Below are 55,213 nucleotides of genomic sequence, written 5' to 3' on the forward strand. Positions count from 1 at the left end.
CGCGCAGCGCAGGTTAAAGACCAGCAACTTATCATTGAGATTTAAATCCAGAAATTCCAAGTCAGGAAGGCAAGGCTTTCATCCATGAGTGATGACCGCAAGCAGATCAAGCGTGCACTAATTAGCGTTTATGACAAGACCGGGCTCGAGGAGCTCGCGAAGACGCTTGATAACGCAGGCGTAGAGATTGTGTCCACCGGCTCCACCGCGGCAAAGATTGCTGCTTTGGGCATTGATGTCACCCCGGTTGAAAATCTCACCGGATTCCCAGAGTGCCTGGAAGGCCGCGTCAAGACCTTGCATCCACGCGTGCACGCTGGCATCTTGGCGGATACCCGCAAGCAGGATCACCTCAACCAGATCGAAGAGCTCGAGATTGCGCCTTTCCAGCTGGTTGTCGTTAATCTTTACCCATTCCGTGAGACCGTGGCGTCTGGTGCGGACTTTGATGGTTGCGTCGAGCAGATTGATATCGGCGGTCCTTCCATGGTCCGCGCGGCTGCGAAGAACCACCCATCGGTGGCGGTGGTTGTTGATCCAGCTCGTTACGGCGATATCGCAGAGGCAGTTGCCCAGGGCGGCTTCGATCTTGCGCAGCGCCGTCAGCTCGCTGCCACCGCATTCAAGCACACCGCCGATTATGACGTTGCAGTTTCCGGTTGGTTTGCGCAGCAGCTTGCCGATGCCCCTGCTGGTTCTCCTAATGCCGTATCGCAAGGTGAAACCTTGCGATACGGTGAGAACCCTCACCAGAAGGCTTCTGTTGTTCGTGAAGGCACCTCTGGTGTGGCGAATGCGAAGCAGCTGCATGGTAAGGAAATGAGCTACAACAACTACCAGGATGCGGATGCGGCATGGCGTGCGGCGTGGGATCATGAGCGTCCTTGTGTTGCCATCATTAAGCATGCAAACCCTTGTGGCATTGCTGTTTCTGATGAGTCCATTGCGGCGGCTCATGCAGCTGCGCATGCGTGTGACCCAATGTCTGCTTTCGGTGGCGTTATCGCGGTTAACCGTGAGGTCACCAAGGAGATGGCAACCCAGGTTGCGGAGATTTTCACTGAGGTCATCATTGCGCCTTCCTATGAGGACGGTGCGGTAGAGATTCTGCAGGGCAAGAAGAATATCCGCATCCTCGTTGCTGAGCACGAAGCGCCAGCAGTTGAGGTCAAGGAGATCTCTGGTGGCCGTCTGCTGCAGGAGCCAGATGTTTACCAGGCTGAAGGGGATCAGGCTTCTACCTGGACGCTCGCTGCAGGTGAAGCTGTTTCCGAGGAGAAGCTCGCTGAGCTCGAGTTTGCATGGCGTGCAGTGCGTTCGGTCAAGTCCAATGCCATCTTGCTCGCGCATGAGGGAGCAACCGTTGGCGTGGGCATGGGCCAGGTCAACCGTGTTGACTCCGCAAAGCTTGCGGTTGAGCGTGCTAACACGCTTGCCGATGGCACCGAGCGTGCCCGCGGCTCCGTCGCCGCCTCCGATGCCTTCTTCCCATTCGCAGATGGTCTGCAGGTGCTCATCGACGCTGGTGTTTCCGCCGTTGTCCAGCCTGGCGGTTCTATCCGCGATGAAGAAGTCATCGAAGCAGCGAATGCCGCTGGAATCACGATGTACTTCACCGGCACGCGTCACTTCGCGCACTAATTATCTCTGAGAATTAGTGCGGAGAGACCTTAAGTCGTAAAAGGCCCCGGACCACGAGTATAAATAAAGCTTGTGGTCCGGGGCCTTTTGAGCGCAGCATAATTGAGCTGGCAGCCTTGGGTAAGATTACTTGGAAAACTTATGCCCAGAGTTTTCATTGAGGACACTAAAAAGTTGTTCTCGGGCGGTGTTTGCTTGTTGCTCAAATTCCACGTCGGTAGATAGATCTCGGCGCAAGCTTTCGCTCACTAAGATCCGGGGCAGTGTCGCTAAGAGTGCAATCACAGCTCCGCGCCAACGATTCTTTCGCTCAATGAGAAGGCCGCCCATTAAAGCTGGAATGCCTACTCCAGTAACTACTGCAGGTAAGCAATCAAGCAACCTTCGCTTGAGAGTACGCTCTAATACCCACTCCACAGCGCCGAGCACTGCGCCGGTGCTGACTGCCACGCCAACCGACTTAATCCACGTGAAATAGAGCCTCTTTAATCTATTGTGCGTAGACGTTTCCCGCCTCTTCGGAATAACGAAATTCAGCAAGACGTAGAAGGGCACTAGGACATAGCCAATGATGCTCTCTACGCTGATTGCCCACGCCAACGTACGAGTTGGACGGGATGTTTGTTCTTGTGGAGCGGTGGAATCCATAGATTCTATTTTCAGCTAGCCCAATAGGCCAGAACAAGCCTAAACCAAGGCCAACAATGCGGAGATTGTGTGTGCAGTCGAAACACGGACAAGTTCGCCAGACATAGCCGAATTCAGGTGTGTACGAAAGTTCCTTCTCAGACTGCTCAGTTAACTAGCCTTGGGCAAAGAGCGAGGTGGTGGGACTAAGATTTCTTGGCTTCTTTAGAAGCAATCATGTCGAGCGTTGCTTGCTCGCGGTTTTCCGGGAATTCGGCTTGCAGGGTACGCAATGCGGCATCGGCAAGCATGACGGCGGTGGAGGGGAGCTCTTCATCAGAGAGCTTAAACGGCGGGGTGCCGTTATTCTCACGCATCTCCATCGCGGACATCGCGATGTGGAATGGCAACTCAGTACGCGGGTCATCCTCGCCAACGATTTCTGCAGCGGTGTCCTTGAAGGTCTGTAGCAGAGCTGCACGCTGATGATGGAAGTCATCAAACTCAGGGGAGTTCGCCACTGGCAGCTGGTACAGGCGTCCAACATTCCAACCACTGGTCAACAGCAGACGAGCCTCAGCGGAAACTAGCGCCCACAGACGTAGCTCAGGGGAAGCATCCAATCCCGCCAACTCATCCGCCAGCTCGATGGACGGTTCAATGGTGGACTTCAGCAGAGTTAAGAAGATTTCCGTTTTGGATGGAAAGTGGTAGTACAGGGATGCTTGGCGGATACCTACCGCTTCAGCGATCTGGTGCGTGGAGGTGGTTGCGAAACCTTGAACTGTGAATAGCTCTGAGGAAGCATCAAGAATTTCCTCGCGCGCGGTGCTTCCGCGACGGCGAGGGCTATTTTTGCGTGGACGTCCAACCGCACCAGCCATAATTCTAATTCCTCCTCAAGTTAAACCACATTTAAATATACGACACCCTGAACTAATTCGGGTCTATTCAGCCTGTTGCGATTCACGCGCCGAAATCGCGGCGAAAGCTTCAGCAACCATTCGGGCAGCTGCACCATATGCAGTTTTATCCAGCGCCGGCAGATTAGCAAAGGTCGTGCTGTGGCTTTCTACGTTTTCCAGCCAGCGACGCATCTCAATGCTGACGGCTGCCTCCCACGCTACAGCTAAAGCCTCCGACTCGGATGGATTCAGCAGCTGACGCTCAATAGCAATCTCTAGACGATCCAACGTTGGGCGAGGAGATGGCGCTGCCCAACGGGCGATCCCGGCGATTGGGGCCAAGAGATAGGCCTCAACATCAACTTCCATCTCAGGATCTGGCAAGCCATTGACATAGGTCATGCCCGGCGGGCGTATAGCAAGCGCTTCTTCAAGCAGTTGTTGCTCGCCGCCGATGCCCACGGGGTAGCCGGCATCGACCCGCCAAGCCAGCAGTTCCTCTTCGGCCTGACGGCCCTTCAGCCCGACTGATTCCAAGAGCTCTAGAAGTTCGTTGTCTTCGCCCAGCCAAGTAATCGGCATCGATGGGATGGCATCGCCGCGGCTTACCGCACCCGTTAAGCGCACCTGGCTAGAGATGGCAGGGGAGCGGACCACGTCACTGACGATGCGGGAGAACCATGCTGCGAGCTCAGTTTCGCTCTCGCGGTGCAGCAATGCATTGCGGAGTAACTCTTGTGCCTCAGCAAGGATGCCGCGGGCAGCAGCTGTGGAATCGCACCTATTGGCTTGCTTGGCAAGTTCCCGCAAAGATGAGTGCAGCATGGTGTCCTTCCTAGACCGCGGCGTGTGGATTTTCTTTCAACCAAGTTAAACAGTACTCGTTGGCGCATAAATGCGTAAAATTCCGGGCACTGTTGAAGATGGGGGTGCAGGAAAGCATGAAAAAGACCCTTGGTTCTATCCACCTAGTAGTGGAAGACCAAGGGTCTAATACTCTTACCGTTCACACTTAAGCCAACGGCAAAAGTGCGCTGTTGAAACCCGGCTACAAATTTAGCGGGTGGTGAACGGCAGGAGAGCCATTTCGCGAGCGTTCTTTACCGCAGTAGCAACCTGACGCTGCTGCTGTGGGGTCAGACCGGTGACGCGGCGGGAACGGATCTTGCCGCGGTCAGAGATGAAGAGACGAAGGGTCTTGGTGTCCTTGTAGTCCACCTTTTCGATGCCTTCAGCCTTCAATGGGTTCTTCTTCGGACGGCGGGTCTGCTCCATCCGGAACTTCTTCTGGTTATTGCGCTTCATTTTTGCAACACCCCTTACCAGCTGGACTTACGAACGCCTGGCAGCTCACCACGGTGAGCCATGCCACGCATACGGACACGGGACAGGCCGAACTTACGGAGGTAGCCGCGTGGACGACCATCATGGGCGTCGCGGTTACGTACACGTGCAGCAGATGCGTCACGTGGCTGACGGTTCAGCTCGAACTGTGCGTCCAGGCGATCCTCGTCAGAGGTGTTCGGGTTCTTGATGATTGCCTTGAGCTCAGCGCGACGCTCCGCGTAGCGGGCGACGATTTCCTTGCGCTGCTCGTTCTTGGCGATCTTTGACTTCTTAGCCATAGATTATCGCTCCTCGCGGAATTCGACGTGCTTACGGACAACCGGATCAAACTTCATCAGAGAGATACGGTCAGGATTGTTGCGCTTGTTCTTACGGGTGACGTAGGTGTAACCGGTACCCGCAGTGGACTTGAGCTTGATGATTGGACGGATGTCATTACGTGCCATGCTTAAATCTTCTCCCCACGTGCTCGGATCTTCGCGACAACGGATTCAATTCCGTCGCGGTCGATGATCTTGATGCCCTTGGTGGAAACATTCAAGGTGATGGTACGGCCCTCAGAGGGCAAGTAGTACCGACGACGCTGTACGTTGGGGTTCCAACGACGCGAGGTGCGGCGGTGCGAGTGCGAGACCTGCTTGCCGAAGCTCGGCTCGCGGCCCGTTACCTGGCAAATAGCCGACATGGGTTCTCTTTCTCCTAGCCGCCCACATCATGGCTATCCGGCGCTGGCCTTTCACGAGAATGACTTAAGCGTTCATCGTGGTGCTCTTTGAAGGTGAGGTGAGGTGAGGTAAAGAGCTTCTCAGGCTAGCTGCCAATTACCAGTAGACGGGGCGTTAAACGTACAAAGTGACAACAGCAAGGGACAACTTTACATGGCGAATAGTCATTTACCTAATTGCCTGCGCGTCTGCGATATTCCAAGCTTGCAAAGCTGAACCAACAGCCGGTGGTATTGGAAATCGTATGGGGATTCTGATTGCGCTTCGCGCTCGGTAATCTAGTCTATTCCTCTATATCTACATTGTCACCTATGACGCTTGGGTCGCTCAAGTATCAGTAGTCCCATTGTGTATCGCGAATGGTGCCCACGTTATACTGTGGCGAGTTTCTACTGCATTGGCGCCCGGAGTGATTTAGTTTTTCAGCTGTTCATCTGTATGATTGTGCGAGTTGATCACCGCGCGCGCCTTTGAACGTAGAAGTTGCGTGTGTGAGTGACCTTCTTGTCAATATGTCAGATGCCCAACTCAGGCACGATCTTGACTTTTACCGCCGTCCATCCGATAGATGGGTGCGAGGAAGTGTGAAGAACCGACCTGAAGTTTCAACCCTGAGGGAATCGAATTATGAAGAAAGATATCCACCCGGATTACCACCCGGTGGTCTTCCAGGATGCTGGTACTGGTAGCCAGTTCCTGACCAAGTCCACCGCTACCTCCTCCCGCACCGTTCAGTGGGAAGATGGCAACGAGTACCCACTCATCGTCGTAGACGTGACCGCTGAGTCCCACCCATTCTGGACTGGTGCACAGCGCGTTATGGACACCGCTGGCCGTGTTGAGCGCTTCAACCAGCGCTTCGGCGCAATGGCTCGCCGTAAGAAGAAGGCATAAGGAGGATAGGAAAAAAATGGCAACTCCTAAGTTTAAGAAGTCCCGTTCGAACACCCACCACCGTCGCTCCCAGTGGAAGGCTGACAATGTCGCCCTGCAGGAAGTAACCATCGATGGTCAGACCGTTCGCATCCCACGTCGTTTGGTCAAGGCTGCACAGCTTGGCCTGGTCGATGTAGAGCAGTCCTAACCAGACCTCATTAAGTTATTGGCTTGTTTGCAAGTCATTTACTCTTAAAGCACCGCGCAACTGGAATAGTTGCACGGTGCTTTTTGTTTTTGACTAATGCGTACTGCTTGTCTTTTAGGGATAATGGCGTGAAGTAAGCCTTGTTTGCTTAAGGCGTGCCACATGATTAAATCCAGCGTGATCTTCGCACCTGAGGGTACACAGGAAACGTTCAGTAACCCGGTTCCCGACTAGCAGACTTATTCCAGTCCTACTTAAGTTTTATGAGCGAGAATACCTAGTATGAATTCCAAAGATGACCACTCCGATTCCCCACAAAGCTACTCTCGTGGATGGAACCAGCCGCGTTCTGAGCATCCGGCAGACCCTTATGGTTCTACTTCACCCGAGTCTGGAAACTCTCCGGTAGAGCACACCCAAGAAATTCCGATCCAGGGCTCGGCGGGACAAGACGGAGGATCATCTGACTCCAGCCAATCGGGGTATGGCGGTGGCTCCTCCTATGGCGCTGCTCATAGCTCCAGTACGCCAAGTGGAAACTCGGGATTCGATGCTTCCGCTTATGGAAACTCTGCGCATGGCAGTTCGGCCTATGGCAATTCTGCTTATGGCCACTCGAGCTACGGAAGCACAGATTCTGGAGCAGGTGCTGCTGGCGCGAGTGCTGCGGGAGCTGGTTTCGCTGCAGCGGGAGCAGGCAATGGTGGTGGTCCGCAGGACCCCTTCAATACGCAGACTGTCGTTGATGGGGATGGGCCGAAGCCAAAGAAGAAACGAACCGTAGGTTTGGGCACAGCACTGGCGTTGATGTTGGTTGCTGGTATTGGTGCAGGCGGCGTAACTGGTTATGTTGTGGGCAATAATGCGGGAAACAGCAGTGGTACCTCTGTTAGCGACAACCTCAATAGCCAGCCGATAAATAACACCAATACCACCGGCGAGCAGGCTGAAGAAGGCACGACTGAGGCAGTGGCAGCAAAGGTGCTGCCAGCGGTCGTGGCAATCCAGGTGGTATCGGCAACCTCGGCATCGGAAGGTTCTGGCTCCATCATTTCTCCGGATGGTTATGTGCTCACTAACCACCACGTGATTGCTGGTGCTGAAGATGGCAATGGCATGGTTCAGGTCACCATGAACAATGGTGAAAAGCATGAAGCTGACGTCGTCGCTTCTGACGTCAACACCGATGTGGCTGTCATTAAGATTCGTGACGTCCAAGATTTGCCTTACCTAGAATTCGGCAATTCGGATGACCTACAAGTCGGCCAGGAAGTAGTTGCTGTGGGTTCACCGCTGGGACTTAACGCGACGGTGACCTCGGGTATCGTCTCAGCAGTTGACCGTCCAGTGCGTGCATCGCAGGGTGGTGGTGAGTCCTCGTTGATTGACGCCATTCAGACCGATGCCGCAGTCAATCCGGGTAACTCCGGTGGCCCGCTGGTGGATATGAACGGCAACTTGGTGGGTATGAACTCCATGATTGCTTCTCTGTCATCGGGAACGGGCTCTGAAGCAGGCTCGATTGGTCTGGGCTTTGCTATCCCATCGAACTTTGCGCAGCGCATGGCGCAGCAGCTCATTGAAAATGGGGAAGTGGTTCACCCAATGCTGGGCGTGCAGGTTGATGGTCGCAATCTCACCGATGGTGCGCCAATCGTCTCTGTAGAACCGGGCAGCGCAGCCGATGAGGCAGGGCTGGAAGAAGGAGACATTGTTACCCGCGTCAATGACCGTCAGATTGAAGACGCTGACTCTTTGATTGCATCCATCCGAGGCCACCAATTCGGTGAGACGGTCACCCTCGAAGTCACTCGCGAAGATGAAGATTCTTCCAGAGAGGTAGAGGTTACGTTGCCAGAAGAGTAGTTTAATAACCAGCGCCATATCGTCTAAAAGAACTACAACCACGAAGCGGGACCAAAATGACTTCTGATTCCAGCCCGGCGGCCGGGCTTGTCCACCGAAACACACTTCTGGAAATGGATGAACCAGACGACGCCTACTTGCTGGCATCGGAGAAGCAGAATACGCCTAAGGCTTATCGCAGAGCGCTTATCGTATTAGCCACCGATCACCCAGATGAATTGGCTGAAGACAATAGCAAATTGTGCACGGAGCTCCTCGCGGAAGCAGGATTTACCGTTGACGGCGCGATTACTGTGCGACTGAAGAAGTCGAAGATCCGTCAGGCAATCGAGACCGCCGTTGTCGGCGGCGTGGACTTGGTGCTTACCGTTGGCGGTGTTGGGGTTGGCCCACGCGACCGCGTGCCTGAGGCAACCCGTGCGGTATTAGACCAGATGGTGCCAGGTATCGCTCAAGCAGTACGTGCTTCCGGTCAGGCTTGCGGTGCGGTAGATGCCTGCACCTCCCGTGGTATCTCTGGTGTTTCTGGTTCCACCGTTGTGGTTAACTTGGCATCCTCGCGCGCAGCAGTTCGCGATGGCATGGCGACAGTTACCCCACTGGTCCACCACCTAGTGGAGCAGCTGCAGGAATACTCAGTTTAGAAAATAGAATTTAAGGCCAGCTTCCCGTCTGGGCAGATAAGTAGCCCGACGCGTAAAGCTGGCCTTTGTGATTGTGAAATTTTAGCTCCAAGGAGGATTGCGTGCCTCGGAAACGCCGACGGGTCTTTAGACAGTCTGATTCGCCAGATTATGACCGCACAGCCGATAAGCCGGATTTCATCTCAGCGTTCCCTGATGATGAAGACGCTGCGGATGCTACCCGCAGTGTAGAACTCGATGATGGCCTGCCAGACACGGGAACCGAAGATCGTTCATCAGAAGAGTTCTGGAAGCAGCAGCGCCCGCCTCATCACGGCTAAGTTAATCAGCGATATGGAATAAAGAAGTGGAGGGCACTACCAAAAGGTAGTGCCCTCCACTTATGTCTAGCTATGAGGCGAAGCGAATTTACATGCTTACTTCACGTCGTCGACAGGACCAGCAGTACCGGTATTGCCGGTGGTACCGGTGGTGCCATTCTGAGCAGCCATGAGGTCGCGGATCTCAGCGAGCAGCTCCTCGGAGGTAGGTGCTGGGGACTCCTCTTCAACACCGAGGCGACGCTTGTTCATCTCGTTGAGCTTGTTGATTGGAGCAACAATCAGGAAGTAAACGACAGCTGCGATGATCAGGAAGTTGATAGCAGCGGTGATGACTGCACCGAAGTCAACGAAGGTGGACTCACTATCGGTGATCTGGAAGCCCAGGCCGGTCATGTCGGAAGAACCGAAAGAGTTGATCAGTGGCTGGATGAGGGAGTCGGTCAACGCGGTGACAATAGCGGTGAAAGCGCCGCCGATGATGACACCAACAGCCAAGTCGATGACATTGCCGCGCATGATGAAGTCTTTAAAACCCTGAAGCATGTGAATTCCTTTTCATATATCTGACTGAGCTATTACTGTGACTTGATAAATCCGATAGGACTGTAACCACATTTAGTCGCATTGGCTAGCCAGCGGGTAAAAATGTGACAAGTAGCACTAATTGGTTTTGATTACCAAAATAAAGGCCTATAACGTGCAGATTTGGCTCACTGCGAATAAGTTTGCTGGTGAACGCTACTCAGGGCTTGCCTGTTGGACACTTGCCCGCCCGCCGGTAATGACAACAGTCAATGGTTGGGATAAAGAGGCGCTTGCCACCACTTGAGCCTGGTCTGCAGGCAACGCAATCAGGATGGTGGCGGGGCTGGCGGACGTGTCTGGATTATCCATGCTCGTGGCAATCACACGGGCATCTTCCGCAATTACCACCGGTGCAAAATGGCCTGGGGCGAAGTCATCTTCTTGGGAGGTGACGATATTGACGGTATCGCCATGGTGGAGCAAAGCAATTAAATCGGGCTCCGCCAGCTTCAGGGGGACCATATGGCCGTCTGGAACCAATGCGGACGTGAGTTCATCTCCAAGCACACGGAGTTCTGTCACAAATTCGCCTGCGGCAGCTGGCGCGGTAATAACCCGGCCGTGGAGAGACTCTGTGGAAGTAAAGGTGGCCGAACTAGGAATGGCGCTTTCTGCAATGCGGATTGTAGTGAGGTCTTCTGCACGAAGTTCAGCTCCGGCCTCGACATCACGAGCGAAGACCACTACCTCAGGGTTCTCGCGCATGCCACTGAGCGCAACCAAAGCAGCGGTGATGACCAGCGCTATGGCCAGAAAATTCCGTATTAATTGCGAACGCGCGTGACCTGGGGTGTGAAGAGTCCTCACCAGTCCCGGGGATCGCGGGCGTTTGTGGCCGCCGGTGGTATTGCGTTGAGTATGCGCCATACCTATATAAGACTACGCGGCCCTAAAGAAAGGTTCCGGGCGGAACCAGGATCTAATCAGTGATTACGGCATCAACCGGTTGATCATGATTGTGGTGGGGGACTTTCTCAATGACTTCTTCCGCGTATAAAACAGCGATCACGTGCGGGCGAGGATTCGCGGCAGCCAGCGCGCGGTCATAATAGCCAGCACCTTTGCCCAGACGCATACCAGATTGATCGACGGCAAGAGCAGGGGCGAAGATGATGTCTAACTCGGCAAGCTTCGTGCTGTCATATTTCTCACCCAGTGGTTCCAAAATCCCTAGTGCACCCGGAACCATGGAGTCGGAACCTTGATAAAGACACCACGTCAACTCACCTTCGGCACCAGAAAGCGGAAGCCAGACTTCATCAGCAGCTGCATGAAGCTTTTCCACAAATCCTTCGCCGCCTGGTTCAGATGGAAGCGGGTGATAGGCAGCAATCTTTTTGCCATCGAGGAGGGGAAGAATGGCATCGGCAAGCGCTGCATCCTTCGCCGCTTTGTGCTCAGCGGAAAGCTTCTTACGGGCGGCGGTATGCGCCTGGCGGATGTCCTTCTTTGTCAAAGCAACCATAAACACATGGTAGTGCCAACACGAGATGGGCGGGGGTGGAATGTAAGCTATTCGTTATGGTTAATGATCGCGAGGATGCTTCTGCGTGGGTTAGGACCGTTGTTGTTCCTGCTGCTGGAATGGGAACGAGGTTTTTGCCTGCGACGAAGACTGTGCCGAAAGAGCTTTTGCCGGTGGTGGATACCCCTGGTATTGAGTTGATTGCTGAAGAGGCTGCTGCTGTCGGTGCTGATAGGTTGGCTATTATTACTGCGCCTAATAAGCAGGAGGTTATGCGGCATTTTGAGGCGTTTCCTGATTTGGTTGAAACCCTTGAGGCGCGTGGTAAGCAGACGCAATCGCAGAAGGTGCAGCGTGCGCATTCTTTGTTGAACCCGATTGCGGTGGAGCAGGAAAAGCCGCTGGGTCTTGGTCATGCGGTTGGCCTAGCGGAATCTGTGTTGGCTGCTGATGAAGAGTTTTTCGGTGTGATGTTGCCGGATGACATTGTGTTGCCGATGACGGCGATGGAGCAGATGGTTGCGGTGCGTAATCGTCTGGGCGGTTCGGTGCTTTTGGCTGTGGAGGTTCCGCGTGAGCAGACCTTTAATTATGGTGTGTTTGATATTCAGGACACTGATGATGATGGCGTGAAAAAGGTCGTGGGCATGGTTGAGAAGCCGGACCCGAAAGATGCGCCGTCTAATTTGGTGGCGACGGGCCGTTATGTACTGGATCGTAAGATTTTTGATGCGTTGCGTCGCATCACCCCGGGTAAGGGTGGTGAGTTGCAGCTGACTGATGCGATTGAGTTGTTGATTCAGGAGGGCGAGCCGGTGCATATTGTGGTGCATGAGGGTGCTCGTCATGATTTGGGTAATCCTGGTGGCTATATCCCAGCAAATGTTGATTTTGGTTTGCGCTCTGAGGTGTATGGTCCTGCGTTGTATACGCAGTTGAAGAAGATTTTGGCTGATTACGAGGCAGAGAAGGGCCTATAAACTATGCGCTCCGTTGAGCAACAGCTGGCATTGGTAATGGATGCGGCGGTCAAGCCGGAACCGGTCCGTACGGCGATTGCTCATGCCTTAGGCCTCATGTGCGCCGAGGAAGTGCAAGCTAATCAGCCACTGCCCGGTTTCCCGCAGGCCGTGATTGATGGTTACGCCGTCCGCGCGGTGGACGTTGGTGGTGAAAAGGCCATCGGTGGCCAGAAACCGGAAGAGGGCGTTGAAGTTGAGCGTTCCCTGCCGGTTGTGGGCGAAGTGCCAGCCGGTTCCCGTCAGCCTTTGCGTCTACAGCCACGCCAGGCGGTGCGGGTTTATACCGGTGCGCCTTTGCCAACGCTTGCCGATGCCGTCTTGCCACTGGAATGGACTGACCGCGGACGCAAGCGTGTGACCGCGCACCGTCCGGTTCGCTCTGGCGACTTTGTGCGCCGTGTTGGTGATGACATCCAACCTGGCGATGTCGCTGTCTCCTCCGGAACTGTGCTCGGACCAGCGCAAATTGGTCTACTTGCTGCGGTGGGTCGTTCTAAAGTTTTGGTCTACCCACGCCCACGCGTGACCATTGTGTCTTTCGGTCGCGAGTTGGTAGACGTGGACCGAGAGCCTGGTCTGGGCCAAGTCTTTGACGTGAACTCTTATGCTTTGGCTGCTGCCGCGAAAGAAGCCGGCGCTGATGTGCAGCGTGTCGGCATCGCACAAGGCGAGCCGCGCCGAATCAAAGAAACCCTGGAAACTTATCTCTCCCGTTCGGAAGTCTTGGTTATTTCCGGTGCCGTTGGTGGTGCGGGCTCTGAGGTGATTCGCCAGGTACTGGATGAGCTCGGCGATGTTGATACCTCTCGTGTGGCGATGCACCCGGGCTCTGTTCAGGGCTTTGGCCTGCTCGGTGAAGACCGCACCCCGACCTTCTTGTTGCCATCAAATCCAGTCTCTGCCCTGGTGGTCTTTGAGACTTTCGTGCGCCCACTCATTCGTTTAAGCCTGGGCAAGCGCGTGGCTAATCGCCGTGTGGTTCGCGCCCGCGCGCTTAACCACATCGAGTCCCGTCCCGGACGCCGTGGTTTCATCCGCGCACGCTTGATGCGTGATGCGGAAACTTCGGACTACCTGGTGGAAGGACTCGCTGGCGCCACCGGTGCACCAGCCCACCTGCTGGCGGGTCTGGCTGAATCCAATGCGATGGTGCGCGTGCCAGAAGATGTCACTGCTATCCGTCCCGGTGATGTGGTGGACGTTATTTTCTTATCGCAGCGAAGCTAGCCAGGGTCGCGAGTACATTGTTCGATCCTTTTGGCTGGCGCTTAGCGCGCCTGAATGAGCCTGCGAATTCACAACGGCACCCTTATCACCCCGGGTGGCCGGAAGTCACGCCCACCATCGTGCTTCCGGAGACCAAACGTTTTCCACGCGGGGTCCGTCTGCGCCTGCGCCCTCTAACCCGTGGTGACAAGAAAGCGTGGCGTTCCCAGCGCATCAAGGATGAGCAGTTCCTGCGTCCAGTTGAACCGACCGCGGCGGGTACTTGGAAAGAAGCACACTCGGAGGCAGCCTGGCGCAGCCACCTTCACTATCTGGGTACCAGCGCCCGTGCGGGCCAAATTGTCCCGATGGTTATTGAGGTCAACGGCCGCTTTGCGGGTCAACTGACCTTGGGCAATATTCAGCACGGCGGAATCGGAGACTGCTGGATTGGCTATTGGGTCTTTTCCGACTACACCGGCTCAGGCGTTGCCACGGCAGCTTGCGGCTTGGGCGTGGATCACGCTTTCCGCCGCGTGGGCCTTCACCGGATCACAGCCACCTACATGCCAGAAAATCCCGCATCCGGCAAGGTCCTGGCAGCCAATGGCTTCCGTGAGGAAGGATTCCTGCGCCGCAACCTGCATATCAATGGCGCGTGGCGCGACCACCACTTTGTGGCTATCACCCGTGAGGATCATTCCACCACCGCGCTCGACCGCCTGTGTGCCTCAGGCCGGGTGCTGGGCCGCTTGGCACAGGGTTAGAATCTCCTGCCAATTGCCCGGATTTCGCCTTGATACTCCACAAATGCGGCGTGGCAGGGGAGCGGAATAATTCTGCGGACGTAATCTAGTGAGAGATTACAAAAAGCCCTTTACATCGAAATTTCGAAAGGTGGCCGAGACTCGTGTCTCCAGGTTTAGCGATTGTTCTGATCATCGTGCTGTGGCTACTGATTTTGGCCCCTGTTTTGTTGCGCGGTCAAAAGCCGATGAGCCGTACCGGTGAGGCCTTTGATGACACCCGTGTCCTTTTTGAAGGTGACTCCGGCGAGCTCGAATCCAAGCGTGGTCCGAAGCTCAGCGCTAAGGCTGCCCGCATCAAGGCCCGCAAAGAAGCTGCGGAAGCTGACTCTTCCGATTCATCTTCCAGTGATGCCGATGACGAAAACACGTCCGATGAAGCACCAGTAACTGCTGGTACCACTGGCACCTCTGAAGATAACCAGGCATCCGAGCCGCAGACTATCGCTTCTGCTGCTGCGCGCCTGAAGGCTCAGTATGATTCCGAGCTCGCTGATAACTCCCAATTTGACAACTCCGCCTCCACTTCAGCTGCGGCGGATAATTCCTCTGCGGATAATGCCTCCGCTGCAGAGGAAGCTGAGACCATCGAAGGTGAAGTGGTTGAGGATGATTCTCTCAGAGCTTCCTCCCAGACCAAGTCAGAACGCGATGCGGCAAACGCTGAAGACATCATCGATGCCGAAATCGTTGATGAGGAATCAGTAGCACCAGTCGAGGCTGATGCCGTCCCAGCCACTGCCGTCTTGGTGGATGAAGAAGATGAGCTGCTGGATGAGGAAGACGACATCCTGCTTGATGATGCTCCACGCGAAAAGTCATCCTCCAACAAGGATGAGGCAGAAACTTCTGCCGATGGTGTGGCTGCTTCTGAAGGCCAGGTCTTTACCGCACCAGCCAAGTCCGCTGTTGCTGACGATGCCTATGACATCGATGACACCTACCTGTCCCCGGTGGACATGATGTACCCCGGCGCTGTCGATGCCGAGCTCGAAGAAGACTTCGAGAATGACACTGAAAAAGTCACTGACTCCGCTGAAGGTGAAGACAACGCTGTTTCCATCGAAGATGGAGAAGCCACCGACGCTGAGCAAACAGAAAAGCCACAGGAACTTGCCGCTGAGATTGATGAGTACGGCGATGAGTTCGAGGCTGACGGCAACTTTGACTCTTCCTCCGACAGTGAGCTATCAGAAGAAGAGCTGGAGTTTGCACAATCCCGTGTGGGCCGCGGTGGCTGGGATCCGGAAGCCGATGCCGTGCAGAAAGCTACCCGTTACCAGCGCCGTCAGCGCACTCTGCTGGGACTAGCAGGCGTGGTTGTTCTGACCGTAGCTTTGGGTATCATCTTCGGCGGATGGCTGTGGTGGACCGCTGCTATTGCCGGTGGCCTTACCATTGCTTACCTGGTGGCTCTGCGTACTCAGGTTCGTCAGGAACAGCAGCTGCGTCAACGCCGTATCGCGCAGCTTCGCCGCGCACGTCTAGGTGTTCGTTCCGCCCATGATGAAGAACTAGCTATCCCACGTTCTCTGCGCCGCCCAGGTGCTGTCATCGTGGAAATTGATGATAATAGCCCTGATTGGGACCACTTGCCGGAAATCTACGAAGAGCACGAAGAGGTTCCTCATCCACCAGTGACTCGCCGCCAGCGCCGCGATGACCTCGCGGCCCGCCGAGTCGGCTAAGTAACATCTCAGCAAAGCACACGCGCATGCTAACCAAGAAGTACGAAAATTCTTCCGGACAGCATGCGCGTTTGATGTTTTCCGATAGTAGTTGGCCAGATAATACTTATTTAGCTGAGACGGGGAGGAACTTCGCCTCTAAGCGACGGCACTGGTTCAATCATTCCAATAGCTTGCAGCAGCGCCGCAACGAGCCGGGGGCCAATTTGGGTAAAGCCCTCGCGTTTGAGTTCTTTGGCTAGGTCTTTAATCCACGGGTTTGCCTCAATCAACTCAGGGACGCTTTCGCGCGGTTCTGCGGACTCCGACTGGTATTTCCAGATGGTTTCCACCAACCCGCCGGCGGTGCGCAACATGACTGTTGCCTGCGCATTGGTGATCGCTGCAGTAATCTTGCGGCGGTTCCGGATCATCGTCTCATCCTGCAATAAGGACTGAATGGTGTCCTCGCCAAAGTTGGCGACGATATCTGGGTTAAAGTCATGAAAGTGATGCCGCAATGAGGCACGCTTATTCAAAATCATGGTCCAACTCAATCCCGCTTGAAAACCTAAAAGGGCAATGAGTTCATAAAGGCCTTGTTCATCTTTGAGGGGCTTTCCCCATTCCTCTGCGTAATATTGTTGTGCTGCTGTCGAATATCGTGCCCAATCCGGGTAAGTATGTTCTGTGCTTGCAGTGGGAATATCTTCATTGGAATGGTCGTAAGGGTCTGTGTTTTGTGCATTATTTTCTCTTGTGGTCATGAAGATTTAGACTTCTGCATTCGCTGAGATGTTCCATTGCGTCAGTCCCAGGGGAAATCGATAAGGATTTCGCTCACCGGCTTTCGCTCATACCGGGGCAACCGGGTAATCTGATAGCCATGAACTCACCAATCGTCCGGGATGCTGCGCTTTTGATTTTCCGCGTAGTCCTTGGCTTGGTGTTTATTGCCCACGGCGTGGACAAGCTATTTTTCCCAGGCATGGATGACACCATCGGGCAGTTTTCTGCCTGGGATGTGCCGCAGCCACAGATTTTCGGCTGGGTCGTTGCTATCGGTGAATTGATAGCTGGGGCAATGCTGGTGATTGGCCTGTTGACCACATTCGCCGCAGGCATGTTGGCATTAATGTGCGCGCTAGCCGTCTACTTTGTTCACTTTGGCAATGGGGTTTTCGTCGCGGATGGGGGTTTCGAGTACGCCGTTGTTCTTTGCGTGGCATTATTGATGATTGTGGTATTTGGTTCTGGTCGTGCGAGTTTGGATGGGGTGTTAAACCGTGTTGAATCATGACCAGGTCCAAGAAGCAGTATCCGCCCGCATGGACGGTGAAGACTATGACCTTGCCGATGACGTGATTGATGCCCATATCTCACATTGCGATCAGTGCAAGGCTTTCCAGGAGCGCGCGGCAAAGCTGTCATTTTCGCTTACTCCAGCAACGCCCCTAGAACCGTCGACAGAACTCGCACAGACTATCTTGGCTGAGGTTGAGCCCGAGTGGCGCCGCGTCTCAGGTGGACGTTTGGCAAGCCTCGCCGGCGCGCGAGTAGCGCTGGTGATTCTAGCCATCGTCTTTTTTATCTGGGCCATTACGCTCATTATTGCCTCCGGCCCATTTACCGGTGTGGCTGAAGGCGGCACGCTGCTTAACCCAGATGCCGACCAAGTTGAAGCAGATCACCTCATTGAAGATGCTGCTCTGCGCCTCGGCCTGGCTGCTGGCATGATCTTTAGCGCTTGGCGTCCAAACCTGGTGGGCGGGCTATTGCCCGTGCTCACCACCGCATTCTTCTTCCTCTTTGGCTTTGCCATGCGTGACATCGCATTAGATAGCCTCAGCACCAGCCAGGTATATACGCTGGTGGGAATGGGCGCAGCGGCGTTAGTGATGTTCTGGACATGGCTTGCTGACCGTGGATACTTTATCCGCCAGATGTGGAAGAATCTCTCGGCCGACCCTTACTAGAGAAACCTATATCCAAAGCAAGGCTAGCTAGACGAGATAGCCGCGTTTGATTTGTAGTGCGCGGAGCACCGCTGAACTAAAGGCGAGTAATGCAATGACCACTAGAGGGGCGGAGTATCCGACCCGTGGAGTGATGAGGTCAAAGAGTACTGGGAAAGCGAACCCGAAGTAGGTAAAAACGTAGTAGATACCAATGCCTGTGCCGTGCTCTTCAACTGGCGTGTAGGTGTTGATTCCAAGGAGTCCTTCGCGCAAGCACAGGCCATAGGCGGTGCCTAGCAGAATTGCTGCGATGACGAAAGTGGGAATGGAGATGGTCTCTCCACCGAAGGCGGCTAGACCATAGCCCGCGGTGGCGAACAAAGCTCCAACAGTGCCAGACTTTCTGCCCCAAGCACGCTTGCGCCCGAGATACTGCGCAACCAAACCAGCGCTGAACGCGAGTGCGGCGGAAATGGCAGGCAAAAGAATCGGGCTATTGAAATTATCCGCGGCGCGGGCCGCCAGAACAACAATGGAAGTTGTAATACAGCTAAACACCCACAGCGCCATTGGTAGGGAGACCGCGAGCGCTTTACGCAGGCTGCGGTCTTGCGCCTTGATTGTCTCTGTACCACTATGTTCTGGTGCCCGAGGGGCATCACCCAGTAAGAGCCCTAGAGCTACAGCCAGCGCGGAAAGCAAAACGCTTAGCGCAAAGAGCAATTCGATGCTGTGCGTAAGGGCTCCAAGAAGACTGGCTACGATGGGGCCAACAGCAAATCCAAGGGTCAGAATGATTCCGGCAAGCGTTACACCATTGCCACCGCGTAACCTCCCGGACCATGCAGTACCGGCGCTGACAACCAACCCCACACCAACGCCGACGATGAATCTGCACAATAAAATAAGCGGCCCTTCATGCAAGAACACCAACATGAGATTGCCCAAAGCAGACAGGACTCCACCGGCCAGAACCACGAACCGTGGCCCCCAGCGGTCAGCTAGCATCCCTCCGATAAGCAGACATGGAAGCATGCCTAGTGCGTAAATCCCGAAGGCTGCGTTGACCAGAACGCTGGATACGCCCTCTTGGTCGCGAATGAGAACTAGTACGGAGGAGAAATGATTAGCCGCCCATCCAGCGGTAAAGAGCAGGAGAGCGACACCCACGAAGACGCGAGCAGTTTGACGGGAGCTCATGGCAAGAAACTCTAACCGCCTTTTCTATGGATTACAGCGGTTTGGGAATTCCACTGGATCCGAAGGCTGCGAAGTGTAGTTCTTCGCCTCGTGGGCCGATTAGTTGTGGATGCGTTGCCAAGTCAGGTTAAAGGCAAGTTACGGAGCAATTCAGAAGGCGTTCTGAAGCTAATTCATCTGCACTATTGATATCAAGGATGCAAGGCTGAGCTTTTAACGCCAGTTCGGCAACCACATTAGCGCTTCATACCAGGAATCGGGGATGGTGTAGCCATAGAGGATAGGGGAGAAATAGATGAACATGGCAACTACGGCGCCGAGATAGGTGTAGACCGCGAGCGTGCCCCACGGAAGGCGTGAGGGGATTAGCCAGGGGACTTCTTTGCCTTTGCCTACGAGCTGACCGAGCGTGAGCGCGAGGAGCACGATGATGAATGGAATTAGCGGGGCGGCGTAGAAGAAGTACATCTGACGGTCATAAGCCACCAGCCAAGGTAGGAAGCCGGCAGCGAAACCAATTAGTGGAGGGATGAAACGGCGATCGGCGCGCATTAGCACGCACCAGATCGCCCATAACAGAACTGGGATGACCAGCCACCAGATAATCGGGGTGCCGAAGAGGTAGATCATCTGTCGGCAGGAAGAACCGTTGAAGCACTCCAAGTCAGTATTGGAGTAATACAGAATCGGGCGGCCAGCGACCAGCCACTCCAGTGGCTTGGAATCCCAGGGGTGGTCATGTCCGCCAGAGGTAGTCAAAGACGAATGAAATTCCAGTACCGAGGAGTGGTAGTAGAAAAAGTTTGCCAGAGGATCGGGCAGCATGCGAAGCGATGAATCCTCTGGGATGGTTCCGTCTAGTGTGGCGTGACGGTACACGGCGGTTTCAGAGCCGAACCAATTACGCCAGCACCAGAAATAGATGGCCACAGGTAGGGCAACGATGGATGCTAGTGCAGCTGGGACATCGCGGATGAGTGTTCCCACAATATAACGCTTGATACTATAGCGGCGGCGCAGCCACAGGTCAGCAAAGACGGTGGTTAGACCGAAGAAAGCCATGTAGTACAGGCCAGACCACTTCACTCCTAGTGCAAGGCCGAGAGCAACACCCGCACCAAAGCGCCACCAGCGAAAGCCGATACGCGGGCCGAAAGGGCTGTCGCCTAATCCTTTTTGTTGCCATGCTGCATGCAGGCGGTTATGCACCTGTTGATGGTCACGCACCAGCGCCCATGCGGCGAGGACCACGAAGAAGGTGAGGAAGATATCCAGCATGCCGAACTTGGATGTCACTAGCAGTACGCCATCAAAGACCGCGATGATGCCCGCGAAAGTAGCTACCTTCCATGATGTGGAGAGGCGTCGGGCGAGCGACATGATCAAAAGGACGGTGCCAACGCCGAAGAGCGCTGCCATCACGCGCCAGCCCATCGGCGTATAGCCGAAGGCTGATTCACCCAGGGCGATGATTTCTTTCGCCAGCGGAGGGTGAACAACTAGGCCATAGCCGGGGTTGAGCTCACTTCCTTGCTTGGCAATATCCCAGGCCTGCGGCACGTAATGCTTCTCATCGAAGATAGGCGTGCCCTGAGATGTGGGCGCAGTTAACCCGATGAAACGCGTGATGAAAGCCGCGATCGCGATAATAACAGTGGAGATGAGATCGGCTCTGCTCCACAGGTACCTGCGGGGTGGCGCAGGCGGAGCTTGGACATGACGTCCTGCTTTATCTCCGGCGTGGGATAGAAGTGTAGGCACTTGTGCCATCATAATGGATATTATGAACCCCCAAGACCTTCCGCGCGGAGTAGTGCTCGCCGCGACCCCACTGGGAAACATGCACGATGCCACTGATCGTTTAAAGCAGGGCCTGGCCTACGCGGATGTGATTGCTGCCGAAGACACCCGGCGGGTGCGAGCTTTGGCGCAAGCACTGGGGATTGAGATTCGCGGTCAGGTGGTCTCCAACTTCGATCACAATGAGGAACAGCGCTCCAAGCAACTTATTGATTCCGCGCGCACCGGCACCGTTTTAGTAGTTACTGATGCCGGTATGCCATTAGTTTCTGACCCCGGACATTCCATTGTGGTTGCAGCAGCTGAAGCGGGCGTTCCAGTGACCTGTTTCCCCGGCGCATCGGCAGTTCCTACGGCGTTGGCGCTGTCAGGGCTTTCAGTCGGGCGCTTTATTTTCGATGGATTCGCGCCACGTAAATCAGGGCAGCGCAAGAAGTGGCTTGAAAGCTTGCAGAACGAACAACGCGCGGTGGTGTTCTTTGAATCCCCACATAGGTTGGCAGAAACCTTGGCCCAAGCCGTCGAAGTCTTAGGCGCAGAACGCGCGGCTGTGGTGTGCCGTGAGCTGACGAAGAAATTTGAAGAAATCAAACGCGGCACTTTGGGTGGCCTGGCCGAGTGGGCGGTAAACAATGCGCGAGGAGAGATCACCGTTGTCTTAGATGGCGGAAGCGAGCAGATTGTTTCAGTTGAATCGCTACTCCCGGAAGTGGAGAAGCTTGTTTCTTCGGGCATGCGATTGAAAGATGCCTGTAAACATGCGACTGAGGGAACGGGAGTTTCCAACCGCGATTTATACCAAGCAGCCCTTGAGAATTCTTAAAATTTCCTGTTAGTCAGCGCACAAACCTGGCATTGTTATGAAACCGTTATTTCCTATTGGTAAAATTTAATTCGCCGGACGGATACCGGCGGTGCGCATGAAGTTAGCAGAAATTTCACCATTTCTGCAGGTGAATAATAGCGGTAATCGGCGCGAGTATCGGGATTTTTCGGGTTGCCACATATCCGATTGATTCCGCATTCTATTATCTATGACAACTGGAGAGCACGATAAATCACAAGAAAGTCAGCCTGGCAACAGCCAGGCTGAAAATGTCGATGGAGTAACTCCTGCAGATCCAACGGCTACCGATCCTTACGCAACCGGTGAATCTGCAACCGGTCAGCTCCAACAAATGCTGGAGACCGACTTCGATCCCTCTCAACACAAAGAAGAAGAGGTCGAGCTTGCCGCAGATAAGAAAGATGCCAAGATTGACTGGACCATCACCGGCATCGCCGGTGTGTTAGTCGCAGCGGTTGTCATCTGGGGATTGGCATTCCGAGAAAATTTCGCAGAAGTATCGGGCAATGCCTTGAGCTTTGTTGTTGACAACTTTGGCTGGGCATTTGTCCTATTTACCGCAGTATTCGTGGTCTTCGTTATCTGCATTGCAGCTTCTAAGTTTGGCACGATCAAACTGGGTGCGATTAATGAAGAACCCGAGTTTTCAACGGTGTCATGGATTGCCATGATGTTCGCCGCTGGTATGGGCATTGGTCTCATGTTCTACGGTGCATCCGAGCCCCTTGCGTTCTACCGCGATGGCGTGCCAGGGCATGAGCCAAACGAGGTTGGAACAGCTATGGCAACCGCCATGTTCCACTGGACCCTGCATCCATGGGCTGTCTACGCGATTGTTGGCTTGGCCATTGCTTACTCCACTTTCCGTATCGGACGTAAGCAGCTTTTGTCTTCTGCCTTCGTTCCACTTATTGGTGAAAAAGGCGCGAATGGGCCAATCGGCAAGCTGATCGATATCCTGGCAATTTTTGCCACCGTATTTGGTACCGCTTGTTCCTTGGGCTTGGGCGCATTGCAGATCCAGGCAGGTCTGGAAGCATCAGGCATGATTGAGAACGCTTCTAATAGCATTGTTATTGGTATCGTTCTAGTCCTGACCTTGGCTTTTATCCTTTCCGCACTCTCTGGTGTGGGTAAAGGTATTCAGTACCTGTCCAATGCCAACATGGTCATGGCGGCATTTTTGGCCATCTTCGTTTTCGTTCTTGGCCCATCTGTGACCATCTTGAACATGGTCCCAAGCTCCATTGGTAACTACTTGTCCAGCTTCACTGAGATGATTGGCCGTACCGCAGAATCTGCTGATGGTACCGCTGGTGAGTGGCTGTCTGGCTGGACGATCTTCTACTGGGCATGGTGGATTTCCTGGTCCCCATTTGTCGGCATGTTCCTGGCCCGTATTTCTCGTGGCCGCAGCGTTCGCGAATTCTGCCTGGGCGTTCTGTTGGTTCCGGCTGGCGTATCAACTATTTGGTTTGCCATCTTCGGCGGCACCGCTATCCATATGGAGCAGCAAGGCCAGTCCATTTCCGGTGAGAGCACTGAGGAAGAACTCTTCAACCTTCTACAGTCATTGCCTATGGGTACTATTGCAGCGTTCGTCGCTATGATTTTGCTGGGTACATTCTTTATCACGTCGGCCGACTCGGCGTCGACCGTGATGGGGTCGATGTCCCAGAACGGACGTTCCAATGCAACTCCTTGGTTGTCTGCAGTCTGGGGTGCGCTGACAGCTGCTGTTGGCCTGGTGCTGCTGCTGACTGGTGAAGACGCACTGAATAACCTGCAGAATGTAACCATTGTGGCTGCTTCACCATTCTTGATTGTCCTTATCTTCTTGATGTTTGCGATTGTCAAGGACCTGCGTAATGACGTTATTTACGTTGAATACCGTGAGGCACAAGCATTCCAGCGCAAGCTGGCTCGTGAACGTCGTATTCACCGTGAAGTTCAAGAGAAGGAAGAACACAAGCGTCGTCGTTCAGAGATGATCGGCAAAGTAAAGAAGCGCTAACGCAAAAACCTTTTCAAAAAATACTGGGGCTAAATTCACAGGCGCGTGCTACTTGGATAAAGTAGAACCCATGACTGAGTCTGTAGTAGTTAACGTTGCCTGGCCCTATGCCAATGGACCCCGCCACATCGGACACGTGGCGGGGTTTGGTGTTCCCTCCGACGTGTTCGCCCGTTTCCAGCGAATGCGCGGCCGCAACGTTCTCATGGTCTCCGGTACTGATGAACACGGCACCCCACTTTTGGTGCAGGCCGATAAAGAAGGCGTGAGCGTTCGTGAATTAGCGGACCGCTATAACCGCCAGATCGTGGAGGACCTTGCCGGTCTGGGTCTGTCCTATGACATGTTCACCCGTACCTCCACCCGTAATCACTATGCCGTCACCCAGGAACTGTTTAAGGGCCTGTATGAGAACGGATACATGATTAAGGAAACCACCCAGGGTGCGATTTCCCCATCCACTGGCCGCACCTTGCCAGACCGCTACATTGAGGGCGAGTGCCCAATCTGTCACGCTGATGGCGCCCGCGGTGACCAGTGCGATAATTGCGGTAACCAGCTGGACCCAATTGATCTCATCAATCCGGTTTCCAAGATCAATGGTGAAACCCCGCAGTTTGTTGAGACCGAGCACTTCCTGTTGGACCTGCCTTCGATCGCTGATGTTCTGACTGAGTGGCTTAAGTCCCGTAAGGACTGGCGTCCTAACGTATTGAAGTTCTCCCTCAATCTCATCGAAGACATGCGTCCACGCGCCATGACCCGTGACATTGACTGGGGCATCCCAGTGCCAATCGAAGGCTGGGCTAAAAATTCCGCGAAGAAGCTCTACGTCTGGTTCGACGCAGTTATTGGTTACCTGTCTTCTTCTATCGAGTGGGCTTACCGCAGCGGTAACCCTGATGCGTGGAAGGACTTTTGGCAGGACCCTGAGGTACGCCATTACTACTTCATGGGCAAAGACAACATCACCTTCCACTCCCAGATTTGGCCAGCTGAGCTTCTTGGCTACGCCGGCAAAGGCAGCAAGGGTGGTGAGCTGCATAAGTATGGTGAGCTCAACCTGCCAACAGAGATTGTTTCCTCCGAGTTCCTCACCATGTCTGGTTCGAAGTTCTCATCTTCTAAGGGCGTTGTCATTTACGTTAAGGACTTCCTAAAAGAATTCGGTCCTGATGCGCTGCGCTACTTCATTGCTGTTGCTGGTCCTGAGAACACTGACACCGACTTCACGTGGGATGAGTTCGTTCGCCGCATCAATAATGAGCTTGCTAATGGCTGGGGCAACCTGGTCAACCGCACCGTCTCCATGGCGAATAAGAACTTCGGTGAAGTTCCAGTTCCAGCTACTCTGACTGAAGCGGATACAAAGATTCTCGCTTTGGCTGAAGAAACCCTTGCTACTGCTGCTGAGTATCTCGAAGCCTCCAAGTTCAAGGCAGCGATTACCGCCGCCATGCACGTGGTCGGTGAAGCTAATGCCTACATTGCGGACCAGGAGCCATGGAAGTTGGCGAAGGATGAGACCCAGCGTGAGCGTCTCGCCACCGTTTTGTGGACTGCACTGCAGGTAGTATCTGACTGCAATGTCATGCTGACTCCTTTCTTGCCGCACACCGCGCAGCAGGTGCATGAGACCCTTGGCCGTACTGGCGTATGGGCAGCAACCCCACAAATTCAGGACGTTCAGGATGACGCGCCAGTGGATTTGATGGGTGCAAATCTTCCTGAGGAAAACCGCACTTACCCAATCATTACAGGCGAGTACGACTCCCAGCAGGCAACCTGGGTACGCGTTGACGTGGTTCCCGGCACCAAGCTGGATAAGCCAAAGCCACTGATTGCCAAGCTCGATCCTGAACTTGGCGTAACTGGCCCTGAATGGGCACCGGTCGTGACAAAGGAAGAGGCGTAGTTCCCCAACCTGAAATGAATTAGCTTAAGAACTCACGGTATTAAATACCGTGGCGTAGATTGTGGAGGAGCACTTTTCAAAAGTGCTCCTCCACATACTTTTGTATTGATTGAGCCGCACCTGACTTTTAGGATGCGCTCTTTAAGTTTTGTATTTTTCAAGTTAGGGAAGAAGGCAGCTATGCCAAAAGCGGTCAAGATTGGTTTTGGGCTAGCGGTTGTTGCCGTGGCTTTTTCCGCGATGAACTTGCGTGCGGGTATTGCGTCATTGGCGCCGGTTATAGCCGAGGTAGCTGAGTCATTTAATATCACCAGCTCAACCGCAGGTATTTTGACCTCTCTGCCGGGTTTCTGTTTCGCCATCATGGGTTGGCTTGCTGTGCCGATTGCGCGCCGGGCAGGCCTGTCACCAACATTGGTTGCAGGAGGCATGGCTTTGCTTGTGGGATTGGCCATTCGACCCTTCGTCAATAGTTTCTTGCCTTTCTTGCTCTTGACTGTGCTGCTTATTGCAGGAATCGCCGTAGCAAATATTTTGTTGCCGGCGTGGGTTAAAGAGCACAGCAGCGGCCGCGAGCAAGTGCGCTTGATGATGGTCTACACCGCGGTGCTGGGCGGCTCGGGTGCAGTCGGTCCGCTATCCGCATTGCTCTTTAGCGGTGACAATGCTTGGCGTTGGTCTCTGGGTGTATGGGTTGTTCCCGTCATTGTCCAAGTAATTGTCTGGCTTCTGGTTCTGGCGCGGATTAAAAAGGATGTTCCTTCTGCTGGCGTTGTTCCGGATGAGCAAGCATTAGAAGAAGCTGCGGAGAAGTCATCAAGCACTAATGCAGGCGTCATTGCTGGTTCACTCATTAAATCACCCACGGCCATTGCGATGCTGCTCTTTTTCGGCATCCAATCATCCATGGCATATGCACAGATGGGCTGGTTGCCAGCAATTATGACTGAAGCTGGAGTCAGTGCGTCGACTGCATCAATCGCACTGGCAATCTTGGGCGGCTTCAATGTCTTGGGCGGAGTACTCATGCCCTGGTTGCTGTCCCGGATGAATAATGTGGTCCCGCTGCCCATAATTTTGGGTGTTATTACTGTTATCGGCTGGCTCGGAGTGCTGCTCATTCCTACCGCAGCGCCATTGCTGTGGGGTTCACTATTGGGCGTGGGCGGCATGTGCTTCCCATTTGTTCTCTCCCTCATTACCGCGCGCACTCGGTCCCCACTGGTGACAGCACGTCTGTCCGGATTTGTACAACCCGGTGGCTACATTATCGCCGGTTTCACACCGCTGGTGATGGGAATTTTGTACACCGCTACTGGCTCTTGGGATATTCCAGTCATCATGGTCGCAGTGATGAGCCTTGGTCTTATCATCTTTGGTATTCGTGCAGCCCGCAATATTTACATTGATGATGAATTAGCGCAGCAAATCTAGAACTCCTCCTGATCCGCGACTCCCGGCGCCTGCGCGCTCCGGGGGTGTTGTGCGCTTTGAGCTCTAGCGCGTTGCAGTGCACGCGCGCTCTAACGTGGCTTTTATACTGGGGGACATGTCTAAGAAGAAGCCACGTCCTACTCCAGTTCCAGCGGAAGGCCTTGCCAGTCTCATTGATGCGCATACCCATCTGACTTCCTGCAATGATGAGATTTCTGTATTGATGGAGCGCGCAGTCAGCGCTGGTGTGGAGCGTGTGTGCACTGTGGGTGATGGCTTAGCAGAGGCAGAAATGGCATTAGAGGCTGCCAAAGCAGATGACCGGATCTTTGCCGCCTGCGCAATTCACCCGACCAAGGCACATACCTTAGATGATTCGGCACGCGAGAAGCTCACGCTGATGGCACAGGACCCGCGCTGCGTAGCGGTCGGGGAGACCGGCTTGGATACCTACTGGATTGAGCATTCACCCGAAGACACCGCGGCGCTCGATGTCCAGGAAGAAGCACTGCGGTGGCATGCGGAGCTAGCGGCGAAGGTGTCCAAGACGTTGATGATCCATAACCGTGAGGCAGATGCAGACCTCATGCGCGTGCTCGGGGACTGTGCGCAAGCACCAGCTGTGATGTTGCACTGCTTCTCATCGCCGCTGGATGTGGCCAAAGAAGCGCTCGAGCGCGGATATGTCTTGTCCTTTGCCGGCAATGTCACATTCAAGCGCAATGAAGAACTGCGCCAAGCAGCAGCTCTTGCACCGGCCGATCAGATCCTCATTGAAACTGATGCTCCGTACATGACTCCGGAACCATTCCGCGGTGCGCGCAATGAACCCTCGCTCATCGGGCATACCTACCGCTGTGTAGCCGAAGCCCGCAACCAATCCGTGGAAGAACTCGCAGAACAAGTCCGCGCCAACTTTGAAAGTTTGTTGGGCCCGCAGTAATAGCGCCCTGTCTCCCTGCCGCCGTCACCTTGTCGCAGGGGCAGTCCACGGCCCCATTCGGGGGAGAGGGGACGTGGGTATATCATCTGGAAAAGTAGGCCAAGTTATAAAAGTCGCTGGAAGTTTCGTGCACTGTGAGAAACTCCACAAGGGTGTTTATGCTGGTAAAATGAGTCACCTGTGGCGAATGTGATTGATGTGTGGGCAGTTGTGCGGCTTGTCGTTAGCTGCTCGATTGTTACCTAGTGTTACCGTATTGTTATTGACTGTTCTCCTGAAGGTTGTATTTGAGCGCCGCGAGAGTGCAATCGGATTGCATAACGCGCCTTATCAGGAAGCAAAGCAGCTAGGCCCCGAATAATTTAGAAGGTTTCATGTCTACCACGCACCACATCAAGCGAATCAATAACACTCGTTCGCTTCCATTGCGTTTGGCTACTGGCGGGATGCTCGGCACGCTCGCCGTCGGTGGCGTTGTGGCGGTTAACTCACAAAAGAATGTCGTTGTTGACGTCAACGGTGAAGTCGTTGAATTGGCCACTTTCTCCACCGATGTTGAAGGTGCACTGCAGGCAGCGGGCATTGACTATGAAGGTGAAGACCTCGTCTACCCAGCGCCGAGTGAATCTTTGGGCAATGGTGACTCGATCACCGTACGTACCGCGAAGCCTGTGGCTGTTACTGTGGATGGTGAAGAAAAAACCATGAACTCCACCGCGTTAACGGTGGAGGATCTGCTTGGCTCCTTAGAAAACGTCACTCCTGGCGCGGCAATCATGGCCGGTGATAAGGAAGCCGATGTAGACGACAAGATTACGGATGGAATGGCGTTGGAGGTAGTTAGCCCAAAGATCATCTCCATTAAAGATGGCGGCAAGGTGACGTATACGTCCATTGCCGCAAAGACTGTCGGAGACGTTCTGGAAGCGCGTGGCGTTGAGGTTGATGCGGATGACCGTGTCTCACCGGGATTGGACGAGCAGATCACCCCTGGCACCCAAATCGTGGTCGATCGTGTTGACGTCAAGGAATTTGATATCACCGAAGACTTCGATGCAGAACCGAACTATGTCGATGATGACAACATGGAGCAAGGCGAAGAGCGTGTTGTCGAAGAAGGCATGCCAGGTGAGCGCAAGCGCACCATCAAACAGGTCAACGTCAATGGTCAGGAAGAGTCCAAGGACGTTATCCATGAAGAAGTCCTGACTGAGCCTAAGGCAGCGACTATCGCGCGCGGCACCAAGGAACCATCCACCGCACCTTCTGTTGCTGGTGGTTCCGTCTGGGATTCCCTGGCGCAGTGTGAAGCAACTGGCGATTGGCACATCAACACCGGCAATGGCTACTCCGGTGGTCTGCAGTTTAACCCCACCACCTGGTTGGCTTACGGCGGCGGCGATTATGCGCCAGAGGCATACATGGCTTCCCGCGAAGAGCAGATCGCTGTTGCAGAGAAGGTTCAGGCTGCCCAGGGCTGGGGCGCATGGCCTGCATGTACTGCTTCTATGGGTCTGCGCTAATAGCGGACGCATACTTGCGATAAATTAGAGGGCATGTCGAAGTTATTAGGGCCCGTAGAAATCAGAGACCTGGCCGAAAAACTAGGTGTCAGCCCCACTAAGAAGTGGGGCCAGAATTTCCTGCACGACCCCAATACCATTCGCCGTATTGTTGCGGCGGCAGAGCTTAACGCCGAAGACCACGTGGTCGAAGTCGGTCCCGGCCTGGGCTCATTGACACTTGGCCTGCTCGATGAGGTCGCATCCGTCACCGCTGTCGAAATTGACCCACGTCTGGCGGCCGAGCTTCCCACTACGGTGCAGTGGCGCGCGCCAGAGCACGCTGAGAAGCTGTCTTTGCTACATAAAGATGCCCTCAAGATTGATGGTGAAGAGCTAGGTCAACCCACGGCACTGGTGGCTAACTTGCCCTATAACGTGGCGGTTCCTGTGCTCCTACACATTCTGGAGCTTTATCCCAGCCTCAAGCGCGTGCTCGTAATGGTGCAGCTGGAGGTCGCTGACCGCCTGGCTGCCGATCCTGGGTCCAAGGTGTATGGCGTGCCCAGCGTGAAGGCCTCGTTCTATGGCAATGTGCGCAAGGCTGGGAACATCGGCAAGCATGTATTTTGGCCAGCGCCGAATATTGAATCTGGACTGGTGCGTATCGATCTTTATCCTCCGCGCGAAAGGCCCGAAAAGCTGTGGCCGCTTATCGATGCCGCCTTTGCCCAGCGCCGCAAAACCCTGCGCGCTGCCCTTTCCGGTTTCTATGGCTCCGGTGCGGAAGCAGAAAAAGCATTGCGTGCCGCCAATATCGAGCCCACGAAGCGCGGCGAGAAACTCAGCATTGATGATTTCCTGCGCCTCGCGACGGTGGATGGGGAAAACCATGTTTGATCCCTATTACCGCCTGCCGCAGAACATGCCGAACCTGCGCCGTGAATGGAAGGCACGCGCCTATGCCAAGGTGAATGTGCACCTGGGCGTGGGCCCGGTGCGTGACGATGGCTACCATGAGCTCTCCACGGTTTTTCAGTCCGTGGATATCTTTGATGAAGTCACACTCACCATCCGCGACCAGGTCATCGAGCGTGGCGAAACTCCCATTGTCGGCCCGCTAAAAATTACCGGCCCGACCGCTCAAGGCGTGCCGACGGATGAATCCAACCTGGTGTGGAAAGCCATCGACAGGTTCATGGCGAATGTGCCGTTGACTTACCCACGTCTGGATGTGGAGATACACAAACGTATTCCTGCAGCCGGCGGCATGGCCGGTGGTTCCGCGGACGCGGCTGCTGCACTGAAGCTCGCTCAGCAGCTGTATTCCACCTACTTTGAGCTAGACATTGCTTCTGAAGAAATCCTGCACGATATCGCGGCTGTGCTGGGCTCCGATGTGCCTTTTACCTTGATGGGCGGCACCGCCTTGGGCAAAGGCCGCGGCGAATTGCTGACACCGATGCTCACGCGCGGTACTTACCACTGGTGTTTCATTGCATCTCATCAGGGACTATCCACACCTGAGGTCTTCAATAAACTCGATGACATGCGCGCAGCAAATCCCGATGATCCGGCGCTGCAACCAACACTTGACGTCACTGAGGTGGCGCAGGCGTTGGTGTCCGGTAAGACGCATCGGTTAGCGCAAATGCTCCGAAACGACCTGCAACCTGCGGCACTGTCGCTGCGCCCGGACTTGCGTAAAACCATCGAAGTGGGCAAGCAGGCTGGTGCCGTAGCGGGCATTGTGTCCGGCTCCGGTCCCACCATCGCGCTGTTGTGCGAGGACGCCGAACAAGCCGAAGAAGTGCGCACTCATGTCACGCTTGAATTACCGAAGACGCGAGGGTATGTGGCCTCGACCCCAGCGCCAGGCGTTCAACTTCTGCAGTAGGCAAACAGCTAAGATGGGAGATTAATTATGGCTAATCTCATCAACTTAGAAACCGTCACCAAGTCCTTTGGTCTCAAGACCCTTTTGGACAATGTGTCCTTAGGCGTGCAAACCGGGGACCGGATCGGCATCGTCGGCGTCAATGGCGGCGGCAAAACCACCCTGCTCGAAGTACTCACCGGTATTGAACCACCGGATTCTGGACGCGTATCCCACAACTCGGATCTGCGTATGGCGGTGGTGACCCAGCGTTTTGACCTGGATGAATCGATCACTATTGCCGATGCCGTGGTCAAGCCCTTGGGCCTAGAGACCTATGAGTGGGCGTCTAATGCCAAGGTCCGCGATGTTTTGAGCGGTTTGGGCATCGTGGATTTGGGTTTGGATACCCAAGTTGGCCAGCTTTCTGGTGGTGAGCGCCGCCGTGTGAATCTGGCGGCAGCGCTGGTACAAGATGTGGATCTGGTGGTGCTCGATGAGCCCACCAATCACTTGGATGTAGAGGGCGTGCAGTGGCTGGCCAGCCACCTGCTTTCCCGCAAGGTTGCTGTCATCGTGGTCACCCACGACCGCTGGTTCCTGGATACCATTGCCACGCTGACGTGGGAAGTCCACGATGGCCGCGTCGATGCCTATGAGGGTGGCTACAATGATTGGACCTTCGCCCGTGCTGAGCGTGCCCGCCAGTCGGATGCCATGGAGCAGCGCCGTCAGAATCTGGCACGCAAGGAACTGGCCTGGCTGCGCCGCGGTGCGCCGGCACGTACCTCCAAGCCGCGCTACCGCATTGAAGCGGCGGAGGCCTTGATTTCTGATGTGCCTGCACCGCGTGACTCGGTTGAACTGATGGCCTTTTCCAAGCAGCGCCAAGGCCGCGTGGTCATTGAACTAGAAAACGCCACCATCACCACTCCGGATGGCCGCACGCTCGTTGATGATCTCACCTGGCGCCTAGCCCCTGGCCAGCGCATTGGCTTGGTTGGCGTGAATGGCTCCGGCAAGACGACTCTGCTGCGCACTTTGGCGGGGGAGAACCAGTTGTCCCAGGGACGGCGCATTGAAGGCCAAACGGTACGTCTGGGTTGGTTGCGCCAAGAGCTCGATGACTTGGACCCCAACCGCCGTTTGCTCGATGCCATCGAGGACGTCGCCACCTATGTGCACATGGGCAAGAAGGAACTATCCGCCTCCCAGCTTGCAGAGCGTCTGGGCTTTAGCCCCAAGCGTCAGCGCACTCCCATTGGTGATCTCTCCGGTGGTGAGCGCCGCCGTTTGCAGCTCACCCGTGTTCTGATGGCTGAGCCTAACGTGCTGCTGCTGGATGAGCCGACCAATGACCTGGATATTGATACCCTGCAGGAGCTGGAATCCTTGCTGGACTCGTGGCCGGGCACCCTGGTGGTAATCTCTCACGACCGCTATCTGATTGAGCGCATTGCCGATGACACCTATGCGCTATTTGGCGATGGCACTCTCACCAACCTGCCAGGTGGCATCGAGGAATATTTGGCTCGTCGCGCTAGGGAAGAAACCGACAACCCGACCGGCACACTCGACCTCGGTGATGCCTCTGCCGCAGCAACTTCTGCGGCCGCCCAGGCGTCAGCCGCGCAGCCCTCGGCAACGCCGGAGGGAGCACCTGCGGCCCAGCAGGGCGCACAGCAGGCTGCCCAGCAATCTCGTTTGTCCAACCAAGAGCAGCGCGAGCTGACGAAGAAGATGAATGCGCTGGAGCGCAAGATGTCCAAGCTGGACCCTAAGATTGCGCAAATCAACGCTGACATGGCGACCGCTGCTGAGATTGTGGACACTGAAGCGCTGACCCGTTTAGATGGCGAGCTCAAAGCCATCGAAGCAGAGCGGGAAGAATTAGAGATGGAATGGATGGAGCTTGGCGAACAGCTTGAGTCCTAACTTGGTTTCGCTGTGCTCAACCAAGTTAGGAGCAAGACTGGCACCGATTCATCTTGCTGGATGCTGCGCCTGAGGAATCTTCCTTGGGCGCAGTTATTTTATTCGTCTGTAGGATCGGGCAGCGAAGCAATACAGAACCAATGCAGTCAATAGCGGGGAGAGTGTGTGCCATGAACGCGAATACTCGCGATGAAGTTATCTTTGAACACATTCAGGCGCCGATCTTTGTTGAGGTCGCCCACGGTGATGCCGGCGCAGAATTGGTGATGCGGAGGGACTATCTTCATGCGCCAGATAAACTGTGGGATCTGATTACGCAGCCAGACCTTCTCGCGCACTGGTCACCAATCGTTCCCGACCGCGTGTTGAATACCGCAGGTTCTGCCGTGTGCCGCGAGAACCCCGAGGATGAGCCCAATAACGCAGAAGTACTAGAAGCAGTTGCGCCGCAAAAGCTCATCCACCATTGGGGCGATGATGTGGTGACGTGGACAATCAGTCCAACAGAATCGGGTGCATCTTTGGAGCTGCGCCAAAGCTTAGGCGATGAGCAATTTGCTTCAATGCTCGCCGCCGGATGGCAGGTCTGCTTGGGACGTTTGGCTCCGGAGGAAGATGGCGTGGATCGTGAGCGTGTGGTCGGGCAACGTGCCAAAGCCTATGGCTGGGAAGAGCTCAATGAGCACTACCAAAAGTCTCTTAACACCGGTTCCGAATAGGTTGGGCGGTTATGGCAACGTCACTACGAGGAATCTTTCTCACCAGCTCAGATCCGGCCGAGACGGCGAAGTTCTATCACGAGGTAGCTCAACTTCAGCTCACTTCCGTCACCGCGGGTGATTACACCTATTGGGAATACGATGATGCGGGCATGCAATTCGCGATTCATGACGCTGATAGCTTTGCTGATTACGCCTCACCGCCGCAAAACGGCTCCAACCCCATGCACCTGTACTTCCATATCGATGACCTCATGGAATTTCAGATGGGCCTGCGCGATAAGGGCATTGAGCCAATAGCGTCCGATGATGTGACGATCACCGTGGTGGATCCGGATGGTCGCAAGGTCTTATTCGGCACAGTTTAATGCGAAGATTCAAGGTGCTCATGTTCATTGTGTCGCGCGCAAACTGGATGCAGGCTGGCAAGTCGGTAACAAGGCTATAAAGTTGAAAAACTTTGCTTCACCCAGAGTGCGAAGTCTTAAGAGGTTATGGCAAGGTGGTGGGCATGAGCATTTCACGTCGTCTTACTGCAGTGGCGCTTGCGGGCGCATTGACCCTCGGTGGCACCACCGCCGCTAATGCACAGGAAAACCCCGTAGCGAACCTATCTTCCCAGGCACAGAGCCAGATTGATGCAGCTGCACAGCAGTTCATTTCCAGCCTGCCACAGGAAGTTAAGGACGCTGCCAATGATGCCGGCATTGAACTGCCAACCTTGGCGGGCACTGCTGAGTCCCTGCGTTACAAGACCGAGGGCCACCTGGAAGAGGCTGGCCACACCAAGCACGGCGGAGCACAAGCAACCGCACAGAAGTGGGCTGATGAAGCCGCTGCCGGCAAGGTCTCCTTCGAGGACGGCGTGGGCCACGGCACCGCTGATGCCAACACTGGCACCGGTTCTATCCTGAAGCTGGATGAGCGCGAAGCTAAGGCTCGCATCAACTGGTTGGATCGTTCCGGCAACCCACACAACAACCCAACGGGCTTTGGTGTTGCTACCGCAACTGACGGGGAGTACATCTACGTCGCTGAGTTCTTCCTCAACTAAATCTCCTGCACCGTGGGTTGACGCCTCAACCCCGTGGGGTGAATACACAACCCCACGTCGTAAGAGGAAAATACCGGTCTACCTCACGCCCTTCACTAAGGCAGTGGTGGACCGGTATTTTTGCAATTGTGCCCAGACCTAAAAATATTTCCTGGGCTGCAATGTGATTAGAGGCCGAACTGGCTCAGGATGGAGTTCACGTCCACACCTGGGATGAGACCAGCAACAGCAGCACCTGCTGCGCCGACAGCTGCCAAGATAGCAACGATAACTGCGATGATCCCAGCATTGTCGGATGCGCTGCTTGAATCTTCTGTGTCATCAGAAGAAACATTCTCGGAAGAGTCCGAAGAGTCGGAGGATTCGTCACCAGATGGAGCTGCTGGTGGCTCATTGTCGAAGGTCAGCTCGATATCAACGTCGCCGCCTTCAACTACCTCTCCTGGGGTATAGCCCAAGGTCGCTGCGCCGTCCAGGAAGGTGGTGGTCAGGTCAGACTGAGTCAGGGTCTCGCCATAAGCAGGAACCAAAGGCTCATCCAGCTCAAAGGAAGAGACCTGAACATCATCTTCCTCGGTTGAGATTGGTTCTTGGCCTGGGCGCTGACCATTGAGCTCAACATCAGCGGTGATGATGGCATCGGTGCCGGCGACGACAACCTTGAAATCATCCAAGGTCATATCCAGGCCACCATTATGTGCGTAGTAGTGGATATTGCCATCCAGCTCGATGGTGCCATTGCCTTCTGCATCCAAGTTGGAGTCATCAGCATCAACGGTGAAGTCAAAAGAGTTGCCGTCGCGGACAACACCGTCGGACACAGTCAACTCTCCAGCAGCGCCGATATAAGCGTTGAAGGATTCCTTGATTGGCCAGTTAACGGTGCCGGACTCGATAGCAGCAACGCCTTCTGCCGCGGTAGCGGTAGGGACAACAAGAGCGGAAGTAGCGAGTGCAATAGCAACTGCGCCAGCGCCTAGACGGGAAGTAGTGGTCATGATTCTCCTTGAAGAAAGACCCGGCTGAAAGCCAGGTTCAGTTAGTCTCTATTACCCACGTGAACATGGATTAATCGTGTACGTTCATGGGATAAAAGGTGGGGGATGAGCAGTGAATCTGAGAAATCAGTTGCTCGAAGATTTAAAGGATTGGTTGCCCTAGACATCACTGTCTAAGGTGGGCAGCCAGGTTATTTCGCGGTCTTAAAGGACATGAAAAGACCGTGAAAGTGGCGGAACCGATGAAGGGTTAGTTCTGCCAAGGGACGCTGGGTAGAGCCATTGCAGCGAAGTGCGCAATTAGCGATACCATCGCGCCCGCGATACCGCCGACGGCCAAGATGAGACTGAGTGAGTTAACAACCTTGGCCAGAGCAGATTCTTCATCTGTGGCAACCGAACTATTGCTCAAGGAGCTTTCTTCCGGCTGAGCATCCGCGTCATTACCGTTGTCATTGTCATTGCCGCCATTGTCGGAATCGTTATCGCCAGTTTCTGCGTCCTGTGCGAATGCGACTGGGGCAGAAGTGGAAGTGGCATAAACGGTGCCGGTGGCAAGCGAAATGCTCAGGCATGCCGCAGCAAGCTTATTCAAGCGGCGCGATGAGGAAAGCGAATGGTCAGACATGGAAGAAGAAGTCCTTGATGCGTTCTGAGTGAAGCGAATAGGTGATTAGAGGCCGAACTGGCTCAGGATGGAGTTGACATCAAATCCTGGGATGAGACCAGCAAATGCCGCGCCGCCGAGGCCCAGCGCACCCAAGAGAGCAACGATTGCCGCGATGATGCCAGCGTTATCAGAAGAACCCTGGGAAGAGTCGTCCTGGTTCTGGTCATCGTTGTCCTGGCCATCGTCATTGTTGCCGTCGTCATCGCCGGGTTCTTCTTCTGCGACCTTGTCGAAGGTGATGGAAACATCGACGTTGCCATCATCGATTGGGCCGAGTTCGTAGTTCATGAAGGCATCTAGAGCGCCTTGCAGCAGGGAGGTCTGCAGATCAGTCTGCTCGTAGGACTTCTCGGACTCTGGAACTAGTGTTTCCTCGAGCTCGAAGGTAGCAATTTCGGCGTCATCAACTTCGATGTCCTTTTCTTCCTCGCCTGGGAGCGCTCCCTGGAGATGGTAGTCAGAAGTGATCGTTGCGTCAGTGCCGTTGTCGATGTTGATCTGAACGTCATCGAATTTCAGGTCCAACCCACCGTGGTGAGCTTGGTAGTGGATGGAGCCGTTGAGCTGCAGGGTGCCATTTCCATCTGCATCAAGTTCGGATTCGGCTGGGTCGATGGTCCAGTCGAAGGAGTTTTCCTCTGCCAGGTAGTCAACATTTTCGGCATCGATGGTGCCGGCTGCAAAAGGCATGTTGATGTAGCGGTTGAAGGACTCCTTGATTGGCCAGTTGACGTTGCCGGAGGCAATCTCGGCGACGTCGGATTCCTGAGCGAATGCGGATGGTGCTGCAACAGAAGTGGTTGCAAGCGCCAGGGCAATTGCGCTTGCGCCCAGGCGGCGGGTGGTGGTTGTCATGTTTCTCCTTATGTATACCAAGCTTTTTCCAAGGTTAGGCTAACCATAATGTCGATTACCTAAATAAGGCAAGGTTTATCTAACTTTCGGGGGTGTCGTGTAGGGGATAACAGATTAAGTTCGGATTCGTAACAAATTAGCGAACTAGGAGATCGAACTGTCACGGTGAGGAAGTGCTGGTTGATGCCGCAGGAGGGGCAATCAGCGCTTGATGCAAGGTGCCTTCTTGAGCACGCTGCGGCGCCACCAGGATTCCGGAAGGAGTTGTGGCCACATCAATGGGCCAGTCATACACTTTGCTGAGAATCTCAGAATCAAATACTTCTGCGACCGGTCCCTTGGCTGCGACGGACCCAGAGTTCAGGCAGACAATCTCATCGCAGTAGGCCGCGGCGGCATTGAGGTCATGTAAAACCACGATCACGGTGGCACCATGTGCTGCCAATTCACGAATCAGGCCCAAAGACTGCTCCTGATAGCGGATATCCATCGCGGCGGTAGGTTCATCAAAAAAGACAATCGGGGTGCGCTGCGCCAGAACGCGCGCCATCGCAACACGCGCGCGTTCACCGCCAGATAGCACCATGACGTCGCGGTCGACCAAGCGTGTGATCCCGGTGGCGTCCATGGCGGCGTCCACGATGGCATCGTCAAGCGCTGCTTGCTCCGTGCGTGCCCACGGACGGCGACCCATCTCCACGACGTCGCGAACGAGGAAGGAAAATGCCACGCCCACATCCTGGAGCATGACTGAACGCGTGCGTGCCAACTCTTTGACGGGTGTCTCTTGGGGATCCTTATCAGCCAGGCGGATAGAACCACTAGTGAGCGGAATATCCCCAGCGAGTGCCGAAAGCAGCGTGGATTTACCAGCGCCATTGGGCCCAATCAGGCCAGTGACCGTGCCGGGCTGGGCCGTGAAGCTGACGTCATTGAGGATTCGGTGCCCACCCAAGTCGATGGAAACATTGTCAACAATCATCATGATTAAGCGTGAGCTCCCTTCTTCATCATGCGGCGCAAGAGGATAAAGAACGTCGGGCCCCCGACCAGGGCAGTAAAGATGCCGATGGGCAAGTCGGCGAAAGGGATGATGGTGCGGGAGAAGACATCAGCACCCGCAATCAAGAACGCACCGCCCAGTGCGGATGCCGGAATGAGCACGGCATTGGAAGGACCCGCTACTGTACGAATAATGTGCGGGACCACCAGTCCAACAAAGCCAATGAGGCCGGCATAAGACACGGCGCCGGCGGTCAGCAGGGTGGCCAGGACAATCGCGATGGCGCGCAGGCGCGTGACATCAACGCCGACGTGGGTAGCGGCTTTATCGCCCAACGCCAGCAGGTCCAGACTTTTGACCAAGAACCACGCGAGTGCAATACTGACGATAACAATGATGCCGACCACGCCAACGTGTTCCCACTTCGCGCCGGATAACGTGCCCATTTGCCAGAAAATGATCTGCTCACGGGAGGTGGTTGGCGCAAAGAAGATGAAGAAAGAAATGATGGCGCCCGCGATGGCATTAATCGCGATACCCACCAGGATCAGGTTGACCACGCGAATATGGCCGCCAAAGCGTGCCATCTTATACACCAGCCAGGTGGTGAAAAGTCCGGTGAGAAATGCAGCGGCGGGAACGGTGGAAGAGCCCAGGAAGTTCAGGCCAAATACGATGACAATCGCGGCGCCAACACCAGCACCAGAGGTCACCCCAATGACGGAAGGTTCCGCCAGCGGGTTGGCAAAGACAGCCTGCATGAGCGCGCCGCCGACGCCGAGTGCTGCGCCCACGAAAAGCCCCAGCACCAGACGTGGCAGGCGAATCTGCCACAGCACGGAGCCGTCCATGTTCTCATGGTTCAAAGGTCCGGTGCTCAACAGTGCTGGTAGCTCACGCAGGGAGATCTCATATTGCCCCACCGCCACGCTGATGATGGAGATGCAAAAGAGCAGTACTATCAGTGCGACAAGCAGCAGACCGCGCGTTTTGCGACGTTGTTCAAAAATCTGCGTCACTAGTTGCTGCCCTCTGAATCTTCACCGAGGTAGAGCGTTTTTGCCGCGCGCAGCAGCATCTCACCGGTTTGCGGGCCGAATGCCAGAGAGTCACCATCAGGTAGTGCGAGCACGCGCTGGTTTTGGCCAGCATCAGTTTGTGCCACGCCAGGCCTATCCAACAGGCCGGCGACGTCGCCGGTGGATTCGAGGCCGGCGCTCATCATGACAAAGACCTGTGGATTTAGCTCCACTAGGGCTTCGGCGCTGGCAGGGGATGCGGCGCCCACACCGCTTTCCGATGCCACGTCCACACCACCGAGAGATTCAATCAGATCGCTGGTGCCATCTTCGGAGCCGAGGATATAGAAAACGCCGCCCGTGCCACGGGCATAGAGAAATGCCATGCGCAGCGGGTCTTCGGGCGCGATCTCAGCGATGGTTTCACGCGCTGAGGCCAGCTCGGTTTCAGAACGCTCGGCGAGTTTCTCGCCTTCTTCAGGCAAGCCAACCACGCCAGCGACGTTCATAATGTCTTGGCCAATGGTGTTAATCGAACGCTCTGGTGACATCACCACGATGGGGATACCTGCATCACGGATCTGATCAATGGCGCTGCGTGGGCCAATTGAGTGGTCAACAATGACCAAAGAAGGGTCGAGGTTGAGCACTGCTTCGACGTTGATGTCGTGACCACCTGCGGTTACCGATGGCACATCCGCCAGAGATTCCTCAGAGGAAGAGACCGTGCGACCCACAATGTTGTCGCTCAAGCCGAGCCCGCGCAGGGTCTTGGTATAGGTGCCATAAAGATCCAGCGCGACAATTCGGGAGACATCATTGACGACCACGTCGTAGCCATCAGCATCAGTGAGTTCCACTGGAAGAGCAGGTGAGGGGTTATTGCTGACCGGCTCCACCTCAGACAGGCTCTCTATGTGAGCTACGCCCGTAGCCGTCGTGGGGTCTTGAGCTTCGCCTTCACGGAGTTCTTCCTGCAGGGCCGCGTTGGTGGTGGAGGTGTCATCCCAGCTCGCGCAGCCAGTAAGGGTTAGTGTCGCAGCGGTGCCTACAGCGATGGCTATCAGGCGTGCTTTCTTCAACATGTGCAGAGATCTTTCTAGTTTTCATCAGGGGGTACAGCCCGCGGCAGAAGAGGGCCATGGGCGGGAAAGCAAAGGTTCTAGTTCGGGTTACGGCTGCCGAAGCTGGTAACGGTGGTGCCAGCAACCACAAATGCCGCAAGCAGGAGCAATATGATGGTGGAATCAGAGATGCCGGATTGACCGCCTGCCGATGCATCCTTGATACGGAACTGGTTTCCCTCATCATTGGCACCCGTATTGGATCCTTCACCGAGGTCGAACTCATCATTGACCGAACCCGTGCCACCTGAAGTAGTGCCTTTAGCATTCGTGCCACCGGATGTGGTGCCGCCTCCACTGGTGCCCGAGTTGCGCAATTCATTCGCTGCATCTGCGCCCGCGCCGCCGGAGCCAGTGGCGATACCACCAGTGCCCTGGCCCTCAGCGCAGGTTGGGTTCCCGCCTAGTGTGGCATCGAAGGAAATGTCATCTAGTGGGTCACCTTCTGGGTAGAAGTTGCCGAAGGCATCTGCGCCCGCGCTGGTCAACGTGGTTGAAGCCGTGCCGGAGGCGTCGGAATCAGACACATCTAAAGAGCTAAAACTCAAGTTAGCTAGCGTGATTCGGCCATATTCATTCGGGTTGCCCTCTGGGTCATTGGAGCTGGCATTGACCACCAGCTGGCCAGAGTTTCCGGAGAAGAGAATCTCCATGTTGGAAAATGTCGTATCCAGGGTGCCATTGTGGCCGTAGAAGTTGATTGTCCCGGGGAATAGGATGGTGCCGCTCTGGTTAGAAGGATTAACTGCACCTGATTCACCGGTAAAGATGAAGGTATCCTGACCTTCCTCAACGCCACCCAGACGCCAGCCACCATTGGCGATCGATCCGGAGATGTAGTTGCGGAAGGAGGCACGCACGCCCCATTGAGCCTGCGCACTTTGCACGCCAACAGAGTCACCGGCCTGGCAGACTTCATTGGACGCCGCGGCACCGGCCGATGCTCCACCAGCTGACGCCGCACCAGCGGAGGTTCCACCAGAGTTACCACCGGTTGATGCTGCCCCACCAGAAGTTCCACCAGAGTTACCACCGGATGTGCCGCCCGAGGCACCGCCTGAGGCACCGCCTGAGGTGGAATTGGAATCGGAGTTAGAGTTCGAATTACCAGAGCCCGAACCAGAACCCGATCCGGAGCCGGAGTTGCTGGTGCCTGAACCACCAGTGACGCGGTCGTAAAGGCGGCCAGAGTTATCCATGATGTTGCCGGAGTTAACGATCAAGCCGTTGACTTCAACTAGGGCATCATTCAGGGTACCCACCAGCCCTGCAACACCATCGGAGGCGCCAGAATCGGTTGCGCCGGTGAAGTTGGTGTCTCCACCGCCTGAACCGCCGGACCCACCCGAGCCACCATCCGTTGGGGCAGGGCCACATTCATCGCCGATACTCAATGTGCCAACCAGGTCATCCAATACGGTGCCTGCTTCGTAGAAACCACCGAAGGCCTCCACACCATCGCTGGTGAGCCTGGTGCTGCCCGCGAGATTGACTGAATTGCTGGAGAAATCGGCAGGGGAGTTCAAGCTCACTTCCGCCATGGTGACATCGCTGCCGGTGAGCATTTCAGATGGACCAGTTGCGTTCGTGCCCTCAAATTTGCGGGAGGAATAGTCAACGGTGAGTTCAGCGCTAGAGCCATTGATATGCAAAGCAATATCAGAAAAAGTCAGGTCCAAAATGCCGTCGTGGCCCTTGAAGTTCACTGTGCCGCCGAAACGAACGATGCCCGTGGAGTCTCCCGTGATCGATGAAGCATTCGCAGGGTATTGCAGATTACCCCCGGAATAAGTGGCGTCATCGGTTGCCGTGATGGTGCCGCGCGCAATATTTCCTGTCACATAACTGCGGAAGGATTGCTTCACTCCCCACGTCAAAGAGCCATCCTCAACGGCGCGGTGGGTCTCATCGCAAGACTGCGCTTGTGCCTGCGGAAGTGAGGTTATCGATGCAGGCAAAAATAGTGAACCACCTGCGATTGCGGCTGCCGCTAGGGTTGCGGAAATTCGGCGAAGCGCCACGGGCTTAATCGACATTCTTGCTCTTTCAATTATCAGGATAAGGGTGAGGGAGCTTATTGAAAGCTTGTTTGGATGGAGAAGTATGGTTAGGCTATCTTCCGGAGGTAAGGCTAACTTTAGTCTGCCGAGAAAGCAACAAGGAGAGACATGTCGCACGACACAACGGGGGCAGAGAAATCACCTGCCCTCAGTGGTGAGATTGAACGCCCAGAGCACGCCGGTGGGGAAGCAGATGCAGACCGCGCCACCGACCGTGCTTTTGCGTCGATTTACCCTGATGTCAACCCGGCGCAAGCTCTCGGTACGACAACTGGCGAACGTGTCGGCTTAGCTGTCGCGACCGGAGTGCTAGCCTTCGGCGGTGCCATGGGTGATTTGATTATCGCTGGTGTGGGCCTCGCGCTGGTTCTTTTCTTCGTCATTGCAGCGAGCATGAAAGTTCGTCGCCGCGTGCGTAATGAAGCGCGCAGCCGCTTCCCACATCAAGACTGGGCAGAAAACAAAGCCAATAACACTTATTGGATGATGGGCTGCTGGGCCATCATCATTGCGATCGTGGCGGTTGCCCTATTCTTTGTTCCTGAGAACCAAAAGATGATCGGTGCAGCCGCCGCGGCTGCCATCGCAGCAGCCCTCATGTGGTTATGCCCAGGTATTGCCCCTGCGCGCAAGAGGCGGAAGAAGCATGCCGAAACTAAAGAAGAAATTGCTGCAGACGAGGATGATTTCTGGTCAACTGAAGAATCTGGTGCGTGGGTTGGAACCAAAACTCAGGATGATGACACTCAATACCTTGAAAGCGTTGTCAGCCCCGACAAGCCCGCGTCCAAATAGCAGGGCGCATTGCGGGTTATTTCTGTGGATGAACTTCCACCATCCCGCAGGTAATATCGGTGGCATGATTTTCATTAACGTTAAGTTCCACGTCAAGCCCGAATACGCCGACACCTTCTTGGATGACATCAACTGGTACACCGAAGCCTGCAATGCTGAACCAGGCTGCATCGAGTTCAAGTGGTACCGCGACCCAGAAGATTCCCAGCGCTTCCTCCTGGTTGAGGCATATAAGGATGGCGAGGACGTTACCCACGTTCAAAGCGAACACTTTGAGCGCTCCTGCAAGGAATTCCCTCAGTACCTGGTAGAAACCCCAGACATCATCAACTTCAAGATTGACGGCAAGGCCGAGTGGGACAAAATGGCAGAGTTCAAGGTCGACTAAGACCAATCCCATCACCTAAGAGCGGCTGCTTAGGACAGAAAATATTGTCCCAAGCAGCCGCTCTTCTTCGCTTCTTTGCGTTGCCGTGCAACTTCGAAAGAAGATGCACTCTAGCTTTGGTTCTCCATCATGGAAAACCACTTGGTCAGAACCTTGATGACGCCATGGTCCAGGTTTGAGGGGGCAATGAAATCCGCGATTTCTTTCAGCTTCGGGTGTGCATTCTCCATAGCTACCGCGGTGCCGGCCTCTTGCAGCAGCTCAAAGTCATTGAGGTAATCACCAAAAGCTGCGGTTTCTTCAATTGGAATGCCCAGCTTGTCCGCCATGTGGTGCAGGGCAATGCCTTTATTGGCGCCAGCAGGCATGATATCGAGCCACGCCTGGCCGGAGATGGCTACATTGTGGTCGGGGATGGCCTCAAACATTGCTGGCGCAATGTGTTCTTCAGTGCCAGCAGCACAATAGATGGCAACTTTGATGATCTCGGAATCATCTACCACTGCTCGCAGATCCGGAACAGCTTGGCGTGAGTAATAGTATTTTTCCAACTGCTCGAAGGCATCCGGGCTGGCGTCTTCGGAGACATAACCAACTGTTGGGGTGCACAGCACCACGTCGTGGCTAATGTCGAGCTTCTCCAACCCGTCAAGGATGCGGTAGACAGCCTCAGTGGGTAGGACTGAGACATCGATGAGATTGCCTTCGTGCACAATCGCGGTCCCATTTTCCGCGATGAATGACTGGTCTTTACCGAATTGGTTTTGCAGCGTTGCTAGCTGGCGCCCAGAAGCCGGGGCAATAACCACCCCGAGTTCTTTGGCGCGATCGAGCAGGGGCCAAAAGTCTTCAGGGACTTTGCTTTCTCCATCGAGCAATGTGCCGTCCATATCTAGGGCAATAAGTCGTGGGAAAATCATGAGCAAAACCTCGATACTTGTGTAAAACTGGGGAACATGACCGAAACCACAAAATCTGATGCACTCGTAATCACGTCAGTCCGCCAGCGTACCGGACTTATCGAATTAAACCGTCCTAAGGCACTGAATTCTTTGACTCCGGAGATGATCACCCTCATCGGGGACGCTGTACGCGCGTGGGAAAAGGATGATGCGATTGATCAAATCGTGCTGTACACCACCAATCCGAAGGCATTTTGTGCCGGCGGTGATGTGCGTTTTGCGCGCGATAACATCATGGACGGCAACGCCTCAGTAGTAGATGATTTCTTTGCGTCCGAGTACATCGTCAATGGTGAGCTTTCCAAAGCCACCAAGCCAATAATCGCACTGATTGACGGGGTCGTCATGGGTGGCGGACTGGGCATTTCTATTCACGGTTCGCACCGTATCGTGACTGAAAATGCTTTTGCCTCGATGCCCGAGATGGCGATCGGCTACTTTACTGATGTTGGCGTTGCTCATGCGGCCCAGCGCATGGTGGGAACCCGCGGTCAAGCCTCTCCAGCATTAGCGAAGTACTGGGGAATTACCGGCTACCGCATGTATGCGGCCGATATGTTGTACTCAGGCGTGGCCACACACGTGGTCAAAGACGCGAATGACGTTTTGGAGGCCATCATTGCTGACGGCGTGGACGCAGCCTTGGACAACCACGCCTATGTCCCAGAAGACCAAGCGCCCCTGGAAGCCATTATTGAAGACATTGAGTCCACCTTCAGCCATGACTCTTGGGCAGATATCCAGCAGGCGCTGCAGTCGGCGGATAAAAATTTCGCTCAAGATACTGCAGCGTTGCTCGCAGCGGCGTGCCCTACCTCCGTTGTTGCATCCAATGAACTCTTTGAGTCGCATGCCAAAGAAGATGACATCGTAAAGGCCCTGAAGCGTGAGGAATCCCTGGGCCGCTACATCCGCTCCCGAGATGACTTCATCGAGGGGGTGCGCGCGGTTCTGGTGGAAAAGACCAAGGACGCCGCATTCAGTCCGGCCGATACTGCTGAGGTCGATATCGAGGCCATCCGCACAGCATTGGATGTCTAAGCTTTAAGGCATCTAGTCCTAGGATTCTACCTATTCTCCAGCCGGGGAAAGGTGGAATCCTTTTGTTATAGTAAGTACATGGCTTTTCAGCGCGAACCGGCGATGCCGGAACTCAAACGACCACCATGGATCTGGGTCTGGCTGATGCTCGCCACGTTCCTTGTGTCGCTCGCGGGAGTCGGCATGGCGTGGGAGCATATTCCGGATCCCTTCCCATCGCACTGGAATGCCAGCGGTGAAGCAGATGCTTTTATGGACAAGACATGGCCAAACCTCATTTTCATGTTCGGCCTCGTTTCATTAATCCTGGCTCTAGTTGTGGCAGGAACTTTCGCGTTCATGCACCAGCATGCGAAGCATCAGCGTGGGGAAGACTGGAAGATCGCCCGCACCCGCGCTATGACAAATACCATGCTCAATCCGTTGGGGATGTGGATGTTCATCCTCAATGCGATCATCGTGGTAAGCATTTTCATGTCCGTCACCACTGACTATTCAGGGCTCGGGCTCGATATGGTCGCCATCTTGGTAGTTGTGGTCATGCTGATTTTTACTATGGCCAAGAATCAACAATGGGTGGATAAGCATTATCCAGACCCTGAAATAAGCCAATATATGAAGTGGGGAATCTTCTATTACAACCCGGATAACCCGAATATGATGGTGCACACGGACTTCAATAGCACCTTCAATATGGCTCATAAAGGTGGTCAGATTGCGATGATCGGGCTGCTGGGTTTTCCCATCGTGCTCATCATCGGCCTGATAACCATCGGCCTTTAACCTGCCCCAGCCTTTAGCTATGACGCATTGCTGAATAGGCCTCAAATGCCCGGTTGACGTCAATGTGTTCAGGTGGCCTGATGCTCAGCACCGAGGTTTCCACCTCTGGAGTCAGCCTCGGGAGCGCGAGTTCGGGCGCATCAATGAGAGCAATCCCCGTGGTGGAGTCATTGAGTTTGACGGTGACCACTTTCCACATATTCAAAATTGGCATCGCGACCTGCGGCAGGGTGAGCTCCCGTGCGGTGTCCGCGGGCATTGATTTACGGACTAAAGCCGGCACGAATTTATCTATGCCAAAGTTCCGTAGTTTCAACAGCGGTGCTTGGGAAGGCAGCGCTGCCAATTGCTCATCCGCCCACGCCCACGTGAATACGCCGTTGGTGAGGGTGGCAATAATGACAGCATCGGCTTCTAGTTTGGCTGATTCATCCACGAGGACGTGTCCGGTTTCCAAGTTAACTGGAATGTGGTTTTTCGCGGCTTCCGGGTAGTTCGCCGCAAACCACAAGGCGTGCTCAATCGCCAGGAAATAACCATCAGCAGCAATATCTTCAACCCGCCACTCGGATCGGCCGTGCTGCGGGGCAGAAATCGCTGAGATATGGCCGTCGAGGAAATCTACGGTGATATCCGTGCCGTCCTCATTAGCGGAACTTCCGCCATGTAGGCGCAGCCCGGTCCCAGCTTCCTCTATCTCCAGCCCGCGAGCGTGCGCGAAAGCAGCGACAGCACGCACTTCATCAATCTGGTCCAAGAGGGGATCCCCTATACCGGAAATCAGCACATTCTCAGTAGCTATTGATGCTGGTGCCGGCAGCACCGCGTGATTTTTTGCGGGTTTAGCCTGTGCGATGTCGACGGAGATGGCTGCCATATTCCCATCAGCTTGGTCACCAATCAAAATGGTATTGCCACCTTCAATGGCACGCGCTGCAGCCAACAATAACTCTGATGCCTGCGTTGAGCCATGCAGCTCGGCGATGTCCAGGCTGCGCTCGGCAGCCGTTGCCCAAGTCCAGGAAGCACCGTTGAGCACGGCTATCCGATGCCCCTTAACATCCACGGTGCCTTCGCCCGTATAAATCCGTACTTCGACAGGCACGTCTTCTGCATAGGCAGGTGCAGGGGAGCCCTCGCTTGCGGCGTTCTGGTCAGAAAAGTCTGCTTGGTCAGCACGGCCCTCCGTGGAGGCGATATCGCCCTGGAAGTTGATTTCGGTGCCGGTGACTTGTTTGAGCTGTCGCCAACATAAATCATGCGCGGTGGAAGCAAATAGTCCATCGGCGGCGAGTTCCGCAAGAGTTGTTGGAGGCATCAGGTTCATGAGGAGCAGTCTACTTGTCTGATTTATCCAATAGCCTTTTCATAGGCCGCAACGAGTGCTTCGGTTGATTCCCGCCAGGAATAGCGCTCTGCTTCCCCGCGTGCGGCATCACCCATCTGTGCACGGCGCTGCGGGTCTTGCAATAACCCAACGATGGCCTGCGCCCAATCTTCATCCGAGCCATTCTCGGCGATGAGATGACCAGTTTTTCCTTCATCGATGACAAAAGGAATGCCGCCGGCATTGGTGCCAATCACTGGTACTCCCGAGGCGAAAGATTCCAATGCTACTAGGCCGAGGGTTTCGGTTGCCGAAGGAAAGACGAAGACATCGCCACTGGCAAAAGCAGCTGCCAGCTCGTCACCGGATAGGTATCCAGTGAACGTGGTGAAGCTGTCATCGAATGAATTCTGCAGGGTCTCTAAATACGGGCCACCGCCCACGATGCCCAAGCGTGCGCCAGGAACGTGCGTGCGCACGATTCCCATGACGTTATTGAGCCGCTCCAGGTCTTTTTCACGCGAGATGCGCCCGATGTAGGTCACCAGCGGCGCATCCGGGCGATTATTGGTCAATAACGCGCGCGCAGCTGGCGTTGCCTTGGCTGGGTGATAGCCCACCGTGTCCACGGCCTTCGGCCACAGCTGGACGCGCTCAATGCCCATCTGCTCGGCTTTTTCAATCATGGGATCCGAGGTGCAGAGATTGACCTGCGCTTGATTATGCAGGTAACGAATCGCGCCAGTTGCCATCCCGCGGGTCCAGCCGATGCCTAAAGCCTCGACGTAGTCCGGCACATTGGTGTGATAGCTGCACACCAGGGGATAGGCATCACGCTTCGCAGCAAAAACACCTAGTGCAGCGGTCCAAATCGGGTTCACCGAGTGGATCACGTCTGGGTCAAAGTCGCGGATCTTCTTCCAAAAACGGATCGGCGGAAGACCAAACTTAATCTCCGGATATACCGGGAAAGACATCGATGGCAGCTTGAATACCTCAAACCCCGCATAACTTGCTGGTGGATTGCCCGGAGCAAAGATGAGGACTTCGTGTCCCATCTCTGCCAGCTGGTCCAAGGATCGAGTCAGACGCGTGACCACGCCATCGATTTTGGGCAGGAAAACTTCAGTGACTATCGCAATACGCACGGTGGATTATGCGCTTTCAGAAAGTCCTGCTTCTGCGTCTTGAGCATTGGAAGCCTGCGCTTCCTGCTCAGGAACGCCCGCCTTCTGCGCATTAGTCCACAAAGACTGCGCTGGAATCTTGGAACGATCCACGCGGCCGGCATACTTGCGGGCGACTTCTTCGACTTCCTGCAGCAGACCCTCAGACAGGGTGGTTGGCTCTAGCCCCAGATCCAAGAAGGTGTCATTGTGCACGTGCAATTCATTTTCAGCGGATTCCTTACGCGGATTAGGCACATAGGCCACCTCGGCATCAGAAATCTTGGCAATCAATTCTGCCAGGTCGCGCACGCGGTGGGTCTCCGTCATCTGGTTGATGATCTTGACGCGGTCACCCTGCGCTGGTGGGTTCGCCAAAGCCAATTCGATACAACGCACCATGTCGCGAATGTGAATAAACGCGCGAGTCTGGCCACCGGTGCCGTGCACGGTCATTGGGTAACCAATACCAGCCTGGATGAGGAATCGGTTGAGAACCGTGCCGTAGTCACCGTCATAATCAAAACGGTTAATCAGACGCTCATCCTTGATGGTCTGCTCAGTGTGGGTGCCCCAGATAATGCCCTGGTGCAAGTCAGTGATGCGGAGCTCATCATTCTTGGCGTAGTACGCAAAAAGGTGCTGATCCAGCACCTTGGTCATGTGATAGACCGAGCCTGGATTAGATGGGTAAAGAATGGACTGATCCACATGGCCACCTTCTGGGAGCTGGACCTGTACGTCCAAATAACCTTCCGGAATCTTCATGCCAGCGGTGCCATAGCCATAAACGCCCATGGTGCCCAGGTGCGCAATGTGGATGTCTAGGCCAGATTCCACAACGGCTGCGAGCAGGTTGTGGGTGGCGTTGGTGTTATTGTCCACGGTGTAGCGCTTATTGCGCGAGTTCTTCATGGAATAGGGCGCAGCGCGCTGTTCCGCAAAGTGCACAATTGCATCTGGGCGCTGGGATTCAATGAACTCCAGCAGGCCGTCATAATCATGTGCTACGTCGATATTGCTAAATCCAATGGTCTTGCCGGAAACTTCTTTCCAAGCAGCGATGCGGGTATCAATATCTGAAATCGGGGTCAAAGAGTCCGCACCGAGTTCTTTATCAATAGCGCGACGAGAAAGATTGTCGACGATGATGACGTCATGTCCTTTATCAGACAGGTACAACGAGGCAGGCCAGCCACAGAAACCATCGCCACCCAAAATCGCTACTTTCACTTTTAACTCCAATTAAATTCGCGGACAAGAAAACAGCACATTTTTGGAAAGTGCCCTTGGAACGACAATACCCCCGACTCCTACAGTTTTCCTGTTGGAGTCGGGGGTAAAGAGCTTTCTGTTAGTTATTTAATAGCCCTTAACTTGGTGAAAGTCTTGCGTATGAACGCTTCCTTTGCTTCCCGGGTTAATGATTTATCGGGGGATAGGTGGGAACGCTTATTGAGTTCCGTGGCCGTCCACACGATGGTTGCGCCACCGACCTGCAGATAGAGCGATAACTCGATTTCATCAACTTGTGGGTAGAGCTTGGCAAAAGCGCCGTGGAACTTTTCCAAAATCATCATGATGTCCTCATGACGGGGAACGGAGCGGCTGCGTGCCCCCATGTGTTCCTGGATTTGAAAAAGCGTGGCAATCGATCCGAACTCGCTGTCCTCATCAGTCAGGCCTTGTACAGCAATATCTTCGAAGACCTCCGTAATTGTCATATCACCCGAGTAGGCAGAGACGACGGGAAGAAATTCTTCAATGGTGTCCAAAGAGAACTGGAATATTGCTTCATCAACGCTGGTGAAGTAGTTGTGAAAGGTTCTAACAGAGACTCCTGATTCCTCAGCCACCAAAGAAATGGTCAGCCCCTCAAAGCCTTCGCGCAGGAGAATCCGAGCGGTGGCCTCCGAAATGGCACGACGTGTAGCGAGCTTCTTTGACTCCCTTAAACTAGCCATGCTCCGTCAACCTCCTTGGGTCCTGCTAGAACAGGACCCACTATTAATTGTGATCTTAGACTTTCACGGATTCGGTATCTGCTTCTTCAGACTTCTGCAATGCAGATTCATTGTCCATCAATGCAGTGCCCTCAATGTCCATATTCGGCAGAATCTTATCCAACCACTTCGGCAGCCACCAAGCTTTATCACCAAGCAGGAACATGGTGGCCGGGATGATCAGCATGCGGACGATGAAGGCATCGAAAGCCACGCCGACTGCGAGGGCAAAGCCCATGGTGCGGATGAATGGTTCATCGATAAGCATGAATGCTGCGAAGACGGAAATCATAATCAGTGCCGCGGCGGTGACCACACGCGCGCCATGCTTAAAGCCATTTGAGGTTGCATTGCCGGCGGTCTTGCCGTGGACATATCCCTCACGCATGCGGGTAACCAGGAAGACTTGGTAGTCCATGGCCAGACCGAAGGTGAGACCAATCAGCATGATAGGCAGGAAGGAAAGCAGTGGCTGGGTATCAGTGATGATGCCGAACATGCCTTCTTGGAAGATGCCCACGGTGATGCCGAATGCCGCGCCCATCGACAGTGCGAAGCCGGCTGCAGCAATCAGTGGGACCCAAATGGAGCGGAAGACCAAGAGCAGAACGATGAATGCCAGAACCAGAACGATCGCGATGTATGGAACCAGCACGTCATTGAGGCGCTCAGAGATGTCATCGAAGATGGGGGTGACACCGGTGATGCCGTAGGTGCCGCCGGTGTTTTCGGTGAATTCCGCCTGGTGGGAGCGCAGTGCTTCCAGGGTCTCGGTGGCTGCAGGATCAGTTGCGCCGGTCGATGGCGTAATCATGACCTGTGCGGCATCCATGTTGTCGGTGGTAGCCACGATTTGTGCGTTGACCACGCCGTCGGTTTCAGAGAATTCCTGAAGAATCTCCTGGAATGCGCCCATGCGATCTTGCTCAGCAACATCTGCGGCATCAACGAAAGCGATCATCGGTGCATTGCGGCCAGGGCCAAATGCGTCTTCGATCATGTCGTGGGACTCACGCTGTGGGGTGCCTTGCGCAGACATGGCATCCGTTGGCATTGCAAGCTGCATCTGGGCTGCTGGAATAGCGGCGATGCCCAGAACCAGGACGCCGCCGATGAGGGAGACGACTGGGTGCTTACGGATTTGGCGAACCCACTTGAGGCCCATGGTGGGCTTTTCATCTTCTGGGTCCGGAACCTTCGGACCTGGTACGCGGCCAGCGAAGAGCTTGGTGCCCAAAAGGCCCAGCAGCGCTGGGATGAAGGTCAATGCGACCAGCACGGCGATAGCCACAGTGACTGCTGCGGCAATAGCCATGGTGGATAGGAATGGAATACCAATGATGGTCAGTGCTGCCAGCGCAATGACCACGGTGGCGCCGGCGAAGACGACAGACGAGCCGGCGGTACCGGTTGCCATGCCCATCGCGTGCGCGCGGGTTTCCTTATCCATCTTCTTCAGCTCAGCTGCGAATTCCTTCGGTGTGAGGTCGTTGAGACCAGAGCTAGAAATGAGCTGGTTGCGGAAGCGCGCAACAATAAACAGTGCGTAGTCAATACCAACGGCCAAACCAATCATGGAGGCGAGCATTGGGGTCATTTCAGCAACTGAGTCCGTAAAGACGGTGGACAGCTGCACGCCAAGGATGCCGACGCCTACGCCGACGACTGCGGAAATCAGTGGCATGCCAGCGGCCACGAAGGAGCCGAAGGTAATCAGCAGTACGATGCCGGCGACAATCAGACCGATGAGCTCAGCGGTCATGTCGAGGCCTTCGCTCATGGTGGAGAAAGCATTGCCGGAGTACTTCGCGGTGAAGTCACCTTCATCAAATTCATTGACCAGGTTGGTAACGGCCTCGCGGTCCTCCGGTGCAATCTCAGTGACACCGTCGGCATCGAAAGTGACGGAGATAGTACCGGTGCGCTCATCCTCAGACAGTGGGGAGAGCGCCTGGATGTTTTCATCGATCTGCTCTTGTGGCATGCCCTGGGCAGCCATCTGCTCACCCATTTGCTGCTGCATGCCCATGGACGCCATCACTGGGTTCACGATGGCATCTTGGTCAGCGAGCACATCGGTGGCCTTGAGGTCTTCGATGAAAGCATCAACCTCAGCCATATTCTCCGGATCTGTCAGGGTCGTGCCTTCTGGAGCCTCGATAACAATGGTGCCGGTCGGCGCGTCCATGTAATCAGTGTCATCGCCGAAGCGCTCCGCCATCTCTTCCTGAGTGGTGGTGGAGTCCATCGGCGGCATGGCAAATGAGGGGTTGGCGGGTTTGGCGAACTGTGATGCCAAGCCGCCCATGGCGACCAGCAAGATGATCCAGAACGCGAGGAATGGCCACACTTTGGAATATGACCAGCGTCCTAGTCGATAAAGTACCTTCGACATAGTCCAGCTTTCTTTAGTTTAGAGAAGAACAGAATGAAACATTGTATAGTGTATGCAAGTTTGCATGGTGCGTGCAATTAATTGTGTAATACGCACTCAACGACCTTTTCTGTGATGGAACTTACGTGAACCGCGAAACCTACTCGCTATGTCAACCCTTTTCCGTGGTGCCGGTAAACTAGCCGCCATGCTTCATGCCGTCAGCTTCGCCCTGCTCGATTCCATCAACGCCTTACTTATTGGCGTCGTGGTCGCCTTGGGCATCATGCTGCCGCGCGGCAAGTACAAGAGCATTGTCCCGCTGCTCATTGCCGGCGACTGGTTTGGCGTCTTCGTGCTGTCGGTTATCTCCATGTTCATCTTCGACAGTTTGAAGCAATACGTCGATGCCTTCTTGGATTCCCCGCTTCTTGGTATCTTGCTGATCATTTTGGGTGCGGCCGGCATGGTGATGGCCTGGCGCTCGCGCCCGGGGGAGTCCAATGCGCTGGTGGATAAAATCCTCAAGCCGTTGCAAAAGCCCACGCCGTTGACTTTTCTCACCGGATTAATTTTGGGCCTTGCTCAATCAATTACCTCGGGCCCATTCTTTGCCGGGCTTTTGCACTTAGTGGCCGGTGGCTTCAATGCCTGGGTGCGCTATGGCGGTTTGGTTATCTATGCCAGCCTGGCGCTGTCCCTGCCCATCATTGTGGCTGCGTTCATCGGCTATGTTCGCACCAAGCCGCAATCGGCCGCGGGTCAGCTCTTTGCCCGGGCGCGCGATAATAAAGACCAGGTCTCCAAAGCTGGTGGCTACTTGGTCGGTGTCATTCTCATCGTGATGGGTATTTTGAATCTTTAATCAAAGCGCACGTCGTCGAGGCTCAAGGCCTGGCGGAGGTCTGCTTGGGATTTGGAGAATTCCACATACCTGGCGGCATGCGGGATAAATTTCTGTGATTCTTCAGCGCTTAATTCGCGGCGCACCTTCGCTGGAACACCCGCTGCCAGGCTGCGCGCTGGGATGTCTTGTCCCTCGAGCACGAGGGCTCCACCCGCAATGAGTGAGCCTGCGCCAATCCGCGAACGCGACAGTAAAGCTGCATGCATGCCGATGAGTGAACCTGCCTCGACGTAGGCGCCGTGCACCAGCGCCATGTGGCCGATGGTGACATCGTCTTCGAGCGTCGCAGGAGCATCCGCATCACAGTGAAAGACCGAGTTGTCCTGGATGTTGCAGCGCGCCCCGATGGTGATTTTTTTGGTGTCCCCACGCAAGACCACGCCATAAAATACCGAAGCATCCGGGCCGATTTCCACATCCCCGATAATCGTCGCATTTGGCGCAACCCACGCCGAGGAGTGAATCCTGGGTGTCTTTCCCTCGAAAGGCAAAATTAGAGGTGACATGGGCAATCTCCTTAAACTGAATTAGATGACCACGAAGGCGATCTGATTATTGATTTCATAGTCTCCGGACTGAGCCTCGAGCTTATTCGCAGTCTCAGTGCCAAGTGGGATGATCCAGCCCT

The 55,213-nt window shown here is 54.9% G+C and carries 58 protein-coding genes (2 of these 58 only partly in view); 30 read left to right on the forward strand and 28 right to left on the reverse strand.

All coding sequences use genetic code 11. The features are described from left to right. A protein-coding gene (purN, locus tag ACG98I_RS09575) for a phosphoribosylglycinamide formyltransferase (RefSeq protein WP_394720341.1) crosses the window boundary here: on the forward strand, positions 1–45 show its end. Its footprint begins 558 nt before the window's first position; only the last 45 of its 603 coding nucleotides appear in the window; its start codon lies beyond the left edge, outside the window; the stop codon is at positions 43–45. Positions 46–84: 39 nt separating this feature from the next. After that, positions 85–1,641, forward strand: coding sequence for a bifunctional phosphoribosylaminoimidazolecarboxamide formyltransferase/IMP cyclohydrolase (gene purH, locus ACG98I_RS09580; protein WP_394720343.1), 1,557 nt, complete (start codon positions 85–87; stop codon positions 1,639–1,641). Between the two features lie 126 nt (positions 1,642–1,767). Here purH and ACG98I_RS09585 read toward each other — a convergent pair whose 3' ends face one another. The 7 genes from ACG98I_RS09585 to rpmB form a co-directional block, all read right to left on the reverse strand. After that, on the reverse strand, positions 1,768–2,289 hold the full coding sequence (locus ACG98I_RS09585) for a hypothetical protein (protein ID WP_394720345.1): 522 nt from the start codon (positions 2,287–2,289) through the stop codon (positions 1,768–1,770). Between the two features lie 185 nt (positions 2,290–2,474). Next, positions 2,475–3,152: a TetR/AcrR family transcriptional regulator gene (locus ACG98I_RS09590; RefSeq protein WP_394720347.1), complete on the reverse strand. Its 678-nt coding sequence runs from the start codon at positions 3,150–3,152 to the stop codon at positions 2,475–2,477. A 63-nt stretch (positions 3,153–3,215) separates the two neighbouring features. Next, the gene (locus ACG98I_RS09595; RefSeq protein ID WP_394720349.1) at positions 3,216–3,998 is read right to left on the reverse strand and encodes a hypothetical protein; all 783 of its coding nucleotides are present in this window, start codon (positions 3,996–3,998) and stop codon (positions 3,216–3,218) included. 231 nt (positions 3,999–4,229) lie between these two features. Continuing rightward, positions 4,230–4,478: a 30S ribosomal protein S18 gene (gene rpsR, locus ACG98I_RS09600; RefSeq protein ID WP_003846456.1), complete on the reverse strand. Its 249-nt coding sequence runs from the start codon at positions 4,476–4,478 to the stop codon at positions 4,230–4,232. A gap of 14 nt (positions 4,479–4,492) precedes the next feature. Next, complete coding sequence (gene rpsN, locus ACG98I_RS09605; RefSeq protein WP_003846453.1) at positions 4,493–4,798, reverse strand: 30S ribosomal protein S14; 306 nt, start codon at positions 4,796–4,798, stop codon at positions 4,493–4,495. 3 nt (positions 4,799–4,801) lie between these two features. Next, positions 4,802–4,966: a 50S ribosomal protein L33 gene (gene rpmG, locus ACG98I_RS09610; RefSeq protein WP_006822996.1), complete on the reverse strand. Its 165-nt coding sequence runs from the start codon at positions 4,964–4,966 to the stop codon at positions 4,802–4,804. A gap of 2 nt (positions 4,967–4,968) precedes the next feature. Next, complete coding sequence (rpmB, locus tag ACG98I_RS09615) at positions 4,969–5,205, reverse strand: 50S ribosomal protein L28 (protein ID WP_003846448.1); 237 nt, start codon at positions 5,203–5,205, stop codon at positions 4,969–4,971. A 667-nt stretch (positions 5,206–5,872) separates the two neighbouring features. Between rpmB and ACG98I_RS09620 the strand changes: the two genes are divergently transcribed. From ACG98I_RS09620 to ACG98I_RS09640, 5 genes are all read left to right on the forward strand, one after another. After that, positions 5,873–6,139 carry a type B 50S ribosomal protein L31 gene (locus ACG98I_RS09620; protein ID WP_394720352.1) on the forward strand — a complete coding sequence of 89 codons (267 nt, stop codon included), beginning with the start codon at positions 5,873–5,875 and terminating at the stop codon, positions 6,137–6,139. Positions 6,140–6,155: 16 nt separating this feature from the next. After that, on the forward strand, positions 6,156–6,329 hold the full coding sequence (gene rpmF, locus ACG98I_RS09625; protein WP_394720353.1) for a 50S ribosomal protein L32: 174 nt from the start codon (positions 6,156–6,158) through the stop codon (positions 6,327–6,329). Between the two features lie 282 nt (positions 6,330–6,611). Next, positions 6,612–8,195, forward strand: a complete 1,584-nt coding sequence (locus ACG98I_RS09630; protein ID WP_394720355.1) for a S1C family serine protease — start codon at positions 6,612–6,614, stop codon at positions 8,193–8,195. 56 nt (positions 8,196–8,251) lie between these two features. Further along, positions 8,252–8,839: a molybdenum cofactor biosynthesis protein B gene (locus ACG98I_RS09635; protein WP_394720357.1), complete on the forward strand. Its 588-nt coding sequence runs from the start codon at positions 8,252–8,254 to the stop codon at positions 8,837–8,839. Positions 8,840–8,940: 101 nt separating this feature from the next. Next, entirely contained in the window at positions 8,941–9,159 is a 219-nt protein-coding gene (locus ACG98I_RS09640) for a hypothetical protein (RefSeq protein ID WP_394720358.1), read from the forward strand. A gap of 96 nt (positions 9,160–9,255) precedes the next feature. Here the strand turns inward: ACG98I_RS09640 and mscL are convergent, their stop codons facing one another. The 3 genes from mscL to ACG98I_RS09655 form a co-directional block, all read right to left on the reverse strand. Then, positions 9,256–9,705, reverse strand: a complete 450-nt coding sequence (mscL, locus tag ACG98I_RS09645; protein WP_394720360.1) for a large-conductance mechanosensitive channel protein MscL — start codon at positions 9,703–9,705, stop codon at positions 9,256–9,258. 195 nt (positions 9,706–9,900) lie between these two features. Continuing rightward, on the reverse strand, positions 9,901–10,614 hold the full coding sequence (locus tag ACG98I_RS09650; protein ID WP_394720362.1) for an SAF domain-containing protein: 714 nt from the start codon (positions 10,612–10,614) through the stop codon (positions 9,901–9,903). A gap of 52 nt (positions 10,615–10,666) precedes the next feature. Then, a complete protein-coding gene (locus ACG98I_RS09655) occupies positions 10,667–11,212 on the reverse strand; it encodes a 5-formyltetrahydrofolate cyclo-ligase (RefSeq protein WP_394720364.1) in 546 nt (181 codons plus the stop codon). A gap of 56 nt (positions 11,213–11,268) precedes the next feature. Between ACG98I_RS09655 and ACG98I_RS09660 the strand changes: the two genes are divergently transcribed. The 4 genes from ACG98I_RS09660 (at position 11,269) to glpR (ending at position 15,934) form a co-directional block, all read left to right on the forward strand. Beyond that, a complete protein-coding gene (locus ACG98I_RS09660) occupies positions 11,269–12,192 on the forward strand; it encodes a UTP--glucose-1-phosphate uridylyltransferase (protein ID WP_394720366.1) in 924 nt (307 codons plus the stop codon). 3 nt (positions 12,193–12,195) lie between these two features. Then, positions 12,196–13,461, forward strand: a complete 1,266-nt coding sequence (gene glp, locus ACG98I_RS09665; RefSeq protein WP_394720368.1) for a gephyrin-like molybdotransferase Glp — start codon at positions 12,196–12,198, stop codon at positions 13,459–13,461. Positions 13,462–13,478: 17 nt separating this feature from the next. Beyond that, positions 13,479–14,207: a GNAT family N-acetyltransferase gene (locus tag ACG98I_RS09670; RefSeq protein WP_394720370.1), complete on the forward strand. Its 729-nt coding sequence runs from the start codon at positions 13,479–13,481 to the stop codon at positions 14,205–14,207. Between the two features lie 143 nt (positions 14,208–14,350). Next, complete coding sequence (gene glpR / locus ACG98I_RS09675) at positions 14,351–15,934, forward strand: gephyrin-like molybdotransferase receptor GlpR (protein WP_394720372.1); 1,584 nt, start codon at positions 14,351–14,353, stop codon at positions 15,932–15,934. Positions 15,935–16,044: 110 nt separating this feature from the next. Here the strand turns inward: glpR and ACG98I_RS09680 are convergent, their stop codons facing one another. Next, positions 16,045–16,680: a DNA-3-methyladenine glycosylase I gene (locus ACG98I_RS09680; RefSeq protein WP_394720374.1), complete on the reverse strand. Its 636-nt coding sequence runs from the start codon at positions 16,678–16,680 to the stop codon at positions 16,045–16,047. Between the two features lie 119 nt (positions 16,681–16,799). Between ACG98I_RS09680 and ACG98I_RS09685 the strand changes: the two genes are divergently transcribed. Together ACG98I_RS09685 and ACG98I_RS09690 are read left to right on the forward strand one after the other, a co-directional pair. Further along, complete coding sequence (locus ACG98I_RS09685; protein WP_394720376.1) at positions 16,800–17,213, forward strand: DoxX family protein; 414 nt, start codon at positions 16,800–16,802, stop codon at positions 17,211–17,213. Next, entirely contained in the window at positions 17,200–17,889 is a 690-nt protein-coding gene (locus ACG98I_RS09690; RefSeq protein ID WP_394720377.1) for a hypothetical protein, read from the forward strand. Before ACG98I_RS09685 ends, ACG98I_RS09690 begins: the two co-directional genes overlap by 14 nt. Positions 17,890–17,916: 27 nt before the next feature. Here the strand turns inward: ACG98I_RS09690 and ACG98I_RS09695 are convergent, their stop codons facing one another. After that, entirely contained in the window at positions 17,917–19,071 is a 1,155-nt protein-coding gene (locus ACG98I_RS09695) for an MFS transporter (RefSeq protein WP_394720378.1), read from the reverse strand. Between the two features lie 213 nt (positions 19,072–19,284). Further along, positions 19,285–20,841, reverse strand: a complete 1,557-nt coding sequence (locus ACG98I_RS09700; protein WP_394720525.1) for a dolichyl-phosphate-mannose--protein mannosyltransferase — start codon at positions 20,839–20,841, stop codon at positions 19,285–19,287. Positions 20,842–20,854: 13 nt separating this feature from the next. Between ACG98I_RS09700 and rsmI the strand changes: the two genes are divergently transcribed. The 12 genes from rsmI (at position 20,855) to ACG98I_RS09760 (ending at position 35,110) form a co-directional block, all read left to right on the forward strand. After that, entirely contained in the window at positions 20,855–21,694 is an 840-nt protein-coding gene (gene rsmI, locus ACG98I_RS09705) for a 16S rRNA (cytidine(1402)-2'-O)-methyltransferase (RefSeq protein ID WP_394720380.1), read from the forward strand. A 211-nt stretch (positions 21,695–21,905) separates the two neighbouring features. Continuing rightward, a complete protein-coding gene (locus ACG98I_RS09710) occupies positions 21,906–23,732 on the forward strand; it encodes a BCCT family transporter (protein WP_394720381.1) in 1,827 nt (608 codons plus the stop codon). A gap of 70 nt (positions 23,733–23,802) precedes the next feature. Then, positions 23,803–25,647 carry a methionine--tRNA ligase gene (gene metG, locus ACG98I_RS09715; RefSeq protein ID WP_394720382.1) on the forward strand — a complete coding sequence of 615 codons (1,845 nt, stop codon included), beginning with the start codon at positions 23,803–23,805 and terminating at the stop codon, positions 25,645–25,647. A gap of 180 nt (positions 25,648–25,827) precedes the next feature. Then, complete coding sequence (locus tag ACG98I_RS09720; RefSeq protein WP_394720384.1) at positions 25,828–27,081, forward strand: CynX/NimT family MFS transporter; 1,254 nt, start codon at positions 25,828–25,830, stop codon at positions 27,079–27,081. Positions 27,082–27,196: 115 nt separating this feature from the next. Beyond that, entirely contained in the window at positions 27,197–28,024 is an 828-nt protein-coding gene (locus ACG98I_RS09725) for a TatD family hydrolase (protein ID WP_394720386.1), read from the forward strand. Between the two features lie 374 nt (positions 28,025–28,398). Further along, the gene (locus ACG98I_RS09730; RefSeq protein ID WP_394720387.1) at positions 28,399–29,547 is read left to right on the forward strand and encodes a transglycosylase family protein; all 1,149 of its coding nucleotides are present in this window, start codon (positions 28,399–28,401) and stop codon (positions 29,545–29,547) included. Positions 29,548–29,580: 33 nt separating this feature from the next. Then, positions 29,581–30,426 (forward strand): 16S rRNA (adenine(1518)-N(6)/adenine(1519)-N(6))-dimethyltransferase RsmA, encoded by an 846-nt coding sequence (rsmA, locus tag ACG98I_RS09735; protein WP_394720389.1) that lies wholly within the window; start codon positions 29,581–29,583, stop codon positions 30,424–30,426. Beyond that, positions 30,419–31,423 carry a 4-(cytidine 5'-diphospho)-2-C-methyl-D-erythritol kinase gene (locus ACG98I_RS09740; protein ID WP_394720390.1) on the forward strand — a complete coding sequence of 335 codons (1,005 nt, stop codon included), beginning with the start codon at positions 30,419–30,421 and terminating at the stop codon, positions 31,421–31,423. The genes rsmA and ACG98I_RS09740 overlap by 8 nt, the downstream gene beginning before the upstream one ends. 27 nt (positions 31,424–31,450) lie before the next feature. Next, complete coding sequence (locus ACG98I_RS09745) at positions 31,451–33,337, forward strand: ABC-F family ATP-binding cassette domain-containing protein (protein ID WP_394720392.1); 1,887 nt, start codon at positions 31,451–31,453, stop codon at positions 33,335–33,337. 170 nt (positions 33,338–33,507) lie between these two features. Further along, positions 33,508–34,056, forward strand: a complete 549-nt coding sequence (locus ACG98I_RS09750; RefSeq protein ID WP_394720394.1) for an SRPBCC domain-containing protein — start codon at positions 33,508–33,510, stop codon at positions 34,054–34,056. 11 nt (positions 34,057–34,067) lie between these two features. Then, positions 34,068–34,424, forward strand: a complete 357-nt coding sequence (locus tag ACG98I_RS09755; RefSeq protein WP_394720395.1) for a VOC family protein — start codon at positions 34,068–34,070, stop codon at positions 34,422–34,424. A 143-nt stretch (positions 34,425–34,567) separates the two neighbouring features. Further along, on the forward strand, positions 34,568–35,110 hold the full coding sequence (locus tag ACG98I_RS09760; RefSeq protein WP_394720397.1) for a hypothetical protein: 543 nt from the start codon (positions 34,568–34,570) through the stop codon (positions 35,108–35,110). 167 nt (positions 35,111–35,277) lie between these two features. Here the strand turns inward: ACG98I_RS09760 and ACG98I_RS09765 are convergent, their stop codons facing one another. The 7 genes from ACG98I_RS09765 to ACG98I_RS09795 all read right to left on the reverse strand — a co-directional run bounded on the left by ACG98I_RS09765 (position 35,278) and on the right by ACG98I_RS09795 (position 42,815). Continuing rightward, positions 35,278–36,108 carry an HtaA domain-containing protein gene (locus ACG98I_RS09765; protein ID WP_394720399.1) on the reverse strand — a complete coding sequence of 277 codons (831 nt, stop codon included), beginning with the start codon at positions 36,106–36,108 and terminating at the stop codon, positions 35,278–35,280. Positions 36,109–36,358: 250 nt separating this feature from the next. Further along, a complete protein-coding gene (locus ACG98I_RS09770; RefSeq protein WP_394720401.1) occupies positions 36,359–36,736 on the reverse strand; it encodes a hypothetical protein in 378 nt (125 codons plus the stop codon). Positions 36,737–36,781: 45 nt separating this feature from the next. Continuing rightward, the gene (locus ACG98I_RS09775) at positions 36,782–37,633 is read right to left on the reverse strand and encodes an HtaA domain-containing protein (RefSeq protein WP_394720402.1); all 852 of its coding nucleotides are present in this window, start codon (positions 37,631–37,633) and stop codon (positions 36,782–36,784) included. Positions 37,634–37,793: 160 nt separating this feature from the next. Continuing rightward, positions 37,794–38,618, reverse strand: a complete 825-nt coding sequence (locus ACG98I_RS09780) for a heme ABC transporter ATP-binding protein (protein ID WP_394720404.1) — start codon at positions 38,616–38,618, stop codon at positions 37,794–37,796. Between the two features lie 2 nt (positions 38,619–38,620). Next, positions 38,621–39,655: a FecCD family ABC transporter permease gene (locus ACG98I_RS09785; RefSeq protein WP_394720405.1), complete on the reverse strand. Its 1,035-nt coding sequence runs from the start codon at positions 39,653–39,655 to the stop codon at positions 38,621–38,623. Continuing rightward, a complete protein-coding gene (locus tag ACG98I_RS09790) occupies positions 39,655–40,740 on the reverse strand; it encodes a hemin ABC transporter substrate-binding protein (protein WP_394720407.1) in 1,086 nt (361 codons plus the stop codon). Before ACG98I_RS09790 ends, ACG98I_RS09785 begins: the two co-directional genes overlap by 1 nt. A 77-nt stretch (positions 40,741–40,817) precedes the next feature. Then, entirely contained in the window at positions 40,818–42,815 is a 1,998-nt protein-coding gene (locus ACG98I_RS09795) for an HtaA domain-containing protein (protein WP_394720408.1), read from the reverse strand. A gap of 132 nt (positions 42,816–42,947) precedes the next feature. Here ACG98I_RS09795 and ACG98I_RS09800 point away from each other — a divergent pair, with 132 nt between their 5' ends. After that, positions 42,948–43,634, forward strand: a complete 687-nt coding sequence (locus tag ACG98I_RS09800) for a hypothetical protein (protein WP_394720410.1) — start codon at positions 42,948–42,950, stop codon at positions 43,632–43,634. Between the two features lie 64 nt (positions 43,635–43,698). After that, positions 43,699–44,022 (forward strand): putative quinol monooxygenase, encoded by a 324-nt coding sequence (locus tag ACG98I_RS09805; protein ID WP_394720412.1) that lies wholly within the window; start codon positions 43,699–43,701, stop codon positions 44,020–44,022. Between the two features lie 110 nt (positions 44,023–44,132). Here the strand turns inward: ACG98I_RS09805 and ACG98I_RS09810 are convergent, their stop codons facing one another. Next, entirely contained in the window at positions 44,133–44,942 is an 810-nt protein-coding gene (locus ACG98I_RS09810) for an HAD family hydrolase (protein WP_394720413.1), read from the reverse strand. A 36-nt stretch (positions 44,943–44,978) separates the two neighbouring features. Here ACG98I_RS09810 and ACG98I_RS09815 point away from each other — a divergent pair, with 36 nt between their 5' ends. Next, complete coding sequence (locus ACG98I_RS09815) at positions 44,979–46,025, forward strand: 3-hydroxyisobutyryl-CoA hydrolase (protein WP_394720415.1); 1,047 nt, start codon at positions 44,979–44,981, stop codon at positions 46,023–46,025. 78 nt (positions 46,026–46,103) lie between these two features. After that, positions 46,104–46,808 carry a DUF1648 domain-containing protein gene (locus ACG98I_RS09820; RefSeq protein WP_394720417.1) on the forward strand — a complete coding sequence of 235 codons (705 nt, stop codon included), beginning with the start codon at positions 46,104–46,106 and terminating at the stop codon, positions 46,806–46,808. 13 nt (positions 46,809–46,821) lie between these two features. On the opposite strand, the gene ACG98I_RS09825 is transcribed toward ACG98I_RS09820, so the two are convergent. From ACG98I_RS09825 to ACG98I_RS09845, 5 genes are all read right to left on the reverse strand, one after another. Next, positions 46,822–48,135 carry a DUF6882 domain-containing protein gene (locus tag ACG98I_RS09825; protein ID WP_394720418.1) on the reverse strand — a complete coding sequence of 438 codons (1,314 nt, stop codon included), beginning with the start codon at positions 48,133–48,135 and terminating at the stop codon, positions 46,822–46,824. Between the two features lie 23 nt (positions 48,136–48,158). After that, complete coding sequence (locus tag ACG98I_RS09830; protein ID WP_394720419.1) at positions 48,159–49,283, reverse strand: glycosyltransferase family 4 protein; 1,125 nt, start codon at positions 49,281–49,283, stop codon at positions 48,159–48,161. A gap of 6 nt (positions 49,284–49,289) precedes the next feature. Continuing rightward, positions 49,290–50,534: an NAD-dependent epimerase/dehydratase family protein gene (locus ACG98I_RS09835; RefSeq protein ID WP_394720420.1), complete on the reverse strand. Its 1,245-nt coding sequence runs from the start codon at positions 50,532–50,534 to the stop codon at positions 49,290–49,292. A 125-nt stretch (positions 50,535–50,659) separates the two neighbouring features. Beyond that, on the reverse strand, positions 50,660–51,265 hold the full coding sequence (locus ACG98I_RS09840) for a TetR family transcriptional regulator (protein ID WP_394720422.1): 606 nt from the start codon (positions 51,263–51,265) through the stop codon (positions 50,660–50,662). Positions 51,266–51,320: 55 nt separating this feature from the next. Next, entirely contained in the window at positions 51,321–53,699 is a 2,379-nt protein-coding gene (locus ACG98I_RS09845) for an MMPL family transporter (RefSeq protein ID WP_394720424.1), read from the reverse strand. Between the two features lie 148 nt (positions 53,700–53,847). Between ACG98I_RS09845 and ACG98I_RS09850 the strand changes: the two genes are divergently transcribed. Next, positions 53,848–54,543, forward strand: coding sequence for a hypothetical protein (locus ACG98I_RS09850; RefSeq protein ID WP_394720426.1), 696 nt, complete (start codon positions 53,848–53,850; stop codon positions 54,541–54,543). Here the strand turns inward: ACG98I_RS09850 and ACG98I_RS09855 are convergent. Together ACG98I_RS09855 and ACG98I_RS09860 are read right to left on the reverse strand one after the other, a co-directional pair. Continuing rightward, the gene (locus ACG98I_RS09855; protein WP_394720428.1) at positions 54,540–55,097 is read right to left on the reverse strand and encodes a gamma carbonic anhydrase family protein; all 558 of its coding nucleotides are present in this window, start codon (positions 55,095–55,097) and stop codon (positions 54,540–54,542) included. The genes ACG98I_RS09850 and ACG98I_RS09855 overlap by 4 nt on opposite strands. A 15-nt stretch (positions 55,098–55,112) precedes the next feature. Further along, positions 55,113–55,213 carry the final stretch of a hypothetical protein gene (locus ACG98I_RS09860; protein ID WP_394720429.1) on the reverse strand. The gene runs 268 nt beyond the window's last position, so the window shows 101 of its 369 coding nt (coding positions 269–369); its start codon lies beyond the right edge, outside the window; the stop codon is at positions 55,113–55,115.

This window comes from Corynebacterium sp. L4757 (genome assembly GCF_043673995.1).
In the GTDB taxonomy this organism is placed as follows: domain Bacteria; phylum Actinomycetota; class Actinomycetes; order Mycobacteriales; family Mycobacteriaceae; genus Corynebacterium.

Excerpts from the sequence above, each read along its gene's own strand:
- ACG98I_RS09845 (WP_394720424.1), bottom strand. The coding sequence starts at position 53,699 with ATGTCGAAGGTACTTTATCGACTAGGACGCTGGTCATATTCCAAAGTG.
- ACG98I_RS09720 (WP_394720384.1), top strand. The coding sequence starts at position 25,828 with ATGCCAAAAGCGGTCAAGATTGGTTTTGGGCTAGCGGTTGTTGCCGTG.
- ACG98I_RS09760 (WP_394720397.1), top strand. The coding sequence starts at position 34,568 with ATGAGCATTTCACGTCGTCTTACTGCAGTGGCGCTTGCGGGCGCATTG.
- ACG98I_RS09750 (WP_394720394.1), top strand. The coding sequence starts at position 33,508 with ATGAACGCGAATACTCGCGATGAAGTTATCTTTGAACACATTCAGGCG.
- ACG98I_RS09695 (WP_394720378.1), bottom strand. The coding sequence starts at position 19,071 with ATGAGCTCCCGTCAAACTGCTCGCGTCTTCGTGGGTGTCGCTCTCCTG.
- purH (WP_394720343.1), top strand. The coding sequence starts at position 85 with ATGAGTGATGACCGCAAGCAGATCAAGCGTGCACTAATTAGCGTTTAT.
- ACG98I_RS09635 (WP_394720357.1), top strand. The coding sequence starts at position 8,252 with ATGACTTCTGATTCCAGCCCGGCGGCCGGGCTTGTCCACCGAAACACA.
- ACG98I_RS09740 (WP_394720390.1), top strand. The coding sequence starts at position 30,419 with ATGTTTGATCCCTATTACCGCCTGCCGCAGAACATGCCGAACCTGCGC.
- ACG98I_RS09800 (WP_394720410.1), top strand. The coding sequence starts at position 42,948 with ATGTCGCACGACACAACGGGGGCAGAGAAATCACCTGCCCTCAGTGGT.
- metG (WP_394720382.1), top strand. The coding sequence starts at position 23,803 with ATGACTGAGTCTGTAGTAGTTAACGTTGCCTGGCCCTATGCCAATGGA.
- ACG98I_RS09595 (WP_394720349.1), bottom strand. The coding sequence starts at position 3,998 with ATGCTGCACTCATCTTTGCGGGAACTTGCCAAGCAAGCCAATAGGTGC.
- ACG98I_RS09700 (WP_394720525.1), bottom strand. The coding sequence starts at position 20,841 with ATGGCACAAGTGCCTACACTTCTATCCCACGCCGGAGATAAAGCAGGA.
- ACG98I_RS09815 (WP_394720415.1), top strand. The coding sequence starts at position 44,979 with ATGACCGAAACCACAAAATCTGATGCACTCGTAATCACGTCAGTCCGC.
- rpsR (WP_003846456.1), bottom strand. The coding sequence starts at position 4,478 with ATGAAGCGCAATAACCAGAAGAAGTTCCGGATGGAGCAGACCCGCCGT.
- ACG98I_RS09620 (WP_394720352.1), top strand. The coding sequence starts at position 5,873 with ATGAAGAAAGATATCCACCCGGATTACCACCCGGTGGTCTTCCAGGAT.
- ACG98I_RS09585 (WP_394720345.1), bottom strand. The coding sequence starts at position 2,289 with ATGGATTCCACCGCTCCACAAGAACAAACATCCCGTCCAACTCGTACG.
- ACG98I_RS09745 (WP_394720392.1), top strand. The coding sequence starts at position 31,451 with ATGGCTAATCTCATCAACTTAGAAACCGTCACCAAGTCCTTTGGTCTC.
- ACG98I_RS09655 (WP_394720364.1), bottom strand. The coding sequence starts at position 11,212 with ATGGTTGCTTTGACAAAGAAGGACATCCGCCAGGCGCATACCGCCGCC.
- rpmG (WP_006822996.1), bottom strand. The coding sequence starts at position 4,966 with ATGGCACGTAATGACATCCGTCCAATCATCAAGCTCAAGTCCACTGCG.
- mscL (WP_394720360.1), bottom strand. The coding sequence starts at position 9,705 with ATGCTTCAGGGTTTTAAAGACTTCATCATGCGCGGCAATGTCATCGAC.
- rpmF (WP_394720353.1), top strand. The coding sequence starts at position 6,156 with ATGGCAACTCCTAAGTTTAAGAAGTCCCGTTCGAACACCCACCACCGT.
- ACG98I_RS09820 (WP_394720417.1), top strand. The coding sequence starts at position 46,104 with ATGGCTTTTCAGCGCGAACCGGCGATGCCGGAACTCAAACGACCACCA.
- ACG98I_RS09780 (WP_394720404.1), bottom strand. The coding sequence starts at position 38,618 with ATGATGATTGTTGACAATGTTTCCATCGACTTGGGTGGGCACCGAATC.
- ACG98I_RS09710 (WP_394720381.1), top strand. The coding sequence starts at position 21,906 with ATGACAACTGGAGAGCACGATAAATCACAAGAAAGTCAGCCTGGCAAC.
- ACG98I_RS09650 (WP_394720362.1), bottom strand. The coding sequence starts at position 10,614 with ATGGCGCATACTCAACGCAATACCACCGGCGGCCACAAACGCCCGCGA.
- ACG98I_RS09805 (WP_394720412.1), top strand. The coding sequence starts at position 43,699 with ATGATTTTCATTAACGTTAAGTTCCACGTCAAGCCCGAATACGCCGAC.
- ACG98I_RS09850 (WP_394720426.1), top strand. The coding sequence starts at position 53,848 with ATGTCAACCCTTTTCCGTGGTGCCGGTAAACTAGCCGCCATGCTTCAT.
- rsmI (WP_394720380.1), top strand. The coding sequence starts at position 20,855 with ATGAACCCCCAAGACCTTCCGCGCGGAGTAGTGCTCGCCGCGACCCCA.
- rpmB (WP_003846448.1), bottom strand. The coding sequence starts at position 5,205 with ATGTCGGCTATTTGCCAGGTAACGGGCCGCGAGCCGAGCTTCGGCAAG.
- ACG98I_RS09795 (WP_394720408.1), bottom strand. The coding sequence starts at position 42,815 with ATGTCGATTAAGCCCGTGGCGCTTCGCCGAATTTCCGCAACCCTAGCG.
- ACG98I_RS09765 (WP_394720399.1), bottom strand. The coding sequence starts at position 36,108 with ATGACCACTACTTCCCGTCTAGGCGCTGGCGCAGTTGCTATTGCACTC.
- ACG98I_RS09730 (WP_394720387.1), top strand. The coding sequence starts at position 28,399 with ATGTCTACCACGCACCACATCAAGCGAATCAATAACACTCGTTCGCTT.
- ACG98I_RS09810 (WP_394720413.1), bottom strand. The coding sequence starts at position 44,942 with ATGATTTTCCCACGACTTATTGCCCTAGATATGGACGGCACATTGCTC.
- ACG98I_RS09660 (WP_394720366.1), top strand. The coding sequence starts at position 11,269 with ATGGTTAATGATCGCGAGGATGCTTCTGCGTGGGTTAGGACCGTTGTT.
- ACG98I_RS09775 (WP_394720402.1), bottom strand. The coding sequence starts at position 37,633 with ATGACAACCACCACCCGCCGCCTGGGCGCAAGCGCAATTGCCCTGGCG.
- ACG98I_RS09680 (WP_394720374.1), bottom strand. The coding sequence starts at position 16,680 with ATGACCACAAGAGAAAATAATGCACAAAACACAGACCCTTACGACCAT.
- rpsN (WP_003846453.1), bottom strand. The coding sequence starts at position 4,798 with ATGGCTAAGAAGTCAAAGATCGCCAAGAACGAGCAGCGCAAGGAAATC.
- rsmA (WP_394720389.1), top strand. The coding sequence starts at position 29,581 with ATGTCGAAGTTATTAGGGCCCGTAGAAATCAGAGACCTGGCCGAAAAA.
- ACG98I_RS09825 (WP_394720418.1), bottom strand. The coding sequence starts at position 48,135 with ATGAACCTGATGCCTCCAACAACTCTTGCGGAACTCGCCGCCGATGGA.
- ACG98I_RS09725 (WP_394720386.1), top strand. The coding sequence starts at position 27,197 with ATGTCTAAGAAGAAGCCACGTCCTACTCCAGTTCCAGCGGAAGGCCTT.
- ACG98I_RS09590 (WP_394720347.1), bottom strand. The coding sequence starts at position 3,152 with ATGGCTGGTGCGGTTGGACGTCCACGCAAAAATAGCCCTCGCCGTCGC.
- ACG98I_RS09685 (WP_394720376.1), top strand. The coding sequence starts at position 16,800 with ATGAACTCACCAATCGTCCGGGATGCTGCGCTTTTGATTTTCCGCGTA.
- ACG98I_RS09790 (WP_394720407.1), bottom strand. The coding sequence starts at position 40,740 with ATGTTGAAGAAAGCACGCCTGATAGCCATCGCTGTAGGCACCGCTGCG.
- glp (WP_394720368.1), top strand. The coding sequence starts at position 12,196 with ATGCGCTCCGTTGAGCAACAGCTGGCATTGGTAATGGATGCGGCGGTC.
- ACG98I_RS09630 (WP_394720355.1), top strand. The coding sequence starts at position 6,612 with ATGAATTCCAAAGATGACCACTCCGATTCCCCACAAAGCTACTCTCGT.
- ACG98I_RS09840 (WP_394720422.1), bottom strand. The coding sequence starts at position 51,265 with ATGGCTAGTTTAAGGGAGTCAAAGAAGCTCGCTACACGTCGTGCCATT.
- ACG98I_RS09755 (WP_394720395.1), top strand. The coding sequence starts at position 34,068 with ATGGCAACGTCACTACGAGGAATCTTTCTCACCAGCTCAGATCCGGCC.
- ACG98I_RS09770 (WP_394720401.1), bottom strand. The coding sequence starts at position 36,736 with ATGTCTGACCATTCGCTTTCCTCATCGCGCCGCTTGAATAAGCTTGCT.